Here is a 57,671-nt window from a genome sequence, read left to right on the forward strand (position 1 = left end):
AGCATACACGACCCTTTCTTCACTTCTACTATATAAAAAATAGTAGTGCGAACCAATGCCTTGGCCTGCACTACTAATCTTAGTATGTTTTATTTGATCTATAAAATTTTCTGAAAAATGTTTCTCAAGTTTTTAAAATAGAAATATTTGGTATAATTCATTTAAATTATAAATTTTCTGACAATTATTTTTCAATACATAGAAAAGGGGTGATAATATACAATTTGAATAATTGTATAAATATCCTAATTTTGTAATTTTGGAGAAAAGGGGATGCGAAGGTATGGGAACAGATGTAGTAACGAAGGAGCAAATGAAACATTCTTTAGATAATTGGTATCGTGTAATGTTGCAGCAAAACATAGAGAAAGCTACGGAAATGAAAGAAGAGATTGATAGTACGATTAGTGGGTTGGACGTGGATCAGGATGTATTGCTTTATCATGCGTTATTGAACTTCAGATATCAAGTTTTGAGTGATTGGGTTTCCATTAAAGAAGGTAGTTTTAATCAAGTGGAATCTTTTGAAGCTCCGCAAGAAGGTATGCTAGCGTATTGTTATCATTTGTTTAAAGCGCTTTATTTTAGAATGATTGAAAATTATGAGGAAGCTGGTAAAGAATTTGAACATGCAGAAACATTATTAAAATATATTCAAAATCCTTGCGAAAAAGCAGAATTTAATTATCGTTTAGGCGAATTTTACTATCATACGTATCAGGAAGTAAAAGCTATTCACCATATTCAAAAAGCAAAAGCAGAATTTTCAAATCATCCTGAGTATCAAATTAATGTTGCATTATGTGAAAATATATATGGTTTATGTTGCGTGGAATTAAAGCAATTTGAATTAGCAGAAGAAAGTTTTAATATTGCTTTAGATGTGTTCCAAAGAGTAAATCATAGAAAGTACGTTCTGATGATTAGAAACAATTTAGGTTGGTTATATGGCACTCAAAATCTATCTGATTTAGCAATTCGTCATGCCTCTGAAGTTGCTGAGAAATTACCTAAACATTATAAAGCGATTTTTACAGTGGCTGAAGAGTATTGTAAATTGGGTAAAACTGAGTTAGCAGAAAGATACATTGCATTGGGAATTGAAATATGTAATGAATTAAAAAATAGAGAATTTCAATATCGCTTTATGATATTGGAAAAATTAAATAAAGGCTCTAATGCGAATGAAATGGAGAAAATTATATTAGAAGGCATTGCGTACTTTGAAAGTAAAAATCTCTTAGAATGCGTAAAAGAATACAGTGAAAAATTAGCAATGCAATTTTATGAAGAAGATAATCATATCAAAGCAAGTAAATATTTTTATATAAATAATAAGGCGAATAAAAAATATTTAGAAAAGGGAGCTTTGAAATAATGAAAAAACTTAGTGGAGTAATAACTGGACTAGCACTTTTGGGGACTTTAGCGATAGGTTTAAACAGTTCTGCTGAATCAAATCAATACGCTTCTCGAGGAGACACGGGAGGAGCACCAGCAAGACCAGACTATGTTAGTTTTAATAAGGGAGATGGTGGCGGAGCGCCAGCTAACTTCAATAAAGGCGATGGCGGAGCACCAGCAGATAATAGAGGAGACGGCGGAGTAAGCCAACTATAATAACAAAGAAAGGGACTTCAACATGAAGTCCCTTTCTTTGTTATTAGGACATGTAGAGAAAAGAATTGACTTACTTTAAATGTGTAACTATAATAGTTACAAAGCAACCGTTAATAATGGCAGTGAGTAATATTTTTTTAACATAATTGTAACTACTTTGGTTACAATTAAAATTAATCATAAAATAACCAAAAAATGTAAAAACTTTAAATAGCAGCATGAGAAAGGAGACGGGAATTTTGAAACGTTTTAAGTTTTATATGATTAGCGGTATTGTACTCGTTTTGTTAATAGTATGTAACTTCGTTGATAAGCCGATTGCGAAGGTTGAAGAAGTGAAAGATACTGTTATGATGAAGATAAATACGAAAGAGAGTATGGCGCAGATTGATGGACAGACGATTTATTTTAAGCAAATTGGTGAGGGGAAACCGCCTTTACTTATGCTTCACGGGTTCGGTGGTTCTTCAGATGGGTTTAATGATATTTATCCGGAACTTGTAAAGGACCATACGATTATTGCGGTTGATATTTTAGGGTTTGGGCGTTCTTCTAAGCCGATTGATTTTCAGTATTCGTTTCCCACGCAAGTGAATTTATATTATAAGTTAATGAAGAAACTCGGATACGATCAATTCGCAGTACTTGGTCATTCGATGGGCGGAGAGATGTCTCTAAATTTAGCGTATTTATATCCGGATGCAGTAACACATCTCGTTTTAGCGGATTCTACAGGAATAGAGTCTTTCCAGCAAAAAGAAAGTTATGAAGTACCGTCACTATCGACAGACTTACAAACTGTAACAGAGATTACGGATTATAATAAAAATGAAGTGAAAAATAGTCGCGATGATAAAGAGCATTACGATCAGCTTACGAAAATGAGAGAGCGCCGCATTGCGATGGAAGCAGATAAAATTAAGGTACCGACTTTAATTATATGGGGACGACACGATAAGAGTGTTTCTTGGAAAAATGGTGAACTGTATCATGAACTATTTGCAAATAGTACGTTCCATATCATTGAAAAAGGATACCACGCACCGTTTCGCCAAAAGCCAATAGAGTTTATGGAATATGTACAAGCGTTCTTCGCGAAGAATCCACAATAAAATTTTAAGCATAAATCCACTTCTTTCCTCATAAAGTGAAACTAATAAGGCTTGTCTAAGGAAAGGGATGAACGAAAGTGGAAACTTTACCATGGTGGATTTATCTTGTAATCATTGGGATTGTACTAAGTGGCTACATGGTTTTATATACTTCGAAAAAAGAGCAAGAGATGGATAATGATTTTATCGAAAAAGAAGGCGAAGTATATATGAAGCGCTTAGAAGAAGAACGAGAGAAACGTAATCAGGATAGTGATAAAGATTCGGTATTGCTTTAATAGAAACTTTTGAAGAAGAGAAAAGGATTTTGTTTCTCTTCTTTTTTGTTGTATGAAATATTTGTATAAAAGTATATGTTACGTTTAGTAGCTGTTATTTTAAAATTGAAGATTTATTAAATAAAAATATAATTGATTATTGTTGGAGGATACTATACATTTAAAATATTTAATATATAGTTTTAATGTTTCTTAGGGAGGATGAAAACTAACATGAATACAAAAAAATTTCAAACCTATGTGCCGTTGTCAACAAAAGACTGGAGTGCTGAAACATTTGTAAGAACCTTAGAAGAGATTGTAGCTTCGGCAAAAGAATATGAAAATGATTATGTTGAGATTCATCAAGTTTTAGAAATGGTAGTAACAGAAGTTGAAGTTGAGTATGTAATCATTTTAAATCATACGAGAAACTTAGATGATTTGGGGAAATACCTTAAATAACAAAGTCCAAATACTGTTTATAAAAAGAGACGTAATCAGTATGACAGAGGAAAAATTTTCGGTTTTGCTTTAATAGAAAAAGTTTGAAGAAGAGAAAAGTATTTTATTTCTCTTCTTTTTATTGTTCGGGAAATTATTATAGAAGAAAAACATATGAAATCTGCATGACATAGAGTGTGAAATGGCGCCATTTTAAAGTGTAACGCACAAGTTGCACAGGTTACGCAACGATAACTCGCTTTACTCTTCATCATTTATTTGACCATACTAGACGTAGAGAGGTGATAAACACAGTATGATTTTTAGCGAACGTTTAAAAGAAGAGCGAGAGAAACGAAATTGGTCGCAAAATGATTTGGCTGAAAAAATTCATGTAAGTAGGCAGTCTGTTTCGAAATGGGAGACGGGAAAGAACTATCCGAGCATTGAAATTATTATTCATTTAAGCGATTTGTTCGGTATTACGATTGATGAGTTGTTGAGGAGTGATGAAGAGTTGACGCAGAAAGTAATTGAAGATAGTAAACAATTAGCGCATCCAAAATGGAAGGTGTTCTTTGATGGTCTATTCATGCTGGGGGTATTTTTGTTTATTACAAAAATCGTTGTATGGGCGTTAAATAAGTTTGCAGGAGCAAGCATTACAATTGTAGCAGATGCACCGTATGTAATGAATTTTTTACCGCTCATATTAATGGTTATAGGTGGTACGGTTTCTGATAAATTGAAGAAAATATATAGATAAGAGAAAGATTTGTAAGAAATCCCCTACACTAGCTGTTCTTTTCACCCAAATTGTGTACTATAAAGGATAGATAGGAAGGGGACGTTTAGAATGGAATTTCATGAGCAAAAGATTTTGCCGGCAGTGAGGCAAATTAAAGATTTGGAAAAGCTATTACATAGTTCGTATGAGTATATTGTTATTTTAGATATTCATGTCGGTCAATTGAAGAGTGTTGTGTCGCTTGCGAAGCAGCATAATAAAAAAGTATTTTTACATGTGGATTTGATCCATGGATTACAAAGTGATGGGCATGCGACGGAGTTTTTATGCCAAGAATATAAACCGTACGGGTTATTATCGACAAAGGCGAGCGTAATTATGAAGGCGAAGCAAAAAGGTGTCGTCTCCATTCAACGCATCTTTTTAATTGATTCTAGCGCAATGGAAAAGAGCTGTAATTTGCTAGAAAAGACGAAGCCGGATTATATAGAGGTGCTTCCTGGTGCGTTAACGGGTGTCATTGCTGAGGTGAAAGAGCGTACAGGTGTACCAATTTTAGCAGGTGGTTTTATTCGAACGGTAGAAGACGTTGAAAGAGCGTTAAATGCTGGTGCGACAGCAATTACGACATCGAAAAAAGAACTATGGAAACATTACCAAAAAAAGTGACGAAAATGTGAAAAAATTCTGTTGACACCGCTTTCATTAAGGGTTAACATTATAGACAAGTTAATAAACGTGACGGAGAAAAGAAGAGATCCACATTTTATTGTTTCTATATATAATATATAGAAGCATGTAAGCTGTGGATCTTTTTCTTTTGAAAAAAACGAATGGCCATTCATTTTACCTCTATCACTTTTCGAAAGCATTTAAATTGATTGTGGAGGGATTTTATGTCAGCATTTTTAGGGGAATTAATAGGGACTGCATTGTTAATCTTACTTGGTGGCGGCGTTTGCGCTGGTGTAAGTTTAAAGAAATCGTTTGCGAAAGATTCTGGTTGGATTGTAATTACAATGGGTTGGGGTCTAGCGGTTGCTATGGCAGCGTATGCAGTTGGATCAATTAGTGGGGCACATTTGAATCCGGCTTTAACGATAGGACTTGCGTTTAAGGGAGCGTTCCCATGGAGTGATGTACCTATGTATATCGCAGCACAAATGATTGGGGCAATTATCGGGGCAGTTCTTGTATATTTACATTACTTACCACACTGGAAAGAAACAGAAGATCCAGGAACAAAGTTAGGTGTATTTGCAACAGGTCCAGCAATTCCGAACACATTTACAAACCTTTTAAGTGAAATGATTGGAACATTCGTTTTAGTATTTGGTATATTAGCAATTGGAGCAAATAAATTTGCAGATGGTTTAAATCCATTTATCGTAGGTTTCTTAATTGTAAGTATTGGTTTATCATTAGGTGGAACAACAGGATACGCAATCAACCCGGCTCGTGATTTAGGTCCGCGTATTGCACACTTCTTCCTTCCGATTGCAGGAAAGGGCGGTTCAAATTGGAAGTATGCATGGATTCCAGTAGTTGGTCCAATTTTAGGTGGATCACTTGCAGGATTATTCCATCAAGTTGTATTTGAAGGAAAACAAAATTCAGCACTTATTTATGTAATTATTGCAACTGTGATTGTACTAGCAATCTCTTATATGACAAGTAAAAAAAGTGGAGCTACTACAAATAGTAGAAAAGTAGCATAGGGGGAAACTGATATGAAAAAATATATTCTTTCATTAGACCAAGGAACAACAAGCTCACGCGCAATTCTTTTCAATAAAGAAGGAAAAATCGTTCATTCAGCTCAAAAAGAGTTTACACAACATTTTCCAAAGCCAGGCTGGGTTGAGCATAATGCACAAGAAATTTGGGGATCTATTTTAGCAGTTATCGCAACTTGCTTAAGCGAAGCAGATGTGAAGCCAGAACAAATCGCTGGTATCGGTATTACGAACCAACGTGAAACAGCGGTTGTATGGGATAAAACGACTGGAAAACCAATTTATAACGCAATCGTATGGCAATCTCGTCAAACAGTTGAAATTTGTGATGAGTTAAAAGAAAAAGGTTATAGCGAGATGGTTCGCGAAAAAACAGGGCTTTTAATTGATGCATACTTCTCTGGTACGAAAGTAAAATGGATTTTAGATAACGTTGAAGGTGCAAGAGAAAAAGCAGAAAACGGCGAGTTATTATTCGGAACAATTGATACATGGCTTGTATGGAAATTGTCTGGCGGGAAAGCTCACGTAACAGATTACTCAAATGCATCACGTACATTAATGTTTAACATTCACGACTTACAGTGGGATAATGAGCTTCTAGACATGTTAACAGTACCAAAGAGCATGCTTCCAGAAGTACGTCAATCATCTGAAATATATGGAGAAACAATTGATTATCACTTCTTCGGTCAAAATGTACCGATCGCAGGTGTAGCTGGTGACCAGCAAGCAGCATTATTTGGACAAGCTTGTTTCGGTGAAGGTATGGCGAAGAACACTTACGGAACTGGTTGTTTCATGTTAATGAACACAGGCGAAAAAGCAGTAGCTTCTGAGCATGGCCTATTAACAACAATTGCATGGGGTTTAGATGGTAAAGTGAATTACGCATTAGAAGGAAGTATTTTCGTAGCTGGTTCTGCAATTCAGTGGTTACGTGACGGACTGCGTATGTTTAAAGATGCGAGCGAGAGCGAAGTGTACGCTAGCCGTGTTGAATCAACTGAAGGTGTATACATAGTGCCAGCATTCGTTGGACTAGGCACACCATACTGGGATAGTGAAGTACGCGGCGCTATGTTTGGTGTAACGCGCGGTACGACGAAAGAGCATTTCATTCGTGCAACGCTAGAATCTTTAGCATACCAAACGAAAGATGTACTATGCGCAATGGAAGCAGATTCAGGTATTGAACTGAATACATTACGCGTTGATGGCGGGGCAGTTAAGAATAACTTCTTAATGAAGTTCCAAAGTGATATTTTAGATGTTCCTGTAGAGCGTCCAGTGATCAATGAAACGACAGCTTTAGGTGCAGCATACTTAGCTGGTCTTGCGGTTGGATACTGGAAAAACCAAGATGAAATTAAAGCACAGTGGCATATGGACAAACGCTTTGAACCAACGATGGAAGCGGAAACAAGCGAAGAGCTATATGCTGGATGGAAAAAAGCAATTGAAGCAACTAAAGCTTTCAAATAATCATAAACAGTGTTATAATGATGACAAGTTAATAATTCGGTAGGAGATTTGGAGAGACCACAACACGCTATAGAGGCGAAATCTATAGCGGAGCTTGTGGTCTCTTTTTTCGTTATCAAAGGGAGGAATTACCATGAAATTTTCAAGTAAACAACGTAAAGACGTATTAAACGGAGTAAATAAACAAGAGTTAGATGTGATCGTAATTGGTGGAGGTATTACTGGTTCTGGTATTGCATTAGATGGGGCAACACGCGGTTTATCAACAATTGTGTTTGAAATGCAGGACTTTGCAGCAGGTACATCAAGTCGTTCAACGAAACTTGTACACGGCGGTTTACGTTATTTAAAACAACTTGAAGTGAAAATGGTAGCAGAGGTGGGGAAAGAGCGTGCGATCGTATATGAGAACGGTCCCCATGTAACAACACCGGAGTGGATGTTACTTCCGTTCCATACAGGCGGCACGTTCGGGTCATTCAGTACATCAATTGGTCTTCGTGTATACGACTTCTTAGCAGGTGTAAAACGAAGTGAGCGCAGAAAGATGTTTAACCGTGAAGAAACGCTAAATAAAGAGCCTCTTGTAAAACAAGAAGGATTAAAAGGCGGCGGTTACTACGTAGAATATCGTACAGACGATGCGCGTCTTACAATTGAAGTAATGAAAGAAGCGATTGAGCATGGTGCGAAAGCTGTTAACTACGCAAAAGTAGACAGTTTCTTATATAAAGATGGAAAAGTATGCGGTGTACGTGTAATCGATTTACTAGACGGAGAAGTATATGAAGTTTACGGTAAGAAAATTGTAAACGCAGCTGGTCCTTGGGTAGATACACTTCGTGAAAAAGATAACTCGAAAAAAGGGAAAGTACTTCAGTTATCAAAAGGTGTGCATTTAGTAATTGACCAAAAACGTTTCCCATTAGGGCAAGCAATTTACTTTGATACACCAGATAAACGTATGGTGTTCGCGATTCCTCGCGAAGGAAAAACGTACGTAGGTACAACAGATACGTTCTATGATAAAGACGCAGCTGTACCACACATGACAACAGAAGATCGCACATATATCATTAATGCGATTAACTACATGTTCCCAAGTGTAAAAATTACAGAAAAAGATGTGGAATCAAGCTGGGCTGGTGTACGTCCGCTAATCTATGAAGAAGGTAAGAATGCATCTGAAATTTCTCGTAAAGATGAAATTTGGACTTCTGAATCTGGTTTAATTACAATCGCGGGCGGTAAATTAACAGGATACCGCAAAATGGCTGAAATGGTAGTAGACTACGTAACGAATCTATTACAAAAAGAAGGCCATAGCGCATATAAGAAGAGCGATACGAAACATATGCCAATCTCTGGTGGTCATGTAAGTGGTTCACACGGATTCCCGGCATTTGTTGCGAAAAAAGCAGGCGAAGGTACGAAATATGGTTTAACGACAGCACAAGCGGAAAAATTCGCGAAATTCTACGGCTCTAACGTTGACGTACTGTTTGACTTAGCGAAAAAACATAAAAACGAAGCGAAAGAATACAACATGCCGCTAGACGTTCTAATCCCACTTGTATACGCAATAGATTACGAAATGACAGCGAAACCAGTTGACTTCTTCGTACGCCGCAGAGGCGCTGTATTCTTCAACATCCACTGGGTATACGAGTGGAAAGAAGCAGTAATCAACTATATGGCTGCGAAACTAGGCTGGAGCAAAGAAGAGCAAATGAAATACACAGCTGAATTAGAAAAAGCATTAACAGACGCTGTAATTCCTGTAGATCAACAAGAGCAAGCAGCTGCGTTAGCGTAAAATAGAAAACCACCTGAAGGGGAGCCTTTAGGTGGTTTTTTTATGAGGTATTATTTCAATTGTGTTGCATAACGACATATGTTGTTATACGATGTATATAAGGAGGTGGTATTGTTGGACAAAGAAATCTTGAAGGGAAGTATAGATATTTTATTACTTTCTATCATTGCAAAACGTGATACGTATGGATATGAAATAGCCCAAAGTTTAAAGGATGCAAGTGAAGATTTGTATAGTATGGGGCAGGGAACTTTGTATCCAGCTTTAAAGCGATTAGAAAAAAAGGAATTTCTTGAATCTTATTGGAATCAATCTGAGAATGGGATGAAAAGGAAATTTTATACTATTACAAGTAAAGGGAAAAAAGAATTGCAGAAGAAAGTGAACTCTTGGGAGCGTGTAACATCATTAATTCAAACTTGTCAGAAAGGAGTTATTTATGAGTGAATTTGATGAGTATATTAAGTCCATTTTAGCTTATTCAGAACTTAGTAATATTGAACAGGATGAGCTATTTCTAGAAATATATGATCACTTGAACAGCTTGAAAGAAGAATATATGGAACAAGGTATGAATGAAAAAGAAGCGGTGTATAAAGCGATTCAAACTTTTGGCGAATCAAAAGTTATTGGTTTAGAGATTAATCAATCGGTATACGAAGTTCCTAGGCCATTAAAGGTAGTATCAAAAATTTTATGTATTCCTTATATAATCATTTGTTTTATTGTCTTTTTAGGAGCGTTTATTTCAAATTCTACATTTGACTCTGTTCGTAGTTTGACAGGTGGAACTGTCTATCATCCTATTGAATTTTGGCAGCAATTTTTACATATATCTGATTTAGAAACGCTGTTACAACTTTTTGGAATAACACTTTGGCAAATTAAAGATTTTATTGCACATCCAGGTCCTTGGGGGAACTCAACGTATTGGTTAACTGTTTTGCAACATATAATATTGGTAGTTCCATTTGGATTTTTCGTTCCAGTGTTGATCAATAAAGTGACGAACTATAAGAAAGCTTGTAAGTGGTATGCTATGACCTTTTTTGCTTGGGAGTTATTACATTTACTAACTTTGTCTGATGTTTTTGATGTGTGGCGGATTGCTATAAATATGCTCGGTGCATCGATAGGATATCTTTTATTTATAAGCATGATACAAATGGATAATAAATTTAGGGTTATGCGCAAGAAGATATTTGAAAATTAACTTGCTATCATGTAGTTAAAATTATATACATTTAGTTCGGTGGTAATAGAGTATCACTGAAAACATAGGTATTATGTAGTGAGCCGATTTTTTATACTCGTAATAGGTGTTTATTTATTCATACTGTTATGAAACTACTGCATAATCCGTCTTTGTTGGCACCATAAATGATGATAGCATTGGAATGAAATACACAGCTGAACTAGAAAAAGCATTAAGAGATGCTGTAATTCCTGTAGATCAACAAGAACAGGCGGCTGCGTTAGCTTAAAAATAAACCGCGTGAGGGAGAGTCCTCATGCGGTTTTTTGTTTTATTATATTTGTACAGAGTGTAGATTTTTGTTGCTTAACAGGATATGGATACGAAAGGTATAATAAGTATTATTATATCGTTTGAATAACTTAACAATTGTAGTAGTCTATTAGAGTTGAAATGAATCAATTTATTGATTTGCTTCTACAGCTAGGATTTATTGAGAAGGATTAATTTAAAGTGGTGAATGGAATGAATACTAATGTTCAAAAAGAGTTAAATCAATTAGTAGATAAAATGACTTCCTCTCTTTCTGATGTTAATAAAATTATTTTATTTGGGTCTCATGCTTACGGTATGCCTAATGAGGATAGTGATTTTGATTTGTGTGTAGTGGTTGATGGTATTGGTAAGAGGAAAAGAGAAGCCTTAAAGAAATTGAATTTAAGTATATTCGATGTAATGAAAACACCAGTCGATTTACTTGTTTACGGTTCTGAAGAATTTAATGAGCGTTCTGGTAATCCTGTAACAATGGAATACAAGATTGCTGAAGAAGGTAAGGTATTGTATGAAAAATTTCAGTGAGGCAAATTTATGGTTTGAAATTGCAGATTCAGATCTTAGAGTTTCTAATCATTTATTGTCTTTAATGCCTATTCCTTTTGCAATTATCTGTTATCATTGTCAACAGTGTGCTGAGAAATATCTAAAGGGGTATTTAACGTTTAAAAGAACTTCATCCGCCTAAAACGCATAATTTAATGCTGTTAGTAAAGGAATGTGCTGAATTTAATATGGAGTTCAATGATTTAATAGATGATTGTGCAGAGTTAAATAGTTATGCGATTGAAGTCAGATATCCTTATTTTGAAGAACTTAATAAAACAGACGTATCGCAAGCTATAAAAAGTGCGGGGAATATTAAAAGTTTTGTTTTAGAAAAAATTAAATAGTAGAGGATGAACAAAACGGTATGGACATTTCCAACCGTTTTTTTATGAATTTATAAAACTTTTCCATACAGTGCGTCGTCTAATATATGGGAAGGAGGAAATGATGTGGATGAATTAACTATAGAAGCGTTTGAAATAGAAGATAAGGAACTCCTTATCGATGAAATAATGAACAAATATGGACAAGAAGTCTTACAGCTTGTGTATTCATATGTGAACAATAAAGAAGTCGCTGAGGATGTAACGCAAGATATATTTGTGAAATGTTATAAATCTCTTCATACATACAAAGGGAAATCGAATGTGAAAACGTGGTTGTGGAGAATTGCGATTAATCAATGTAAGGACTACATAAAAAGTTGGTATAACAAAAAGGTGATCGTGACAGAGGATGAAGCTGCTTATATGGGGGTTCAAAATGATAGTGTCGAACAAACTGTCATTCAAAATGCGAAGGACCGTGAATTGGCTTCTGCAGTAATGAATTTACCGATAAAATACCGAGAGGTCATTTATCTATTTTATTATGAAGAACTATCAATTAAAGAGATTGCTATCGTAATAGAAGTGAAAGAAAATACGATAAAAACGAGACTGAAAAAAGCGAAGGAGCTTTTGAAGAAAGGATTGGAGGAATAATCAAATGGAAGATCGATTAAAAGGCCTGCGAAAATCAATGGAGAATACAACGTTTAAACATTTGAGTTTTTCTGATCAACATCGAAAGCAGGTGCGCGAAAAAATCAATGCGTCAAACGAAAAGGAAGAGGACATCTCTTTAGCGATTTTACAACTCCTCAGTAATGAAAAAACAGGATACGAATTGTCACAGTTACTACGAGGGAGAGGGATTCGGAAATTCGAAGGAAATGAAGGGTTTTTATATACCGTATTACATCGTCTAGAACAGAATCGTTTTATCCAATCGAGTTGGGATCATGCAGGAGCGAAATATTATCAATTAAATGATAAAGGAAGAAAGATGCTGCGAAAGGCAGAAAAAAATGCTACGAAGGTACAATTTATATTAAAAGGCTTAGTACAGGAGTGAGGCGAAATTGAATAAAAAAGGGGAGCGTTTTGTAAGCGAGGTTACGAATCATATTAAATCAAAAGAAGCAAAGAGCTTTGTAGCAACCGAACTAGATTTTCACTTAAAACAGGCGAAGAACACATGGATAGAAAAAGGGTTAAGTGAGGAAATTGCTGAAAATAAAGCTGTGGAACAAATGGGAAGTCCGATTAAACTAGGACAAGAACTTAATAAACTTCATAAGCCAAAGGTGGATTGGTTCTTACTTATTTTATTAGTGGCTGCGATGGGGTTAGGGTTTTTGCCAATAATCGCTCTTGGGCATACGAACGATTTATTAATGAACAAAGTAATTTTTGTTATTCTCGGCATTGCAACAGCTGTTGGGATCATGCTACTTAATTATCGGAAGTTAGAGAGGCTCGGGTGGCTGTTTTATACAATCGGTGTACTTATCTTGTTAATGATAAAATGTTTTCCGACTGGTTACGTGATTGGGGAAGCAATAATAAAAATTGGCCCCATCAAAATTGACTGTTTAATGACGATACCATTCTTCTTTCTAGCTTGGGCTTCTTTTTTCAATAATAGTAGGTTAAAGTTTATGCATCTTCTCATGTTGTACGTATTTTCTTTATATCTATTTTCGACTATATCAATTCTTTTACCAATTTTCATCTATATTACGATGGTATTCGTTATGCTTTGGTGGAGTAAGCTAGGAAAGAAAACCGCATGGCTCATTACAATATTACCAATATTACCATTTATTATTAGGGATCTATTTTCCTGGTCGGCTGTAAAAGAATACCGGATAGCTAGAATTTTAGGGTTTATAAACCCAGCGCATGATCAATGGGATTTACGTTTAAAAGAGGCGATGTCTTCAGCAGGTTGGTTTGGTACATATGGAAATATAAAGTCTATCCCTGCTGCCCATACTGATTTTGTATTCGCGAGTTTGACTTACTATTATGGATATGTACTTGCGCTAGTTCTTGTCATTATTCTTTCTCTTTTTGCAGTAAGAATAATGAACATAGCTTATAAAATAAATGATGGTTATGGTAAATTGCTTCTCGTTGGCGGAGTGACTCTTTTTGTAGTTCATTTCATTTATAACGTTGGTATGATTTTAGGATTATTACCGCGTACTTCTATATCATTACCCTTTATTAGCTACGGATTGATACCAACTTTATTTCATGCATTTATAATGGGGATTGTGCTGAGTGTATATCGACGTAAAGATATGTCGTTTAGAATGAGAAAAACACCTTGATACTTATATAAGTTGCATATAAAAGAATGCATTATTATGATTAAGTACAAACGTAAATAGATAGTAGAAGAGGGTTATGATAAATAACCCTCTTTTTCGTGTCTAAATAAGCGCACTTTCTTTAATAGAAATACATAATTCAGAACGAGAGATTGATTCAGTTAGTTGTTGTAAATAGGAGTATTCTTCCGCATCTTTTTCGGAAGTGCTAGGATCTAATAAAGGTGAAGATAAAAGTACATCAAGTGTAAGAATGTCTGCATCATGAGAAGTGATGTGATAACCTGCAAATACTGGGCGTTTTAAGTCTTTTACTTTTTGAATCATCTTATGAAATTTCGTAACATTTATATGGATCGTGGCTAATGGAAAACATTTTTCGGTCGGGTTATCGATAGTTTTTCTAATTTTATAATCGTATACGTAATAGTACTTTTCTTGTTCTTCTAGTTTTTGCAACTCTTTCGTTAATAAATGGTATGTATCTGTAAGAACAGTTGTGAGTGCATCGTGCTCTGCACCAACTAATAATGTGAAAGGTCTTGGTGATGAGATTTCAAAAGGACGGACGTTTAGGGCGGTAAAAGTAGGGGGAGATTGTAAAATGTTATGTAATTTTTCGGTAGGAAACACGCCGTCATAAATAGCAATAAAATAATGGTTCATCTTGTCACTCCTTAGCTTTTTCTAAAATGGTATATTCTACTTTGATGGTGTAAATCCTGCATAAAAAAGAAACACCTTGAATCATCAAGGTGTTTTCGTTACAAGCTCAAAACTCTCCGAAGCAGCCCCTGTTACAAAAGGACTAACCTCACCAACGCTATAAAGCTGCAATTCATGCATTGCGCGCGTACAAGCAGTGTAGAACAATCTACGTAGGCTCTCATCGCTGTACACATCTTTAGAAGCATCGTAAATAATAACAGCATCAAATTCGATACCCTTCGCTAAATAAGCAGGGATAACGACGATGCCTTGTTCGTACTCGGCTGAGTTACTTTTCACAAGTTTAATATTCTCGATATGACTGAGTGCCTCGTATGCAGCGGCACTTTCAGCCGCGGATTTACATATAATTGCGATCGTATTGTGCTGTAGTTTTTGTAGTTCAGCAACTTTGGAAGTGATACGCTCATGCAGCTCACTGTAATCCGAAACTTTAGTTACTGTAGGCTTTTCACCGTCACGTTCAAATGCATTAATGTTCTTTCCTTCAGGTACGAGGTCCCGTGTAAATTCAATTATCGGTTTTGTTGATCGATAGCTACGAGTTAAGTTGATGCCGTTTGTTTCATCTGGTCCGTATAAGCTAGTAAGTGTATTGAAATTAACTGTTTCACTCGCATGAGCAAATATCGCTTGGTTAAAGTCTCCGAGTACTGTCATTTTTGCGGCAGGGAAGAGACGTTTTAAAAACTCGAACTGAAATGGAGAATAATCTTGTGCTTCGTCTACAAGTACGTGTTTAATCGATCTGTTCGTTTGGAAGCCTTCAATTAATTCTTTTAAAAGTAAAAATGGAGTCGCATCCTCGTAATGTAGCTTTCCTTCATCAAGCATGTTCACAGTTAATGAGCAAATGTCGTCCCATTCTTTAGGTTTTTCCCCAGCAACCCATGATGCATCTGTGAAGAGTTGTTTATATATGCCTGTGAAGTTGATGAAGCGCAATGTTTGAACACCTTTACGAAGCGGCTTCAATTTTTTACGGATAATCATACGTCCAAGTACTTTCGTTTCTTTCTCAAAATCATTAAAGGAGTTGTCGTCAAACTCGCCTTTTTTCTGTAAATATTTATAAGCCTTTTGGTATTCATCTTTACTAAGTAGTTCAATTTCTTCTTCTACCCAAGGCTTTTTCAGTTCTGTTTTTTCAATTGTGTCTATTTGTTTGTTTAGCCAATCCGTTAACTTCTCAATTCGATTATGGAAGCGGAGGGAGGAATCAGTATTATAAAATTGCTCTGTAATTTCTTTAGCAGAGGCAATCAGTTTTCCTCTAAATTTCATTCCTCTAAATAGCATGCCTGAAGATTCAAGAGATTGTCTGTACGCTCTAATCATCTCGAAAAATTGAGTAGATGCTTTAAATCGAATGCTCGCATTTCGAGTTTTATAATTTGCGCTATTCGTTTCAGTTAACATATATTCTAATTGCTCGTAAGGATCCTCAACGTCAAATGACTTACTGAGTCTATGGTTTAAATATTCTTGGAATGTAACTTGCTGCATATTTTCTTCGCCGAGTTCTGGCAGTACGTTAGATACGTAGCTGTTGAACATGGAGTTAGGGGAGAAGAGAATGATTTGATCTGCTTTTAGCCATTCACGATATTTATATAGTAAGTAGGCGATTCGCTGCAGGGCAGCTGATGTTTTACCACTACCAGCAGCTCCTTGAACGATAAGTAGTCGCCCTTCATCGTGACGGATAATTTCATTTTGCTCGCGCTGAATCGTAGCAACGATACTTTGCATATGTTTGTTTGTTCCTTTTCCGAGCGCTTGTTGCAGAATTTCATCTCCAATTGTGAGGCTCGTATCGAACATTGAATCAATCTCGCCATTTTGAATAATATATTGTAATTTTTTCTCTACATTACCGCAGATTACGCCTCCTGGTGTGCTGTATTCAGCCGGTCCTGGTGGATAATCGTAGTAAACACTTGAAATAGGTGCGCGCCAATCGTATATAAGAAAGTTTTCTCCACTTGCATCTGTAAGTGTAGCGACCCCGATATAAATTTGTTCTGCGCCAGATTCGCCTTCTTCTTTGAAATCAATTCGTCCGAAGTAAGGTGCTTTATGCATACGGCGTAGTGCGGCAAGTCGATTAAAGGTGTGCTTATGGGTAATTTGTGTTACGGCTAGTGACTGAGCTTGTTGTCTTAAGTTGATAACTGTTTCAAGATAATCGTCAAAAGTATCAGTGTTAACTTTAACATCATCCCAGAAGTGTTTACGAATGTTGATTACTTCTGCTCGGCGTCTGCCAGTGTCGCTTTCCAGTTTATCAATTTGCTCCGTAATCGTTTCTATTACGGTATCCAATCGTTTTTGCTCTTGATCAAGTTTTTTGTTCATACGTAAGCACTCCTTTAAAAGTGAAAAATAGAGGTTGACTGAAGATGTGTTTTGGTGTACAATTAAGATACGGATAAATACATTCTTTTATTTTTAGTGAATGCGTTTCTGTACTAATTTACCATAGTTTTTTAATTTAATCAATGATAATAAGATAAACCTTGGTTTCGTGTTGCACGAAACCAAGGTTTTTTTGTGTTGAATGGAGTAAGGTGAGGGAGTATATCGATTTATCGGCAAAAAAACTACTACAAAATAAAAAAGCTTGGGGGCTACCCAAGCTTTTTTCACTTCATTATTTCTTTTCGTCTTTTTTAGCGTCAGCTTTTGGTTCTTCGAAAAGATCTTTCAAATCTTTGTCGTCAACTTTTACGTCAGCTTTTTTGATTTCTTTCATCATAAGATCGTTCATAAATTGAGCATCTTGTGTTTTCTTCGCAACTAACTCTTTTTTCAGGTCAGCTTTTGATTGCTCAAATGATTTTTCTGGTTCTTTAATGTCTGTTACTTTAATGATATGGTAACCAAATTGTGTTTTTACAGGCTCGCTTACTTCATCTTTTTTCAGTTTATAAGCAGCATCTTCGAATTCTTTAACCATTTTACCATGTTCGAAGAATCCTAAGTCGCCACCTTTTTCTTTTGAAGCAGTATCTTCAGAGTATTGTTTCGCTAACTCTTCGAAAGATTTACCTTGTCCAAGTTCTTCTTTAACCTTTTTAGCAGTCGCTTCATCTTTTACAAGAATGTGGCTTGCCTTAACTTGAGGCTTGTAGTTATCTTTTAATTCTTTATCAGTGATTGTTTTCTCGATAGCTTGTTCTTGAGCTAATGAAGCGCGAACGCCATTTTTAACTGTTTCTTCTTTAAGGCCTTGTTGTTTCATTAGTGTATCGAATTGGTCACCGACTTGCTTTTTCATTTCATCGAACTTTTTGTCTACTTCTTTGTCATCGACTTTGTAGTTTTTAATAAGTACTTTTTCCATAACCATGTTATTTAGTACTTGTTTACCAGCTTGTGTCTTCATTTGATTGTAGAACTCTTCTTTAGTGATGTCACCAGCTTTAGATGTAACAATTTTGTCTGATGATGATGATGTTCCACATGCTGATAATGCGATTACACTTGTTGCGGCTAAGGCAAGCATAGCTTTCTTCATTCAATAAACACTCCTACTATTATGTATTTTTAATTTATCCCATACGAATGAAGAAACGCCTTATGATAGGTTATTTTCGTTCATAAGAACCTGATTAAGTCTCACTGATGTCTTTGCTTTTTTTATATGTAAAAGCACGCTTAACAGGGCTTACCGAGGCTTTAGGATAAAGTTTAGATGCGTGTCGTTTGTTTCATAGTATAAGCAATATGTACAAAATTTAATATATCATATTTCGACGGGTTTTCCTATTGATAAAGAAATTTTAACCAGTTTGTGTCAGATTTTGAAAGGGTACCATATTGGGCGCATGTCGCATATACAGAAAAGAGGAGGGGATGGGGGATGAATTCAAAACTTATTTTATTACTTGTACTGTTTATTTTATTAGTTATAGTAGGTATAATTTGCTTATAGAGGAAAAAAATGAGGAAGGGGCTTCCTTCCTCACTTTCCATGAAATATAATTTCTACATAACTAGAAATTAATAGAATGGTAATACATACATTAATAACTCGAAAGACACCGGGCTGGCGGCTCGCAGATATTTGTTTTCGCTCACACAGTGTATGTGTCATGAAATTCGTGTAAAATATAACAAGAAGTGCGAATGCAACAAAAACAACGGTTATAAGAGTCATGAGGCGAGACCTCCTTTTGGCTAAAATACATATACTTTATATATTGTATCATACGATATTTTATTCGTGTTACAAAATTCAGAAATAGAAGACTTTGTGTTAGGAAGCGAGGGAGAAAATGGACGTTGTAAGAAGACTAGAACAAGCTGAATACTACGTAGACCTACTATTTAAAATGATTGATGAAGAAAAGTGTCCATTTTATTCTTTAATCATAAAGAAAAAAGCTCGTAAAAAAGACATTGAACGTATACTAAAACTTTGTGAAAAACTGAACGAACAATATGTAGTGGAGAAAGCAGAAGGCCTTCTATTGTTTGATGCGCTATTAGATCAATTTGAAAAAGCGCTTCCACATCAGCTCGAAGTACACGAAACTGCGGAAGCGCTAGCAAAACAAGGTTTATTTAAGCCGCTTATGAATGAATTCTTAAGCATGATTGCGAAAAAATAAATAGATTATTTCTTAACTAACTTTTGATCGGATTCCGTAAAGTTCTCCTCAATATCTTCTAATGATTTCTCAAAAATATCGATGAAGTCTTGTCCGTAAATATTACGCAGGATTGCAATCAGTTCGATATTTTCTGGGAACTTACCATAAAAATTACGAAGTTCAAGTGCTCCATTAAAAACAGAATTATTTTCAGGATCATACTCCTCCATTAAGCGAAGCAGTAATTCTTCCCCTTTGTCTGTAATTTCAATGTACGTATTTCGTTTATCATCTTCTTTTTTTGAGAATATAAGATAGCCGCGTTCTTCAAGCTTTTTAGAGAAGTTAAACGCCGTTGATACGTGCATAACTCCAAACTTAGCAATCTCAGAAATAGAAGCCCCTTTTAAATGATAAGCGATGGTTAAAATGTGATGCTCATTAATGTTTAAATCGTAAGGTTTAATCCATTGTTGCCAATCTTTCTCTACGCATTTCCATAACGCTTTCGATAATTGAGCAATACGTTGGCTGAAAATCATCGCTTCTTTTACCGAGTAATTTTTTTCTCCACTTTTCATTTACTCACCCACTTTAACATTCTTTTTTCATTATTATCTATTATGCCAGTAAAATAAAAATTAATAAAGTCTTTTTGTGAGAATTGTGAAAATTTTTCGGAAAAATAATATTCTATACAAATCATGCATAACTATGGAAGCGTTTTATGAGTCGAGAATACATGTGTTGTCTTTACATGTTAAGGGATAACATATATTGTAAATGCATAAAAACACGGCATATCTATGTGATATGCCGTGTTAAGGTCAATTCGTATGAAAAATATTTGTTATATGCAAAAAACTAAGCAGGAATATGTTTACGCTTTTTCTGGAACGGCTTCTTGTAGTTTCTCAATTGACTTTTGAATGTCTAAAATTTCTTTTTCAATATGTCGTTTGTTTTGAGAAATATCTTGTTTCCAGTTAGAAAGCGTGTCATGCATATCGTCTTTTAGTTCTTGGAATACTTCTTTACCTTCTGAAGCAGTTTCAACGATTTGACGCTTTAATAACTTCGTATCAGCTGTAATATCAGCTAATGTTTTTTTAATATCAGTTCCTTTTTCTTTCAGCTTACCGCGCATAGCTTTACCAGAAGAAGGAGTTGAGAAAAGAACGGCTAGCCCAGCAACTGCTCCGCCGCAAAGTACACCTGTAATAAAGGATTTAGCTTTTGACATAAAAGGAAACCTCCTTATTTTTCGTTCGTATTCATGATGTATAAAAGTGTGCATATCTTTAAGACAAGGGGAAGAAAAGTGAACTTTTCTCTCTTGTACATGCTATGCACAAAAAATCATATCCCCGGCATTTTTTGTGAAGAAAGAAGCCATACAATAAATGCCAGAGGAATCGGCTTATTATGTATTACTTCTTATTATAGTGGCACTATTTCACACTATTTGCAATTGTACTTGCGATGTTTTGTAAATTTTCCATTGTATATTCATTTTGGTGTGATTTCCAAACAGCACCGAAACCATCGTTTTCACCGTAGCGTGGAATTAAATGAAGGTGGAAGTGGAATACAGTTTGTCCAGCTTTCTCGCCGTTATTGTTAAGTAGGTTGAAGCCAACTGGATTAAATTCTGCTTTCATTGCATTTGCGATTTTTGGAACGACAGCAAAAATATGTGATGCGATTTCTGGCGTTAACGCAAAAATGTCTTGTTTGTGAACTTTCGGAATAACAAGAGTATGTCCTTTTGTTACTTGACTAATATCTAAAAATGCAAGTACATGTTCATCTTCGTATACTTTTGAGCAAGGGATTTGCCCGTCAATGATTTTACAAAAAATACAATTGTCCGCTGTATGATTCATCGATCTCATCCTTTCAAATGGTCTTAGCCGTATTTTACCATAATTACATAGGAGAACAAACACGAAAAACAGGAAGCTGACTCAGCTTCCTGTTTTCTGAAGAGGGATTGAAAAAGCATTTTTTATAATTTACGGTTCGCAGACACCTCATTTATATAAGAAATACATGGTAAATCGGCTGAAATATCTACCGTAGACACCCCATTTTCAAGTGAAATGAATTGCAATCTTGTATTAAATGAAATTGTTAGTGTTTAAAACAGTATATGCTCTTTCACAGACACCTCATTTATTTAAGAAATGCACGGTAAATCGGCTAAAGTCTCTGCCGCAGACACCCCATTTTCAAGTGAAATGAATTGCAATCTTGTATTAAATGAAATTGTTTATTTTTTAAAACAGTATATGCTCTTTCGGAGACACCCCGTTTCGAAAATGAAACAAATTATCTGGTTATGTGTAAATTTCATTGTCCAACTTGGACACCCCATTTCATGATGACTTCACTATGTTGTTGTACTCATCAATTGGTGGTTGCTTTTTCAAGTGTGTTCCTTCTTCCTTAATTATGATGTCCGCTTTCGTAAAAATATATGCGAAGAAATTTTAATTTTTTTTGGAGACATCGATACTATGTAGTACAGCACAATTTTTGGTAAGATGAATATAGAATGAATATCAATGAAGAAAGTGGTGTCGTATGAGCGAGTTATTGCGTGTAGAAAATGTTACAGGAGGATATACGAAACGACCTGTACTGCAAAATGTTTCGTTCTCTGTTAATAAAGGCGAACTTGTCGGCTTGATCGGTTTAAATGGGGCTGGGAAAAGTACGACAATTAAACATATCATCGGTTTAATGGAGCCGAAAAAAGGAACTGTCACAATTAACGGGAAAACAATTCGTGATGATATGACAGCGTACCGTTCTAGTTTCTCCTTCATTCCAGAAACGCCAGTATTATATGATGAGTTAACGTTAGAAGAGCATTTGAAATTAACAGCGATGGCGTACGGTGTAGATGAAAAACAATATGAAGAACGCGTAGGACAATTATTACATGAATTTCGCATGAAAAATCGCTTAAAATGGTTTCCGTCTCATTTCTCAAAAGGGATGAAACAAAAAGTGATGATTATGAGTGCATTTTTAGTTGAACCATCACTTTACATTGTGGACGAACCTTTCGTTGGACTTGATCCGTTAGCGATTCAATCACTTCTTCAAATGATGGATCAAATGAAAAAGAGTGGTGCGGGCATCTTAATGAGTACACATATTTTAGCGACAGCAGAGCGCTATTGTGATTCATTCATTATTTTGCATCAAGGTGAAGTGAGAGCGATGGGAACATTATCAGAACTTCAATCCGGGTTTAATATGCCTGGTGCAACGCTTGATGATATTTATATTGCGTTAACGAAGGAAGAAGATTATGAATAGCACAGCGTTATGGAAAGAACGATTTCGGCACTTTCTAAAAGAAGTTCGTACATATAGTAAATACGTATTTAATGATCATTTGAAATTTATTTTCGTATTTATCATCGGTGCAGGAGCGTATTATTACCAGCAATGGTTACAAACGTTAACACCTTCGTTTCCGACAGCGATTGTTATGGCAGTCTTACTTGGCCTCGTATTAACAGCTGGGTCAGTCCAAACGTTATTAAAAGAAGCAGACCTCGTGTATTTGCTGCCAGTTGAAGAAAAGTTAAAGCCTTACTTTACGAAGGCATTTCTTTTTACGTTTATGATTCAGTTATACATAATCGCAATGGTAGCCGCTGCGCTTGCACCGTTATACTTCCAGCAAATGAAACAAACAGGTGCCAATTACATATGGATTGTAATCGCGTTTGTCATTGTAAAGGCGTGGAATTTATTCGTAGCGTGGGAAAAATCATTTTTAACAGATCAAAATGTACAAAGAGCGGATTGGTTTATTCGTTTTATTTTAAACGGCTTATTTGTGTACGTCCTTGTAGAACGTACTTCAGTCATTTTTACCGGTGTGATTGTCTTTTTAATGGCGCTATACCTTGCCGTTATGCACCAAAAGGTGAAGGGAAAGCCGCTAAACTGGGAGTATTTAATTTCTGAAGAAGGTAAAAAAATGATGCTGCTGTACCGCATTGCGAACATGTTCGTTGATGTACCAGCGTTAAAAGAGAGAGTATCACGTAGGAAATGGCTTGATTTCATTCTTTCGATGATCGGTGAAAAACGTACATATTTATACTTATATACGAGAACATTTTTAAGATCGGGTAACTATTTCGGATTATATATGCGTTTACTCGTTCTTGGCGGGATTATTCTTTACTTTATCCCATTTTTATATGGACGTTTTATCGTAAGCCTTGTTTTCTTATACTTAATCGGCTACCAGCTCTTAACCCTTTGGAAACATCACCGTATGAAAGTTTGGCTTGATTTATATCCGGTAGGGGAAGACGAGAAGAAGAGAGATTTCCTTACTTTATTAAATGCGATTCTTATCATTGGTAGTGTTGTATTTACAATTATATTTGCACTTGCGACGAAAGATTTCATAATGACCGGCATTTTATTTGTCGTAAGCATATTATTTAGTATCGGTTTCGTTTATCAATACGGTGCAAAGCGCATTGAGCGTTTAAACTGAAAGGAATGAACCTATGATTACATATGAAGAGAAGGTTATAAAAGAATTGGAGCAGTGGAAAGCTACATTCATGAAAGATTCTTCTATGATGACACGGTTCTCTAAAAAAGTGCAGGTGAAAGTGCAACAACTAGTGCCCGCGAAAGTACAAAAGGTACTAACAGAAACGATTCGGATGATGGTACAAACAATTAGTGCTGGATCAAACTTCATAAAACCGAAGCTAAAAGAAACGAACTGGTCACTGCAAAGACGAGACGATGAAGTACGTAAAAAAATGGACGAATATAAAAAAGTCGCAGCGGCAGAAGGGGCAGGAACAGGAGCAGGTGGTATTCTCCTTGGCCTTGCCGATTTCCCGTTATTACTTACTATTAAAATAAAATTTTTATTTGATGCAGCAACATTGTACGGATTTGATACGAGTAAAAAAGAAGAACGCCTTTTTATTCTTCACGTTTTCCAGCTTGCTTTTTCAAGTGACGATTACCGAAAAGAAGTATGGAAAGCAATTGAAACGTGGGATACAGAAGAAGAAAATCATATGGACTGGGAAAAGTTCCAAACAGAATACCGAGACTATATCGATTTAGCAAAAATGCTTCAACTCGTTCCAATCATCGGTGCCCCGGTCGGAGCATATGCGAATTATCAATTGTTGCAAAGGCTTGGAGAAGTAACGATGAATTGTTATCGTATGCGCTTGCTTAATAGAAATTGATTTGTTTTACAATAAACATCCTAAATTACACATTTAGGATGCTTTTTTTTATTTTTATTCATATTTTTAATTTTTTTACCAATAATATACAGATAAAGTTACTTGAGCTTACTTTACTGTATTTAGGGGTGCAAAATATGAAAGTATCAATATTTATTACTTGTGTTGCAGATGTTTTTTATCCAGAAGTAGGGAAAGATGTTGTGGAAATTCTTGAAGATTTAGGGTGTGAAGTTGATTTTCCAAAAACTCAAACTTGCTGCGGACAACCTGCTTATAATAGCGGGTATGTGAAAGAAACAAAAACAGCTGCAAAACATATGATTGAAGCCTTTTCTAGTTCAGAATATGTTGTGGCACCATCGGGCTCTTGCGCTATGATGGTTCACGAGTTTTCTAGCTTGTTTTCTGAAAGTGAAGCGGATTGGAAGAAAAAAGCTACTGAACTTGGAAATAAAACATACGAATTCACACAATTTCTTGTGGAAGTATTAGGGAAAGAAGACTTAGGTGCGGAGCTTCATAAAAAAGCAACGGTTCATACATCTTGTCATATGAGCCGATTAATGGGGATTAAGGAACCACCGCAAAAACTATTAAAGTGTGTAAAGGGACTGGAAGTTGTTTCATTGCCGCATAATTATGATTGTTGCGGATTTGGAGGGACATTCTCGGTGAAAATGCCAGAAATCTCTGAGCAAATGGTTGAGGAAAAAGTAAAGCATATTATGGAAACCGGTGCGGAATTGTTAATTGGGATGGATTGTAGCTGCTTAATGAATATAAAAGGACGTTTAACACGTAATGGTTATCAGATTGATGTAAAACATATTGCTCAAGTATTAAATGAAGATCGAAAATAAGAGGGGGATATAGAGATGGGAATGAAAATTGGGAACGATCCCTTTCATAAGCGTACTGAAACAGGCATTGGGGATCAATTTATGCGACAGGCTGTCAGGAAAGCTCAAGATGGTCTTAGAGTTAAGAAATTAAAAGCTACTGAGAGTCTTGGGAATTGGGAGGAATGGCGAGCTTTAGGAGAAGAAATTCGAAAGCATACATTAGAAAACCTTGATTATTATTTATATGAGCTGAGTGAAAATATTGAAAAAAACGGTGGTTTCGTTTATTTCGCAAAGACTGCAGAAGACGCAAGGGAATATGTAAAAGAGATTGTAAAAAAGAAAAATGCGAAAAAAATTGTGAAATCAAAATCGATGGTAACAGAAGAGATTAGTTTAAATGAAGCGATTGAAGAAGCTGGAGCAGAAGTGTTAGAAACAGATCTTGCTGAATTTATTCTACAAGTGAACGACCACGATCCTCCCTCGCATATTGTTGTTCCATGCCTTCACAAAGATAAAGAACACATTTGTGAAATATTTAAAACAAAGTTAAATTATACTGGAACATCTGATCCTACGGAAATGGCGAGGTTTGTAAGAGATTATTTACGTGATGATTTTTTTGCAGCGGATATAGGAGTGACTGGATGTAACTTTGCTGTTGCAGAGTCTGGATCAATTTCTATCGTAGCAAACGAAGGAAATGCAAGACTTACTACGACACTTCCGAAAACGTTGATTACAGTTATGGGGATGGAGCGTATTGTTCCGACATGGGAAGAGCTTGATGTTTTAGTAACACTTCTATGCCGAAGTTCTGTAGGACAAAAGTTAACAAGTTATATTACAGGGTTAACTGAGCCTGGCGGGGAAGATGGACCTGAGGAATTTCATTTAGTCATTGTTGATAATGGTCGTTCCGATATTGTAGGAACGGAATTCCAAAGTGTCCTCCAGTGCATTCGTTGCGCGGCATGTATTAATGTGTGTCCTGTATACAGGCATATTGGTGGACATGCATATGGCTCTATTTATCCAGGACCAATTGGAGCTGTGTTGACACCGCTTTTAGGGGGATATGATGAATATAAGGATTTACCTTACGCATCTAGCCTTTGTGGTGCTTGTACAGAAGCGTGTCCAGTGAAAATCCCGTTACATGACTTATTAATTAAACATCGCAGCCGCATTGTAGAAGAAAAACGATCACCTGTAGCTTGGAACGTGGCTATGAAAGGTTTTGAAAAAGCGGTGAAGAGTCCTAGACTATTTTCTTTTGCAGCGAAGAGCGCTCCGTATGCATTAAAACCTCTTGCAAAAGGGGATAAGATCGAGCGTGGAATTGGACCGTTAAAAGCTTGGACGGATGCGAGAGATTTTCCAGTTCCGAAAAAACAACCGTTTCGAGAGTGGTTTGAAAAACACGAAAAGGAGAACAATGATGGCCATCCAAAATCGTGAGGAATTTTTACTCCAGTTATCAGAAAAGCTTGGTAGGAAACGTCCAGAAGCAGTGGAAAAACCGAACTGGTCTTTTTCCCCGCAGTGGATTGTTTTTGACGGACTGGCGCAAGACGAACTTGTACTAAAGTTAATAGAGCACTGCGAAGTCATTCATACAGAAGTAAAGCGAACAACAAAGGAAAATCTTGTTGAAACATTGGGGTCTTTTATAAAAGATTGGAATATCGAATCTGTTATATGTTCGAATGATGAGCGCTTTAATGAGTATGGTCTTACACCATGTTTCAGCAATGAAGGAACAACACATTTTCGTACATGGGGATTAGATCATAAAGAAGAGGACATAGCATTTGCGAAAGCTGCTGACCTTGGCATTACGTTCAGTGATATGACTTTGGCAGAATCAGGAACCGTTGTACTATTTAATGACGGGTTAAAAGGAAGACATGTGAGTCTTCTTCCGGAGTCATATATTGCAATCGTTCCGAAAAGTACGATTGTACCAAGATTAACCCAAGCTACAAAACTGATTCATGATCAAAATAAAGCGGGAGAAAACTTGCCAGCTTGTGTGAACTTCGTTTCTGGTCCGTCAAATAGCGCAGATATTGAAATGAACCTTGTCGTAGGTGTACACGGGCCAATTAGAACAGCGTATATTATTGTGGATGATCAATAATGATTTACGTGTGCGACAGAGCGCCCGCGCATACGAGTTGGAAATATAAATGAAACATTATAAGAGTACTGAAAATAGAAAGCGCTGGCTGTTAAATATAACCGGGGCTTTTTATTTTGCGTGCCCTTACTGGTGAAGAAACCTTAAGAAGGAAAATTTTAATCTCTGTTTCAGTTTTCTACGCTACTATAACTAACTGAATTGTGTCTTTTCTTAGAAGCTAAACACACTATAACTAGCTCCAATTATAATGAATACGATAAAGAGCAGAATGATTAATAAAAGCCCACTACTACCGCTCTTACCATCTTTGCCATCTTCACCGCCGCTACCACCCTTACCGCCAGATCCCATATGAAAACCCTCCTTATCGTTATACATTGTTTTTACTTTATATTTTTCTAGGTTCATCAAGAAGTTCCTTTTAAAACTCTAATTAACTTGCAAATCATTCATTTTCATTTTACAATTTACTTACCGACCGATAAGTAAAAATAAGTGAGGTATAGTATGACAAAGAATTTACAAACATCGCAGCACATTGTAGAGGCATCATTTAAACTAATGGCAGAGCATGGCATTGAGAAGATGAGTCTTTCAATGATTGCGAAAGAAGTAGGTATATCAAAGCCAGCTATTTATTATCATTTTCCGTCTAAAGAAGCGCTAGTTGATTTTTTATTTGAAGAGATTTTTTCTGGATATTATTTCGTTAATTACTTCGATAAAGAACAATATACGAAAGAAAACTTTGCAGAAAAGTTAATCGCAGATGGTTTACATATGTTGTCTGAGTATAGAGGCCAAGAAGGCATATTACGCGTTATAAATGAATTCATCGTAACTGCGACGCGAAATGAAAAGTACCAGAAACGCTTATTTGAAATACAAGAAGAGTTTTTAAATGGATTCCACGATTTATTAAAGAAAGGTGTGGAACTTGGTGTTGTGTCACGACATGCAACTGAAGAAAACGCCCATACGTTAGCGCTCGTTATTGATAATATGAGTAATTACATATTAATAGGATTCCAGTTAAAGTATAAAGAAATTTGGATTCAAAATGTGAAAAACGTAATGAAGGAGGGAGAATAAAAATGAAAATGCAGAAAAACTGGTGGCTCGGTTTTCTGGGGTTAATTGGAATTTATAAAATCCCAGGTATGATTGAAGCTTTCCAAGCGGATAAAGGTTGGTTCGCGTTAATTAGTTTAGTTTGGCTGCTTTGGTTCGGATATTTTATTCCTGAGAAAAAAGAGGATAAATAATAAATTTTCAATTTTATGTAAAGTTATGTAAAATATAGATTGAGACAATTCATATATTAGATTAATAGATTTGGAGTGGTTACATGGATCCATTGAAAAATGAAATTCATCCTGACATGATCAAGGTGTGGAAAGTTCGTGCTGTAATTGAGGAAGGGATCGGTATTCTCGTCATTTTAGTTTACCTGTTCCTTATGATAAAGTTTGATTGGTGGGCGTGGATTTTGTATGTGCTGATCGGGTTAACAGTTGCACTAGCACCATTTGAGTACTTCCTATTCCCGAAACTGCGTCAGCGTTATTATAGCTATCAATTAAATGAAGAAGAGCTTGAAATTCAGCACGGTCTTTTCGTCGTAAAGCGCGTATTAGTACCGATGATTCGTGTACAGCACGTTACGATTGAACAAGGGCCAATTATGAGAAAACATGGATTAGCAGAATTACATATTTCAACAGCGGCAACTTCTCACAGCATTCCAGGCTTAACGATGTATGAAGCGGAAATGTTAAAAACGAGAATTGCAGAATTAGCGAAAGTGAGTGATGAGGATGTATAAGAGGCAGCATCCCATTACGATGTTATTAGAATTAAAAATAACAGACTTTATACCATTACTTATTTTCATGTTTAGTTTAAATGGAAAGTTTCCATTTTGGTATTTAATTCCCGCTGGATTCGGTTTACTCACCGTTTTTTCAGCGTTTGAGAAATGGTATTACACAACATACTGGGTTGAAAATAACGTATTACATGTTAAACAAGGGCTCTTTGTGAAGAAGGAGAGCTACTTAAATAAAGAACGTGTCCAAACGATTAATACAAGTTCAAACGTGTTATATCAAATGCTCGGTTTAAAGAAAATTCAAATCGAAACAGCTGGCGGAGGCGATGATGCCGAAGTAAGCCTAGCTGGTATTACAGAAGATGAGGCGAAGGAGCTTATTTTCTTACTAAATGAGCCAACTCCAGAAGTAAAAGCAGAAGAAACATCAGAAGAAGTAGTAGAAAAAGAAGTTATGACAGAGGAAAAGCAAGCGACAGAGTACAAATTAACTTTGAAAGAAATTTTATTAGCATCTGTTACATCCGGTCAATTTGGATTATTATTCTCATTAATCTTTTTCGTGTATCACCAAGTAGATGAGTACATTCCGAAATGGATAAAAAATAGCGTAGAGTCGTATGTAATGGATCATGATATATACGGCTGGATTTACATGGTAGCTATTTTACTCGTCCTTTCGTGGATTATATCTACAATTGGTTACGCGTTAAAACATGGTAATTTCACAGTAAATCGAAAAAACGATGAAGTGCGTATTTCTCAAGGATTACTTGAAAGGAAAGAACTTGTACTAAAGTTACACCGCATTCAAGGGATTACGATAAAAGAAGGTATTTTCCGTCAGATGTTCGGTTATTGTGCTGTGCAAGTCGAAGTCATTCAAAGTAAGGGATTGGGAGAAGAGAAAGACAAAGTTACGCTGCATCCGATTATTCGAAAAGATCGTGTGCAAGAGTTACTCGCTCATTTACAATTGCCATATGAACTGAATACAAATATTACTGCATTACCAAAAGCAGCCTTGCGCCGTTATTTAATTGATAGTTTCATTTTCTTCGCAATGCTAGCAGTCCCGCTTACTGGGATAAGCATATACTTTGAAAAGTATTTCATCATGTGGGCGTTGTTACCGCTAGCTATCCTCATCTTTACACTTGGATACGCAACATTTAAAACAAATGGTTACGGTGTAAACGGAGAACAAATTACGATTATACATCGTAGTATTGGGAAACATACAGGACTTGTAAGAAGAAGACACGTCCAATCAATTGAAAAAACACAATCATATTTCCAGCGCCGAGCGGATTTATGTACGTATACGTTTTCTAGTGCATCATCGAATTATAAACTAGAGCATACGAGAGTAGAAGATGCGGAGAGAATGCAGGATTGGTATAAGAAGAGAATAAGTGAGGATTAAATGAAATGGCTTGCCTATATGAAAGGCAGGCTTTTTTGTTATGGAGAAATGAGTAATTTGATTCATATATGGGTGCAAATACAGCTCACATTTCTCAATACGTATCAGAAAAAAGTAGTACCTTTCTATTTCAGGGAAATTCGTGAAATTTTTGATATAAATGGTATACTAATATAGAAATAATATTAGGAGGTTATATATGATAAGTCAGTTGAAAAGAGAAGCACTTGATGCATTAAAAGGAAAATGGGGATTAGCGGTAGGGGCAACCTTATTACTTGGAATCCTTATTGGAGCTGTTGAACTTCTAATCACAGGTGTTTTCTCGACGTTTTGGGGTTGGGAAGAAGCAAGTGATTCGCTTACCGTAAGTATTATTGCAATGCTTGTTATCGGTCCGTTAACAATAGGCGCCTATTATCTTGTTTTAAATGTAATCCGTGAGACTAGTGCTCGCATTGGTGATTTATTTAGATGGTTTAGCGATGGAAGTAAGCTTATGAAGTCGTTTTTAACATATTTACTAATGTATGTATACTTGATGCTATGGACATTACTTCTTATTATTCCGGGTATTATTAAATCATTTTCTTATTCTATGACGTATTTTATTTTGAATGATCGTCCAGAATACACAGCGAATCAAGCGATTACCGAAAGTCGCCATATGATGAATGGACATAAAATGGATTACTTTTTACTATGCTTAAGTTTCCTTGGCTGGTTCCTTTTAAGTATTCTTACTTTAGGAATCGGTTTCTTATGGTCTGCACCTTATTTCTACGCGACATCGGCAGCGTTTTATGAAGAGATTTCAAAAGAATATTATAAAAAAGAAGGTACTACCTTCTAATAAAACACCTAAACCACTTATCCCCTAAAGAATATAGGGAACAGACGGTTTAGGTGTTTTGATATGTGTTCTGTTTTCGGGTTCACTTCAGGATAAGGTATAGGTTTTTATATAGAAATTATTCCCTCTATGTTTTATCATAGAGGGCTATTTTTTTATGTAAAAATGATAGAAAATAATGAATAATATATGTGAAGGGAAAAGTGAGGTGAATGAGATTGAGAAAATTTTTAATTCCGTATTCATTTTCTATATTAAGTTTCTTTATTTCAGCAACGGCACTTGATTTATATGATAGGATGGGAAAAAATGATGAGATGACTTCGCCGAACATAATTGGAAAGATAATTCAATCTACTGCGCAAATGGGAGTCCTTACATTGTATTTTGGAGTACCTATCATTTTAGGTGGCTGTCTTCTTGGTGAGCTATTGTTTAGAGGTATCATTTTACGATTTAAACTAAGCTATATTGTATCTTTATTATTATATTTACTTTTAGCTTGTAGTATTGTTTCAGTAACGGTTGGGATTCCAACTATATATGAAGCTTCTAATATTTTTTTCATGGGAATAACTATGATTTGCGCTGTGACATTCTTTGTGGGCCGGAATATATGGGAGAAAAAACAAGTTAATAATGGAGTGACAGAATGAAATATACTTGTCCATGCTGCGGGTATAGAACAATAGAAGAAGAACCACCAGGTACATATGAAATCTGTAACATATGTTATTGGGAAGATGATTCTGTTCAGTTTAACGATCATGACTTTGAAGGCGGAGCAAATGAAGTTTCGTTAAGACAAGCACAGAGAAATTTTATTGTATTTGGTGCTTGCGAGGAATGTTTCGTTGGATCAGTTAGAAAGCCGACTAGTGAAGATGTGAAGGATGCTAGTTGGAGAGAAATTTGTTAAGTGGTTTATAGGTAGAAAATGTTATTACTTATAGAAAGAGAAGTAATAACATTTTTTATTTAGTGATTAAAGGATTGGCACCGTCTTATAAAATAAAACAATAAAGCTGATAGGGTGGTAGGAAGACCAGCGTCGAAAAATGCTTGAAAACTAAAGGATAGGAAATCGACTCGTTAAAATTGTATTTCACATTTATGGGGATATTAGGAACTTATATAAATGTATAGATGTATAGTCTACGGAGTGTATTTAATGTTATCATATTGGATGATATGGAAATTTTTAATAGAAGAAGCAACTAACAATTCAAATGTAATGAAGCCTATATTGAATAAAAAATATCTAGTAGTATTCAACAATATTAAAAATAAAATACGTATTTAGATAGAATTAGTAGAAATGAGGGTTTAAAAAGGAATGAACACGAGCATAACACGGCAAAAAATTTTAGCCGCCGCTTCTCAAATTGTTCAATTTAAAGGAGTAGCTAAGTTAACTTTAGAAGCAGTAGCAAAAGAGGCAGGTGTAAGTAAAGGTGGGTTATTGTATCACTTTTCAAATAAAGAAGCTTTAATAGAAGGCATGATACTTAAAGGGACAGAGGAGTATCATGGTGCTATTCATAATAAGGTAACGGAAGACACAGAGAAGAAAGGAAGGTGGGTTCGTTCTTTTGTAGAGGAAAGATTAAGTAATGGGAAAAGAACAGAAGAGTTGTGTAGTAGTATGATGGCAGCATTAATGCTAAAACCTGAATTACTTGAGCCATTACAACAAGCATTTCAGCAATTGCAAACTAAAATAGAAAATGATGAAATGGATTCTGTTTGTGCCACAATTATTAGATTAGCAGCTGATGGATTATGGTATTCGGAATATTTAGGGATCGGAAGACTAAGCCCTGAATTAAGAGAAAAAGTGATTCAAGCCCTTATTAATGCTTCCTATAAATAGAATATATAAACTATAGAATAAAAAATAATTCCCCATTGGTGTATTTAATCCGGCGGGGAATTATTTTTTTTATTAGAATAATAGAACAATTGTATAGGTGTTGAATTATAACCGTCCAGACGGTATAGTAATATTTGGTACAAGTGGAAAATGAAACAAAAAAAGAATAAAACATATTTTTAGCACACTATTCGAAAGGATAGGCCGCAAAGCTTAGAGTCTACGGTAATATATATTGGTTACTAAGATCGTCTGGTTGCACTTTTTGATGCAACCGGACGATCTTTTTTATTATATAAATATAATATTCAAGGAGGAAAATATGCAAGTGAAAAGTACTAAAAGGCACATTTCAATGATTTCATTAGTTTTTCTAGTATTATTTTCAGTGCTGAATGTGTGGGCTCCAGTTATTCAAGCTGCTGTGATGAAAAGTCCAGTGGATGATATTAGCATTTCCCGTACTGATGGCACGACATCTGAACCATATCAGGCCTCAGATGGTATGAAAGTAGAAGTGAAGTGGTCAGCTAAAGAACAGATAAAGAGTGGAGATCAATTCACAATTGATATGCCAAAAGAATTTCGAAAAGATCTTATGAATCTGAGTTTTCCTTTAAAAGATGCTGAAGGAAAAATAGTTGGTACATGTGAGATGAAAAATGGTCTATTGACGTGTACTATGGGTGATTATGTAGAAGGAAAGAATAACATTAAAGGTTCTTTATTCGTAGAATTCTATTTTGCTCTAGAAGCATATGATGGTGTTCAAAAAATCCCATTAGACTTTAACGTTGATGGTCAAATCGTAAATAAAGAAGTAAGTGTAAATAATACGACAGAGAGACCGAAGCCACAGCCCAATACAGATAATCTATTGAAATGGGGTTCTTATAATCAGGAAGATCCTTCAATTGCAGACTGGACGGTATATGTAAATGCAACTGGAACAGAAATGCAAGATCTTAAATTAACAGACACATTAGGACCTGGGCATGAGTTAATTACAGACAGCGTGGTATTAGAAGAGGCTGTATTTGAAGATGGCTATGCACCAACAAATGTTAAGCCAGCAGATTTATCTAAAATTAAAATCAATACAACGAAGACTGGATTTACAATTGAATTTCCAGACAGTTCAAAAGGTTATATTTTAAGATATAAAACAAAGATTACCAATCCCGCTGCAAAGCCTCATAAAAATACAGTGAAATTAGAAGGCAAAAATATTAAAACTGAAGAAAAAGTAGGAGAAGTATTCGTAAGTGGTGGGGGAGGAACCGGTTCAGGCGAAGATAATCCACCTAGTATTGAAAAGAATATAGTTGATGAGAATGGTAAGCTTGTAGAGAATCAGCAGTTAGCGCAAATGGATCAACCTATTCAATATCAAGTTGGTACACATATACCAAACGATCCTCCTAAATACACATCTATGGTAATTAGTGATGATTTAGAAGATGTATTAGAAGTATTAGAGGCAAAAGTGTATGATCAAAATGGCCAAGATATTACTTCTAAAGGAACACTAAAGATAGATAAACAAAAAAGTGAAGTAACATTTACGTTCGGTGAGAGTTTTGACTATAAGTCATATGAAGACCAGATAATTAACTTGAATATTAAGGCGAAAATTAAAGCTGATGCAGACTTATCTTCTTACGTAGATAAGAAGATTCCTAATAAAGCAGAATTACATTTTGATGATAAGAATTTAACATCGAATGAAGTAACTGTTACGCCGCCTGCACCTCCAAAAGATGGTACAGTAGCTATTCATAAAATAGATGCTGAGAATCCGAATAAAGGGTTAACAGGTGCCGAATTTGCAGTTCGAAATAGTGCGGATAAGGTTGTTGCAGTACTGAAGACGAACGAAAATGGTTTTTCAGTACCTCAAACTTTAGCTCCTGGGACGTATAAAGTTTATGAAATAGTTGCGCCAGATGGATATCAAAAATTAGAAAGTCCGGTAGAGGTTACACTTCAAGCTGGAGAAACAAAAACAATTGAAATTAAAAATACCATGCAAAAGGGTCTAATTGAATTAAAGAAAATTGATTCGGAAAATGGTGGTAAAGCGTTAGCAAATGCAGAGTTTGATGTAGTAAAAGACGGTGTAGTAGTTGAACATATTATTACAGATAAAGACGGTAAGGCAATTTCTAAACCGTTAGCACCAGGAAAATATATTTTAAAAGAAACGAAAGCGCCCGAAGGATACCAATTAAAAGAAAAAGAGTTCGAAGTAAATGTAACAGGGGACGGCATATTCCCAATAACAGTAGAAAATGCAATGGTAGACAAAGGTAATGTAGAAATTACAAAAGTGGACAAAGACAGCGGCGCAGTATTAGCGGGTGTCGAATTTGAAGTCCAAGATGAGAAAGATAAAGTGGTAAGAAAAGTAGTAACAGATAAAGATGGAAAAGCAAACGTTTCAGATCTATCAGTAGGAAAGTACAAATTAGTAGAGACGAAAAGCTTACCAGGTTACAAGAAACTAACAGAATCAGTATCATTTGAAATTAAAAAAGGTATGACAGAAGTTTTATCATTGAAAGTAGAAAATGAGCAGTTAGACAAAGGCTCATTAGAAATTACAAAAGTAGATAAAGACAGCCAAAAAACATTAGCAGGCGTAGTCTTCGAAGTGCAAGATGAAAAAGGAAAAGTGTTAAAAAAAGTAACGACAGATAAAGATGGAAAAGCGAATGTCTCAGACTTATCAGTAGGAAAATACAAATTAGTAGAGACGGAAAGCTTACCAGGTTACAAAAAATTAACAGAGCCAGTATCATTCGAAATTACAAAAGGTATGACAGAAGTCTTATCACTGAAAGTAGAAAATGAGCAGTTAGATAAAGGCTCAGTAGAAATTATAAAAGTAGATAAAGACAGCCAAAAAGCATTAGAAGGTGTAGTCTTCGAAGTGCAAGATGAAGCTGGAAAAGTAATAAAGAAAGTAACAACAGATAAAAATGGGAAAGCAAAAATTGCAGACCTATCAGTAGGGAAATACAAACTAGTAGAAGTTGAAAGTTTACCAGACTATAAGAAACTAACAGAGCCAGTATCATTTGAAATCAAAAAAGGCATGACCGAGGTACTATCATTAAAAGTAGAAAATGAAATGGTAGATACGGGAAACGTAGAGATAACGAAGATAGATAAAGATAATAAGGCGCCGTTAGCGGGAGTAACGTTTGTTGTCCAAGATGAGAAGGGCAATGAGGTGAAAAAAGTAACGACAGATAAAGATGGAAAAGCAAATGTTTCAGATTTACCTGTAGGAAAGTATGAATTAGTAGAGGTAGAAAGTTTACCTGGTTATAAAAAGTTAGAAAAACCAGTATCATTTGAAATTAAAAAAGGTATGACGAAGTCTTTAACATTTACTGTAGAAAACGAAATGGTGGATACGGGGAATGTTGAAATCACGAAAATAGACAAAGATAGTAAAGCACCATTAGAAGGTGTTGTGTTTGAAGTACGTGATTCAAAAGGGAAAGTAGTAACAAAAGTAAAAACGGATAAAGATGGAAAAGCAAATGTTTCAGATTTATCTATTGGAAAGTATGAGTTGGTAGAAGTAGAAACACCAGCAGGATACAAACCGCTAGAAAAACCAATTTCATTCGAAATTGAAAAAGGTAGAGTAACAGCATTACAATTAACTGTCGAAAATGAATTAGTGGATACAGGAAATGTAGAAATTACAAAAGTAGACAAAGAAAATAAAGATGCTTTAGCTGATGCAGTATTTGAGATTCAAGACGAAGCAGGACAAGTAGTCGCTAAAATAACGACAGATAAAAAAGGACACGCACAAGTTACTAATTTATCAGTTGGAACATACAAGTTGGTAGAAGTAAAAGCACCAAAAGGATATAAGCAATTAGTAGATCCGATTACTTTCCAAATTGAAAAAGGCATGACAAAATCTCTTACTTTAACAGTAGAAAACGAAATGTTAGACAAGGGTAACGTAGAAATTACAAAAGTAGATAAAGAGAACCAAAAAGCATTAGCAGGCGTAGTCTTCGAAGTGCAAGATGAGCAAGGCAAAGTAGTAACAGAAGTAACGACAGATAAAGAAGGAAAAGCAACAATTTCAGATTTATCTGTAGGTAAGTACAAATTAGTAGAGAAAGAAAGCTTACCAGGTTACAAAGAACTAACAGAACCAGTATCATTCGAAATTACAAAAGGTATGACGAAAGTTTTATCATTGAAAGTAGAGAATGAACTATTAGACAAAGGTTCAGTAGAAATTACAAAAGTAGATAAAGAGAACCAAAAAGCATTAGCAGGCGTAGTCTTCGAAGTGCAAGATGAGCAAGGCAAAGTAGTAACAGAAGTAACGACAGATAAAGAAGGAAAAGCAACAATTTCAGATTTATCTGTAGGTAAGTACAAATTAGTAGAGAAAGAAAGCTTACCAGGTTACAAAGAACTAACAGAACCAGTATCATTCGAAATTACAAAAGGTATGACGAAAGTTTTATCATTGAAAGTAGAGAATGAACAGTTAGACAAAGGTTCAGTGGAAATTACAAAAATGGCTGCTGAAAGCAAGAATATATTATCAGGAGCTGTGTTTGAAGTTCATGATGAAAAAGGTAAAGTAGTAGCGAGAGTAACAACAGATAAAGAAGGAAAAGCAAAAGTCTCAGATCTATCTGTAGGTAACTACACACTTGTAGAAGTAGAAGCACCAAAAGGATATGAAAAATTAACTAATCCAATTCCATTTGAAATTACAAAAGGAATGATAAATTCAGTTCAATTAGAAGTATTAAACGAATTGAGTCATTTAGCACCACCAGGTCCAGAAAAACCAGATCCAGAGAAACCTGGAACAACAGATCCAGAGAAACCTGGAACAACAGATCCAGAGAAGCCTGGAACAACAGATCCAGAAAAACCGGAAACAACAGATCCAGAGAAGCCTGGAACAACAGATCCAGAAAAACCGGAAACAACAGATCCAGAGAAGCCTGGAACAACAAATCCGGAGGAACCTGGAACAACGAATCCAGAGAAGCCTGAAAAAGAATTACCGAAGACAGGACAGAAAATGCCTGTGGAACCATATATGGGAGCACTTCTTATAATGATGAGTTTTGGGTTACTCGTATTAGGTAGAAAACAACAGAGATAATAAAAGTGGAAAGGTATCCTCAAAGTATTTGAGGGTACCTTTTTAGCATAAAAAAAAGCATCTAGCAAAAGTACTAGATGCAAATAAAAACACAAGGGAAGATAAATGTCTTCCCTTTTCCCGTAAGTAATTATATCAAAAAAATTATAAAAAACTAGCTTTATTTTTAATATAATGAATGTGTGAAGCTATGAAAGTAAAAGATTACACTATTTTCGTAGTGTTTTTTATTAAAAGGAGTGAATTATAGTGCTCGGAGTAAAATTTTATGATTGGAAAAAACAACGTCCTAAAAAACATTATTTGCGTGTGCATGAAATTAGGATTTTTGAGTTAATTTTCTCAAAGAAAATTAACGAGTTTGAAATGGGATTGGGAGAGATTGAGCAAGTTACTGTCTATTGTTTAGCTAATGAAAATACTGATATTTCATATAAAGTGAATAGAGCTTTAGGTGAAATTTGTGTATATGTTCCTTACGATTTTATGGGATTTTTAACACTTGATTCAGTTGAAGAGAAATACAATGAGTTTTGTAAATTAGTACATCAATATGTTATCCCCGGACTTGAAGAAAACTCTACTCTCTCACCACCTATTGTTAGAAAGTATGTCGAAGAGTCTTTGGGAGAAATTGTGAAACGAAACTATGAAGGGATATTTTTAGTAGGAAAGACACCTAAAAAAAGCCCAAGCCGTAAGAAGATAGCGATATTAAAAGGAATTCATCGTGTTAAAGGTTTCCAACTACGATGTGAGGTGTACGATGAAAAGGGTTTAAAGATTCGCGATCAATTATTGGTGGAAGAGGTAGGTAACGAAATGGTGTATTCAAGATTTTTAGGCACATTAAAATGGGAAAGTGAAAATTTAATTGTGGTCAAATCAAAATCTAGTAGTTGGAAAGAAGAAATTTATATTTAATAATAAAGCTATTATAGAAGAAATGATTTGTAGAAAGAAGAGATGCTATTGCTTCTTCTTTCTTTATGTTTATTCGATTAATGAAGGGGATTTTAAAGAAATGCTCGACACAATGTAAGAAACTATAATTTTACAAAACTGTATATAACAACTAATATATAATTAATAAATTCATATAATTGGAGTGATGAGATGCAGCCGTTAGAGAGGGAGATTCATTCTAATATGCTAAAAGTGTGGAGAATTCATGCTTTAATTGGGGCGGCAGTTATACTAGCAGTCGTAATTGCGTATTTCTTTTTTATGATTAACTTTAACTGGTGGGGCTGGTTGTTTGGATTGTTAGTGACAGGAGCAGTTATATACATACCACTCGACTATTTTGTATTTCCAAATTTACGTCAACGTTATTATAGTTACAGATTAAATGAAGAAGAGATTGAGATTCAAAAGGGAATGTTCGTTGTGAGGCGCGTACTTATTCCGATGATCCGCGTGCAGCACGTAACGATTGAGCAAGGGCCAATTATGAGAAAGTATAATTTAGCAGAATTACATATTTCAACAGCGGCAACTTCTCATAGTATTCCAGGTTTAACGAAAGAAGAAGCAGAGCAGTTGAAAAGACAAATTGGAGAACTTGCGAAAGTGAGTGATGAGGATGTATAAGAGGCAACATCCGATCACGATATTATTAGGTATTAGGATTTCTAGTTTATTTCCACTTATTATCCTTGTTATGTTTAAACCTGAAGAACAAGTGAAACCCTGGTATTTATTTTATCTTTTCATCTTGTTTATTATATTCATTATGGCGATATTTTCAGCTATAAAATGGTATTTCAAAGTGTACTGGATTGAGAGTAATATTTTACATATAAAACACGGTGTTTTTGTGAAGAAGGAAAGTTATTTAAATAAAGACCGTGTGCAAAATATTAGTACATCTTCTAATGTCATTTATCAAATGCTTGGACTTACGAAATTAAATATAGAAGTAGCGGGCGGCGGTAGTGAGCCAGAAGTGATGTTAGCTGGTATTAGAGAAGATAAAGCGAAAGAACTGATTGCTTTATTACATAAAGAGAGAAGCGTTTTGAGTGAAGAGGCGCCCGCAGAAGAAGAAAGTAAGACGGTTTATCGGTTAACAGCGAAAGAAATTTTATTCGCATCTATTACATCTGGCAGATTTGGATTAGTGTTTTCTATGTTAGTAATCCTTTACACAGAGTTTAATGAATTCCTTCCAAAATGGCTCATAAATAAAGTGGAAGCGTATGTGATGGATAACGGTGTATATGAATTAATCGTTATGGCCGCGATTTTAATGGCGGTTTCGTGGGTCGTTTCGACAGCTGGTTATGCGCTAAAATATGCGAACTTTAAAATAGAGCGAAACGGAAATGAAATTCGTATTGTGCAAGGGTTATTTGATAAGAAAGAGTTTGTCTTAAAGCTCCACCGCATTCAAGCAATTACTGTAAAAGAAGGAATTCTCCGCCAGCCTTTCGGTTATTGCTCTGTCGAAGTGGAAGTCATTCAAAGTATAGAAGCGGCAGGGAATGAAGTGATGTTACATCCTTTTATGAAGAAAAAAGATGTACAGCAGCTACTTGCCTATTTACAGTTGCCCTATGAAATAGAAGAGGAAATCGTTCATTTACCGAAGGCTGCATTACGCCGTTACGTCATAATGGGCTGGATTACAAGTGCTGTGCTCGCTGTGCCAATCGCTGGTGCGAGTATATATTTTAAACAACATACTGCGTTGTTCGTTCTTATACCGCTATTTATTGTATTTACAATACTTGCATACGCTAGATATAAAAGTGGTGGATATATGATACGAGACAATCAGTTAGTAATGGTGCACCGAGGTCTCGCGAAATATACAGGGATCATGCGAAGAAGGCATATTCAAGTGGTAGGATATAATCAGTCGCATTTTCAAAAGAAAGACGAGTTATGTACAGCTGCCGTATCAGTAGCGGGGCATGGCTATAAAGTGAAGCATATGCGAAAAGAAGACGCGCTTCGCATATATAATTGGTACAAAGAAAAAGGAAACACCGTGTAATGGTGTTTCCTTTATTTGTGTCGTGATTTGTCGATAAGTTGATATATTCGAAAAATCGCCGATATAATTTCATATACCGCCGACTCCGAACTCCGAAAATTAAACTAACACATCAAAAGTAGTCACGAACGACGGGCGAGAGAAAATGCTTTTTTGCTGTTCTGCATGTGGATGCGCCTGAGCCTGAGCTTGTCCCTCTGCTTGTGCAGGACGTTTTTTATGAGCGTTTTCGAATGAACGTGATTCTGTCCAGTCTTTAAAGTTTTGCTCAGTTTCCCACATCGTTAAGATGACATATGTATCGTTACTTAATGGGCGAAGAACACGGATTGCCTGGAAGCCAGGCTCATTTTCGATTAGACCAGCACGGTTTTTAAAACGGTTTTCAAATACTGGGCGACCTTCGTCTGTTACAGAAATGTTGTTACAAACGATGTAGCCAGGTTGTCCTTTAAATTCTCCAACAGCGTCTAATACGTCATACTGAAGTGTGGATTCCACAGATTCTTCAGTATTTTCTTTATAAAACATATCTTTTTCGTTATTTTTTGCAGTGAAATGTGCTTGTTCTAGAGGTGTTTCGTATGAAATAATAGCCTTCATTTTAATGCCCCCTTTATGGTTTGTCTCTATTATATCAATTCTCTTAAAAAACTTCGAAGATTATATACATAAAGATACTTCTTTTTCAAATAATAAATGTACCATCATTTGGAAAGAAGGCCGATGTATGAAGAAAGCAAAGTGGACTTTATTAGGCGGGGTAGCAACGTTCGTAGTAGCGATTGTACTCTATAAACTTATTGTGTTAACTGGTGGCTATATGATGGATGAAAAGCAGCTTGTTTTCCACTCTTCATCACGTATCGTTGACCAGAAAGGAAAAGAAATTACGAAGTTATATGTAGAAAATAGAGAGCTCGTGCCGATTGAAGAAATTCCAAAGTACGTGCAGCAAGCATTTATTGCTGTGGAAGATTCTCGTTTTTATGAGCATCAAGGAATTGATTACCCTTCTATATTTCGGGCGCTTTATAAAGACGCGTTAGCTGGAGAGAAGGTAGAAGGCGGTAGTACGATTACGCAGCAACTAGCTAAAAATGTCTTTTTAACTCGCGAAAAAACATTTACGCGTAAATTGAAAGAGGTCGCAATTTCTCTTCAATTAGAGCAAAAATATACGAAGCAACAAATTCTTGAAATGTATATGAACCATATTTATTTCGGTCATGGGGCATATGGTATTCAAGCGGCAGCAAAGTTGTATTTTAATAAAAATGTAGAAGATTTAACAGTGGAAGAGGGAGCTATGCTTGCAGGGCTTCCGAAAGCGCCAAATGGCTATTCACCGTACTTATCCCTAGAAAAGAGTAAAGGGCGCCGTGATCTTGTTTTGTCACTTATGCATAAACAAGGCTATTTAACAGCGGAAGATAGTGTTCGTTACCAAGGGAAAACAATCGCTCTTTATAAAAATTCAGATGAACGTGAACTCGCATATATGCCGTATATCGATATGGTTATAGATGAAGCGGCGCGTTTATATGGTTTATCGCATCAAGAAGTACTGCGCGGAGGATATACGTTTGTCGTACCGATGGATGAAAAAGTTCAAAAGGTAGCATATAACCAGTTTCAAGATGCGAGAAATTTCCCTGGTAAAGAAAACGGGGCGCAAGGTGCATTTTTATTAATGGATAATCAGACTGGCGGAATTAAAGCCGCGATTGGCGGAAGAGAGTATGTTCCGAGAGGGCTTAATCGCGTTTTTGCAAAGCGGCAGCCTGGTTCTGTTTTAAAGCCGCTTATCGTATATGGACCTGCACTTGAGACGAAGAAATATAATCCATATTCTTTATTAACGAATGAAAAAAGTTCGTTTGAAGGTTATGAACCTCGAAATTATAATCATGAGTATACGAAAGAGATGACGATGTACGATGCGGTATTAGAATCAGCAAATGTGCCAGCTGTATCTTTATTAAATGAATTAGGGGTAGATGAGGGAAAGCAATATTTAGAGAAAGGGAATGTTCATATTGCAGACTCAGGTTTAAGCACAGCACTTGGCGGGCTGAAAAATGGTGTTTCTCCATTTGATCTTGTCAAAATGTACCGATCTTTTTTAGCAAACGGGAATATTATCGAACCGCACGTTATCGATAAAGTGTTAAATAGACACGGGGCGGTCATTGGAGAATCATCAAAAGCTGAAACGAAAGTCTTTTCGAAGCAAACGGCATGGTATATGACAAAGATGCTTGAAGGAGTTGTGAAAGAAGGTACGGCAAAAGCTGGCGTATATAATGGGGCTTTAGCTGGAAAAACAGGCACAACTTCACTGCCGAATGATGACAATGGTGCGCGTGATATGTGGTTCGTTGGATATACACCGAATTTAGTAGGTGCAGTTTGGATTGGCTATGACCGCACCGATAAAGAGCATCAATTACAAGATGGAAATGCATCTGCAACGATGTTATTTAAAAAGATTTTAACGAAAGCAAATATACAAGATAAAGCGAGTTTTCATAGGCCAAAAGGTGTTGAAACAATTGGACTGCCAATTCGTTTAGATAAGATTCAAAACGTGGAAGCAAAACTAGCATTTAGTCCTTTCGGTTTATTTGCAATGAAACTAAGCTGGACGCCGCTTCCTGATGAGAGAATTATGTACCGGATTTATAAAGTTGAAAAAGGAATTCATACTCACGTTGGAACGGCAAAAGGAACAGGGAAATATGAGGAAAAGTTTATTAATATATTCTCAAAACCAAGTTTTTACGTTGTGCCATATAACACACAAACGAACCGTGAAGGAGAAAAGTCAAAAGTAGCTAAACCGTAGTTTTTCTCTGTGCTATAATAAGAATGTTGTGAAAATAGTAAACGTTTTTACGAACGTTTGTGTCAATTTAATGAACAACGTACATAATGTTATGCATTTTGTTTTTACAAGCTGTATAGTAAAAAAAGATAAATATCGGAATAGAGCATATTTAAAGAAAAAGCATTGGTAAGGAAGGGAGCTAGGGTCTTGGTAAGAACTATAAATGAGACATTTTTAAAAGCATGTAGGGGGGAACGTACAGAGTATGTACCAGCATGGTATATGCGTCAAGCAGGTCGTTCACAGCCGGAATATAGAAAGATAAAAGAGAACTATTCTTTATTTGAAATTACACATAATCCAGAGTTGTGCGCTTACGTTACAAAGTTGCCAGTTGATCAATATAACGTAGACGCAGCAATTCTTTATAAAGATATTATGTCACCACTACCTGCAATTGGTGTTGATGTGGAAATTAAATCTGGCATTGGTCCAGTTATCGATAATCCAATCCGTTCTTTACAAGACGTAGAAAAATTAGGGGAAATCAATCCAGAAGATGACGTACCTTACATACTAGATACAATTCGTTTATTAACGACAGAAATGTTAGATGTACCGTTAATTGGTTTTTCAGGAGCTCCATTTACGTTAGCGAGCTATATGATTGAAGGCGGTCCTTCTCGTAATTATCATAATACGAAAGCGTTTATGTATGCAGAGCCGAAAGCTTGGTTCGCTTTAATGGATAAGCTTGCAGATATGGTTATTACATATTTGAAAGCGCAAATTAATGCAGGAGCAAAAGCGGTTCAAATTTTCGATTCTTGGGTTGGAGCAGTAAATGTAGCGGATTACCGCATATTTATTAAACCAGCGATGGAGCGTATTTTTGCAGAAGTTCGTAAGGTGGGTGTTCCAATGATTATGCACGGCGTAGGTGCTGCACATTTAGTGAATGAATGGCACGACTTACCGCTTGATGTAGTAGGTTTAGATTGGCGCTTACCGATCGAAGAAGCACGCGCACGTGGTGTTCACAAGGCGGTACAAGGAAATATGGATCCTTCATTCTTATTAGCACCTTGGCCTGTTATTGAAGAACATGTAAAAGGTATTTTAGATCAAGGGATGAAGCAGCCAGGTTATATCTTTAACTTAGGTCACGGCGTATTCCCAGAAGTAAATCCAGATACATTAAAACGCTTAACTACATTTATTCATGAGTACTCTAAAGAACAGTTAGCGAAGTAAAGGAGATTGTCTGTATGAAAAAGAAAATTGGTTTGCTTGTAATGGCATACGGAACGCCATATAAAGAAGAAGATATTGAACGTTACTATACACATATTCGCAGAGGAAGAAAGCCAAGTCCTGAAATGCTAGAAGATTTAACAGAGCGTTACCGTGCAATTGGTGGTATTTCTCCTTTAGCTACTATTACATTAGAGCAAGCTAAAAAGTTAGAAACGTGTTTAAATGAAGTTCAAGATGAAGTAGAGTACCACATGTATCTTGGTTTAAAACATATTGAACCGTTCATTGAAGATGCAGTACAAGCTATGCATAAAGATGGAATAGAAGATGCAATTGCACTCGTTCTTGCCCCTCACTATTCTACTTTTAGCGTGAAGTCGTATGTAGGACGAGCGCAAGAAGAAGCAGGAAAACTTGGGAACTTAACAATTCACGGCATCGATAGCTGGTACAAAGAACCGAAATTTATTCAGTATTGGGTCGATGCAGTGAAAGGTATATATAACGGTATGTCAGAAGCAGAACGTGAAAAAGCAGTGTTAATCGTATCTGCACATAGCTTACCAGAAAAAATTATCGCACTCGGCGATCCATATCCAGATCAATTAAACGAAACAGCTGACTATATTGCACGTGGTGCTGAAGTAGCAAATTATGCAGTTGGCTGGCAAAGTGCCGGAAATACACCAGATCCTTGGATTGGTCCAGATGTACAAGATTTAACGAGAGAATTAAATGAAAAGCACGGCTACAATTCATTCGTATATGCACCAGTTGGATTTGTTGCGGAACATTTAGAAGTTTTATATGACAATGACTTTGAGTGTAAAGTTGTAACGGATGAAATTGGCGCGAAATATTATCGTCCCGAAATGCCAAACGCATCGGACGCATTTATCGACTGTTTAGCAGATGTTGTATTAAAGAAAAAAGAATCTGTAATGTAAGTAGAAAGGGGGAGCTTACTTGAGGAAAAAAGTTGTGATCATCGGCGGTGGCATCACAGGATTGACAACAATGTATAACTTACAAAAAGAAATTCGTGAAAAAAACTTGCCGATAGATGCATTGCTTATAGAAGCGTCTGGTAAACTTGGCGGGAAAATTCAAACCGTTCAAAAAGATGGATTTACAATTGAGCGTGGCCCTGATTCTTTCTTAGCAAGAAAAAAGAGCGCAGCTAAGTTAGTGAAAGAATTAGGACTTGATGCTGAACTTGTAAATAATAAGGCCGGTCAATCGTTCGTTCTCGTAAACAATCGGTTACATAAAATGCCGAGCGGTTCAATGATGGGAATTCCAACGCAAATTACGCCGTTTCTATTTTCCGGATTGTTCTCCCCAATTGGTAAACTAAGAGCTGGTTTTGACTTACTAATGCCTAGATCAAAACCAGTTTCTGATCAATCACTCGGGCAGTTTTTCAGGCATCGCCTTGGAAATGAAGTCGTTGAAAATTTAATTGAGCCATTATTATCTGGTATTTATGCAGGGGATATTGATGAAATGAGTTTAATGTCAACATTCCCTCAAATTTATCAAATTGAACAGGAGCACCGTAGTATTTCACTCGGTATGCGTACGCTCGCTCCAAAGCAAGAGAAGGCTGAATTGAAAAAAGGAATCTTTAAAACTGTGAAAACCGGTTTAGAATCTATAGTAGAATCTCTTGAAGCGAAGATTCCTAATGATATGGTAATGAAGGGAACTCGTATCGAAAAGGTTGCAAAACTTGGTGATAGTTATACGATTACGCTTAGTAACGGAAAAGAAATGGAAGCAGACGCGATTGTAGTTGCGACGCCGCATAAAGTATTGCCATCTATGTTTGCGCAGTATAAGCAGTTTCGTTTCTTCCGTAACATTCCGTCTACATCAGTTGCAAACGTGGCACTTGCTTTCCCAAAGTCTGCAATTCAGCGTGATATTGAAGGTACCGGATTTGTCGTATCAAGAAATAGTGATTACACGATTACAGCGTGTACGTGGACACATAAAAAATGGCCACATACAACGCCAGAAGGAAAAACGCTTCTTCGCTGTTACGTCGGACGCCCAGGTGATGAAGCGATTGTTGAACAAACTGACGAAGAAATTGTGCAGCTCGTACTCGAAGACTTACAAAAGACAATGGATATTACAGAGGATCCAGAGTTTACAATTGTAAGCCGCTGGAAAGAAGCGATGCCTCAATATACAGTAGGCCATAAAGAGCGAATGAAAAAGCTCACAACATTTATGGAGGAAGAATTGCCAGGTGTGTATTTGGCAGGTAGTTCTTACGCTGGTTCTGGTCTTCCAGCTTGTATTGAGCAAGGTGAGAGAGCTGCAAAGTGTGTGCTAACTCATTTAGAGAAAGTAATGGAGACTGAATTAGTCGCACATTAAAATATTTCAAACAAAACGCCTTCAATTATATAGAAGGCGTTTTGTTTATTGGATAAAATACCTTTAGTCAATAAAGCTATATAAGTTATTTTGTATTATAGTTTGAAAACTTGTAAATTAAATAAATTTTGTGTAAAACTTGTCGAAATATAGTTCTATATAACGAATCATTTGATATGATAGAAATGCTGAGAAAATATGAATTAGGGAGAGGAAAATGGCTGTGAAGAAATTGTTAAGTATCTTTTTATCATTATTGCTATTGCTTTCATTTACTGGAACTTTAGCGCAGGCGGAAGAAACTACTTCTATGTCAGTAGAGAAAGCAATTCAAGTATTTAAGCAGCAAGGGAAAACGAAGGGGATAGTGGAAGGATATATCGTTGGGTATACGCAAAGTCCTTCTAAATACACGAAAGATCCGGCTAAGTTTGACGACACAAACGTGGCAATTGCCGATTCGCCAAACGAAACGAATCCAGACAAAATCATGCCTGTTCAATTGCCAAAAGGCGATGTGAGATCGGCAGTAAATGTGAAAGACCATCCTGAAAATATCGGGAAGAAAGTTAGGTTGACAGGGACGCTTGAGTTATATTTCGGTAGCCCAGGTTTAAAATCAGTAACAGCTCATAAGTTTCAAGGAGAAGAACAAAACCGCGTTAGCGATGTAGTGGCATCACCAAATGGTGGGGAAGTTGCAAAAGGAACAGCGGTAACATTAACAACGAATACAGAAGGAGCAACAATCTACTATACGTTGGATGGCTCTAATCCTACAAATAAAAGTGTTCTTTATAACGGACAAATTGTAGTGAATGAAAATAGTGTAGTGAAAGCAATCGCTGAAAAAGAAGGGCTTACTTCTTCAGCAGTTTCGACATTTTCATTTATAATCGTAACAAATGAACCAGTTCGTATTCATGATATTCAAGGGAAATCACATATTTCTCCTTACAATGGGAAGAAAGTAAACAATGTGGAAGGCGTTGTCACAGCGCTTGATAAAAATGGTTTTTATATAGAAGATAATCAGCCGGATAATGATCCAGCTACTTCTGAAGGTATTTACGTATACAAAAAAGATACGAATGTAGCAATAGGAGATCTTGTCCAAGTTGATGGAGAAGTAGAAGAATATGTTGGGCCTGGATATGCAGAGCGATTTGAAACAGACTTAACGACGACGGAAATTAAGGCGAGTCGCGTTGCAGTAATCGCAAAAGATCAACCTTTACCAGCGCCGATTGTATTAGGAGAAAACGGTGTAAAAATCCCTGATCAAATTATCGATAATGATGCATTCGGTCTATTTGATCCAAATGAAGATGCAATCGACTTTTATGAAAGTGTAGAAGGCATGCGCGTTACGATGCCAACGCCAAAAATTATCGCTCCGCAGAAAAACGGTAATTTATATGTAACAGTAAAAAATGGCGGAGATAAAGTAGTAACGAAGTATGGTACACCTTTATTAGATAAAGAGCAATTAAATCCAGAGCGCCTTTCTGTAAAAGTACCTCGTGATTATGTCGCGAAAGTAGGCGATACGTTCACTGGAGATATAACAGGCGTAGTAGGATATGACTACGGTTCGTTCCGTATTTCGCCAGTAACGGAATTACCATCTGTAGTGGACGGCGGATTTAAGCAAGTAGGGGCAAATATTCAGCCGCGTCTTGATAAGTTAACAGTTGCTACATATAACATTGAAAACTTCTCAGCGAACAAAAAAGAAACAACAGATGAAAAAGTAAAAGCGTTAGCTTATTCTATTAAATATAATTTAAAAATGCCTGATATTATCGGCGTCCAAGAGATGCAAGATAATAATGGATCAATTAATGACGGTACGACTGATGCATCTTTAAGCGCAAAACGTATCATTGATGCTGTATTAGAAATTCGTGGACCGAAGTATGAGTATGTAGAAATTGCGCCGAACAACAATCAAGACGGCGGGGCACCTGGAGCGAATATTCGCGTCGGTTTCTTCTATAACCCATCTCGTGTGAAATTAGCGACAGTACCGAAGTCACTAGATAAAAATGTAGTTCGTATTGGAGACGAAAATCCTTTATTTGAAAGTACACGTAAACCGTTAGCTGCAGAATTTACGTTCCAAGGACAAAATGTTGTTGTCATTTCAAATCACTTAAACTCAAAACTAGGAGATGCAACGCCATTTGGAAAAGTGCAGCCGCTCGTATTAAAGAGTGAAGAAAAACGAGTTCAATTAGCACAAGAAGTGAATCATTTCGTACAAGGTATTCAAGAAAAGAATACAAATGCACCAGTTGTTGTATTAGGTGATATGAATGACTTTGAATTCTCTAAACCTTTAGAAGCACTAGAGGGAACGATATTAAAAGATATGTTAAACACAGTGCCGAAAGAGAACCGCTACACGTACATTCATGAAGGTAACGCACAAGTGCTAGATCATATTTTAGTAACAAACAACATCGCACCGCACACAATTGTAGACCCAGTACACTTAAACTCAAACATTATGAAAGAACATGGACGTGTAAGTGACCACGATCCAGTACTTGTTCAAATTGATTTGAAGAAGGCTTCTTAAATAGTCGAGAAAGAACGCTTAGAAATATACTAAGCGTTCTTTTACATTATTAGGAATTCTCATGATAAAATAGATTGAATATTCATTCTTTAATACGAGGAGGTGTAGACATATGGTAGCCCGAATAAACGGGAAATTAATGAATCAGCTTGCAATTTTTTTTAGTACGATCGTCATGCTCCAATTTGTAGCTGATGTAACAGGGCTTACACAGAATCTAGATAGTATGTATTATTTAATAAATACCGCAACTTCCTATATAACGTTTAGTTTGGCGGTTATTTTTACTTTAATCGGTGCAAGAAGAGAATTAAGTAAATATGCAATTATTGCATTATGTTTAGTGGTAGCTATTAAAGCAATTTACTTTGCGACTGTTGTTATTTTGTGGGGGTTGGCTGGCACGCCGTAAATGAATAAAAAAACCTAATTTCCAAGATAACGTGAGGAAATTAGGTTTTTACAATGGCTGAAAAGCTTTTCTACATCGATCTCGTTTTTGAAGTCTTCTCATATATCTTTTTTTGTCCCGTTGTAATCCTTTTATGTACATGAATAAGCTGACAAGGAAGAAAAATGTACATTGTAAAATGTATGGTGACATCCCGTGTAATGGTTGTTTTGGATCATATAAGTGAATAGGTGCTCCGCCTATTGTAGGGAATATTGTATTTAGCAGGACGAAAGGAATGGAAGTAACTGCCAATGGGAATAGAAGTGCCATGTAATCCTTTTGTGACCATGTGGACGCTGCTAAACCTAAGAGGGCCATTAAACCAGCGAATAAAAAATTAATCCCAATATATAGATAAATATAAGTGATGGGAGAAGAGAAATATAACTCTGCGAACATTCCGTTGCCATTTATCATGCTAGTACCGGCAGTTGGATCTCCATTTGGAATTGTTAATTTGCAAAGTAATAAAGAAAGAATGAACGGTAAAGTATAAAGAAATCCACCGCAGAAAAATGTAACGATATACTTTGTAAAGGAATACGAGAATAGGGAAATTTCCTTACTTATAAAAGTTTTGAAACCATCGGATTTATCGGAATTATAACTCGTACTAAATGGTAAACTTGCAATAACAGGCATTAATAATAAATAAATATCCATTTCATTATTACGAAACCCGATCCATTTAAATGCAGTTGCTATAGCCCCATTCGTTGCGTCTCCTAAATAACGAATTACATAATAATAATGATAAATAGAAATAAGAGCTAATCCACTAAACATAATAATTAAAGAAACACGATTACAAAAAGCTTGCCTTATATTTAAACGAAGCGCACGCATCATGACTGAAAAAGCCTCCACTATTTTTATAAATCTGTCTACTTTCTATATTACTATTAAATGTAAGGATTTTCTTGTTTTTTTATTTGTTTATTAGAAAAAGAGGAATTTTGTTGTTGTTAGGTAAGGTTTCAATACAAGACTTACAAAAGTTGTTTTTTCTAAAATATGGTTGACAATTAAGTATTACATTTGTAATCTTAAAAGTAGATTACAAATGTAATACGAGGGGTGGAAAACAATATGACAAATAAATTACCTAAAATATCTGAAGCAGAATTAGAAATTATGAAAGTGTTGTGGTCGAATTCTCCACAAACAGCGAATGAAATTATAGAAGAACTGGAAGATACAATGGACTGGAAACCGAAAACCATCCGTACATTAATTAACCGGTTAGTACAAAAGGAAGCCGTTTCTTACCATCAAGATAAAGGGCGCATGTATGCTTATTTTCCGCTAGTATCACAAGATAATTATTTACAAGTAGAAACGAAATCTTTGCTACAGCGTTTTTGCGGTGCTGCATTTAAACCGTTACTTGTAAATTTCTTGAAAGAAGAAAAATTGTCTTCAGAAGATATTAATGAACTGAAACGTATTTTAGACGAGAAGACAGAGGAGAATAAGAGGAAGGATAGATAAAAATGATAGATATGTTTATAAATATATACCTTCCTCGAATCTTTGATTGGCTTATAGAAACGTCACTTATGGCTAGTATATTAGTTGGATTTATCTTATGTATAAAAGTTCTATTTAGAAATAAGTTAACGCCGAGATGGCAATATATGCTGTGGATCGTATTAATGATAAGACTTCTTTTACCATGGTCACCAGATAGCTCTTATAGTATTTATTCATTACTTTCCTATAGTTCTAGTGTATCGGAAGTTATTCCAAAAAATATGCCGTCTACTGAGAGTATAGTGAACATAGAAACCAATCATACAGTGGAATTGGAATCAAATTCTGAAACTGTGACAAAAAATGGTGAACCTGAAGTAAACGCGAGTGCGGAACAACAGACTACATTTTCTTTATACAAACTTGCTCTATATGTTTGGCTAGCTGGGGTAATCGTATTAGCAGTCATAACGTTTATTACAAATAGACGTTTATATTCTTACATAAAGAAACAAGCGGATATTACGGATGAACAGGTCGTTACAGTGTTTAATCGCTGTAAGCAGTCTATGAAAATGAAGAAGGCAGTTTCATTACGTCTAGCAGGAAAGATTGCGAGCCCAACTGTTTTCAGTTTCTTTCGGCCGAAAGTATTACTATCAAAAAAACATATGAAAGTATTAAATGAGCAACAATTACAATATGTCTTTTACCATGAGTTAGCTCATATTAAGAGAAACGACGTAGCTGTAAATTGGATTATGTATAGTTTGCTCCTATTAAATTGGTTCAATCCGATTCTTTGGTACGCCTATTTCTGTATGCGAGAAGATCAAGAATTAGCCTGTGATGCATATGCACTTACGTTTATAGATAAAGAGGAGCAAATTGCATACGGTCATACAATTATTACGCTTTTAGAACATTATTCCTATCAAGCACCAAGCCTAGCAAATTTAAGTAGAAATAAACGAACATTAAAAAGGAGAATCGTTATGATTAAAAAGTTCCAAAAGAAATCGTATCGTCTTTCTTTACTCGGAATTATTGTTATAGTTGCTATTGCATCCCTTTCTTTATTCAACGCACGTGCAACGGAAGGGAAAGAAAAACAAAAAGATCAGGTAGAGCAGTCAAAGGATGCTTTCCAAAATGCTGTAGATATGCTTTTTGGTACAGAAGAAAATGCGAGAAAAGAATTCAGTTATTCAAACAGGGTATATGAAAAAAAGACAGATTATTTATATTTAGCTGAAAAGGCTTTAACAAAAGATGAGTTCGAACAGTACATAAAATTGTATAAAGAAATTCTTAATATACAGAAAAAAGGTGCTACGGGAAACTATGAATCCGATACATTATATTTTAAAGAAGAGCGTTTAACAAAAGCCGATCGTGAAAAATTATATGCACTTTATGATCAATCAAAACCATTTGATGACAAAGTATACGAATCTTTAAATTACACGGTACAGGAAGCACAGCAACATGTGGATTTCCAAATTAAGAAGCCAACTTACACAATTGAAGGATACGCTCTGAAGGCTGAAAAGGTAAATTATTTTATTAAAAGAAGGCCGGAATTAATTATTACATCAGAATATACGAACGGAAAAGGAAATTATATAATTTCTCAATCACAAGTATTCGGAGAGAGTAAAGATCCATTCCAGGCTTTGTTTGTTGTAGAAGAAAACATGGAACAGTACGAATTAGAAGGAAATCAAATATTCTACGCTACTCATAACTCGGATAGTAATTTACAAGGTATGAAGATGATCGTTCCTGCAAAAGGGAAAAATAGTGCATACCAAATCGTTATTATTAATCATAGTTTAGAGAAGCCAGGAAAAGCAGTATTCGATAAAAATGTAAATAAAGAAGAGTTAGAGAAGATTATGCTTTCTATGTTGAAATAATAAAAAGGTGTTCTGGAGATGTATATTTTAAGAACACCTTTTCTTTTTCTCTTTCCTTCTGATACACTATGACAGTATTATATGAATGGACTGGAATTTTTTTAAACTGGGAATAACTAAAAAAGAGAACTTGTATAGAATGTAAGCGTGTGGTAATATCAAATATGTACTGATTGACTATATTATCCAATTGGTCATTTTTGGAGGTGACGATGTGGCAATAGATCGAAAACGTTCTATTATTGAAGCTGCAACAAAGTCTTTTTCAGCATTCGGTTATAAGGCGACGACGATGGATCAAGTTGCGAAGTTAGCGAATGTAGGAAAAGGAACAATTTATACTTTTTTCAAAAATAAAGAAGAACTATTTGGTGAAATTATTTCTAATTTAATTACAGAAATGAAGCAAGTCGCAAAAGACGCAATTCGTTCAGATATTTCATTTTTTGAAAATGTACATAGAGCATTATATAGCATATTAGAATTTAGAAAAGAACATCAGCTCATGATTAAATTAATTCAAGAAGAGCGCGATATGGGAACGAAAGAAGTACAAGAAGTGATGCAACAAGTAGATGTGGAAATCGTTTCTGTTATTCAATCTTATTTAGAGATTGCAATTGAAAAAGGTGAAATTAGCAAATGTGATCCAGAAATTACAGCGTTTATTATGCTTCGCCTATACGTATCGCTTATTTTTGATTGGGAAAAAAATCATGAACCGTTAGAAAAAGAAAAAATATCGGAATTATTCGAACTTTATTTACTAAAAGGATTGTCAAATTAAGATAATCCTTTTAATATTATAAAAAATGACTAATTGAACAAATTGGTCAATCGTATAAGGAGGATGGTTAAATATAATCATGTAGATGAAAATGTGCATAGTATAAATTCGGGGATAAGGCATATGTATGAACAGATATAGCCTTTTTATTTGGGTAAAAATGACCATAAATGAATTTTGGTCATTTTTAAAAAGGGGGATAAATTATGAAATGGCATAAGTTGCTTAGTAAAGAATTTGCAGAGATTATAAAAAGTAAAAAAATATTAATCCCAATCATTGCGGTTTTATTTGTACCGATTTTATATGCGGGTATGTTTTTATGGGCCTTTTGGGATCCGTATGAACAGCTAGATGACTTGCCAGTTGCGGTAGTCAATTTAGATAAAGGTGCAGAACTTGATGGGAAACCAATTGAGGTCGGGAAAGGGCTCGTTGATAACTTAAAAGATAATAAAAGTTTTAAATGGGAATTTGTAAGTGAAAGAGAAGCGAAAGAGGGAATGGAAGGCAGAAAGTATTACATGTTAGTACGTATTCCAGATGACTTCTCAAGTAACGCTACAACGTTATTAAAAGACGATCCGAAACCATTAAACTTAGAATACATTCCAAATGAAAGTTTAAACTTCTTATCTTCACAAATTGGCGGAACAGCAATTGAAAAAATTAAAGGTGAAGTATCAAGTACGTTAACGAAAACATATGCAGAGAAAATGTTTGATTCCATTCAAGACGTCTCAAAAGGATTAGCAGATGGGGCGGAAGGAGCAAATAAACTACACGACGGATCAAGTGAACTGCATGATGGTTCAAGTAAAGTGACGGATGGCCTTCATACACTTCAAGGGAAGTCTGGAGAGATGAAGGATGGAGTTGGGAAACTATTTGATGGATCTGGGAAAGTGACAGCAGGTTTAAATACGTTAAATAGCAAAACAGGTGAGATGCAAACAGGTATCGGAAAGTTAGTAGATGGCTCCGGAAAAGTAACAGATGGTTTACATGTATTAAATAGTGATGCCGGTATCGGAAAATTAGTAGATGGCTCCGGAAAGATAACAGATGGTTTACATGCATTAAATAGCAATGCAGGTATCGGGAAATTAGTAGACGGATCCGGAAAAGTAACGGACGGTTTAAATACGTTGAATAGTAAAACAAGTCAGATGCAAACAGGTATCGGAAAATTAGTAGATGGGTCAGGCAAAGTAACAGACGGTTTAAATACGTTAAATAGCAAAACGGGTGAAATGCAAAAAGGAATTGATGAATTGCATGATGGATCTGAGAAAGTGACCGGTGGTTTGAACCAATTAGTAAGTAAATCCGGTGAATTAAAAGCAGGAACAACTGAGCTATCAAATGGTATGGGAAAACTTGCTGAAGGGCAAAGTCAATTAGAAAAAGGGTCTCAAGAAATTCAAAAGGGATTGCAAGATTTAAATAGTAACGTACAAAAGTCTGCTGCAGGCTTAGAGGAAATGCAGTCGAAAGTTCCTTCTATATTGAATACAGTAAATGAGAAAATAGATGGAGCTGGGGCGAATGTAAATCAGTTAAATGAACTTACACACTCAACGGCAGGAGATGCCAAAAATGCAGCGCAAGAGGTAGCGAATTTACAAAAGCAAATTGAAAGTTTACCGAAAGAATATCAAGAGCAGTTACAACCATTCATAACAAGTGCTGTAAAAAGTACAGCGACAGTTCAGCAAAAAGCTGCCGGAGTAGCAGGTGGAACAAATAAATTAAATGAAGAAGTAAAACAATTAAAAGGCGAAATACACCAAACAACAAATGGATTGCAAAACAAATTACCAAATCCAGCAGGGGTGAAAACTCTGGCAGGTGGTGTTGAGAAACTAACGAACGCACAAAATGAATTTGTTAGTAAGTTTCATGGATTTGGTGAGGGATTAGATAAAGCAAAAATAGGTGCTGATAAATTAAAAGATGGATCAGCTCAATTAATTGATGGAGTAACACAATTACAAAGCGGATCTGGAAAAGTGACAGATGGATTAGGTCAATTATCTGCAGGAGCAAATCAAATGGCAGGTGGAGTAAATCAATTAGCAGATGGCTCAAACCAAGTAACAGGCGGTTTAGATCAATTATCTGCAGGAGCAAACCAAATGGCAGGTGGAGTAAATCAATTAGCAGATGGCTCAAGCCAAGTAACAGGCGGTTTAGGTACATTATCTGTAGGAGTAACGAAATTAGCGGACGGCTCAAGCCAAGTAACAGGCGGTTTAGGTACATTATCTGTAGGAGTAACGAAATTAGCGGATGGCT

General features: G+C 35.8%; 57 protein-coding genes and 1 riboswitch (1 of these 58 running past the window's edge). Of the genes, 47 read left to right on the plus strand and 10 right to left on the minus strand.

Features of this window, described 5'->3' with window-relative positions; translation table 11 throughout:
• The first annotated feature begins 283 nt into the window (after positions 1-283).
• The 18 genes from MR155_RS10830 to MR155_RS10910 all read left to right on the plus strand — a co-directional run bounded on the left by MR155_RS10830 (position 284) and on the right by MR155_RS10910 (position 13,957).
• Positions 284-1,378, plus strand: a complete 1,095-nt coding sequence (locus tag MR155_RS10830; RefSeq protein ID WP_219301491.1) for a response regulator aspartate phosphatase — start codon at positions 284-286, stop codon at positions 1,376-1,378.
• On the plus strand, positions 1,378-1,620 hold the full coding sequence (locus MR155_RS10835) for a Phr family secreted Rap phosphatase inhibitor (protein WP_242309703.1): 243 nt from the start codon (positions 1,378-1,380) through the stop codon (positions 1,618-1,620). Before MR155_RS10830 ends, MR155_RS10835 begins: the two co-directional genes overlap by 1 nt.
• Before the next feature lie 239 nt (positions 1,621-1,859).
• A complete protein-coding gene (locus MR155_RS10840) occupies positions 1,860-2,732 on the plus strand; it encodes an alpha/beta fold hydrolase (protein WP_242309705.1) in 873 nt (290 codons plus the stop codon).
• A gap of 77 nt (positions 2,733-2,809) precedes the next feature.
• Positions 2,810-3,010, plus strand: coding sequence for a sporulation YhaL family protein (locus MR155_RS10845; RefSeq protein ID WP_002087191.1), 201 nt, complete (start codon positions 2,810-2,812; stop codon positions 3,008-3,010).
• A 213-nt stretch (positions 3,011-3,223) separates the two neighbouring features.
• The gene (locus MR155_RS10850) at positions 3,224-3,454 is read left to right on the plus strand and encodes a hypothetical protein (RefSeq protein ID WP_242309708.1); all 231 of its coding nucleotides are present in this window, start codon (positions 3,224-3,226) and stop codon (positions 3,452-3,454) included.
• Between the two features lie 295 nt (positions 3,455-3,749).
• A complete protein-coding gene (locus tag MR155_RS10855) occupies positions 3,750-4,199 on the plus strand; it encodes a helix-turn-helix domain-containing protein (RefSeq protein ID WP_242309711.1) in 450 nt (149 codons plus the stop codon).
• A gap of 90 nt (positions 4,200-4,289) precedes the next feature.
• On the plus strand, positions 4,290-4,850 hold the full coding sequence (gene glpP, locus MR155_RS10860) for a glycerol uptake operon antiterminator GlpP (protein ID WP_000394293.1): 561 nt from the start codon (positions 4,290-4,292) through the stop codon (positions 4,848-4,850).
• A 227-nt stretch (positions 4,851-5,077) separates the two neighbouring features.
• Positions 5,078-5,899: a glycerol uptake facilitator protein GlpF gene (glpF, locus tag MR155_RS10865; RefSeq protein WP_070141165.1), complete on the plus strand. Its 822-nt coding sequence runs from the start codon at positions 5,078-5,080 to the stop codon at positions 5,897-5,899.
• 12 nt (positions 5,900-5,911) lie between these two features.
• On the plus strand, positions 5,912-7,402 hold the full coding sequence (glpK, locus tag MR155_RS10870) for a glycerol kinase GlpK (protein WP_219301498.1): 1,491 nt from the start codon (positions 5,912-5,914) through the stop codon (positions 7,400-7,402).
• Between the two features lie 133 nt (positions 7,403-7,535).
• Positions 7,536-9,218 carry an aerobic glycerol-3-phosphate dehydrogenase gene (gene glpD / locus MR155_RS10875; RefSeq protein ID WP_242309714.1) on the plus strand — a complete coding sequence of 561 codons (1,683 nt, stop codon included), beginning with the start codon at positions 7,536-7,538 and terminating at the stop codon, positions 9,216-9,218.
• Positions 9,219-9,332: 114 nt separating this feature from the next.
• Entirely contained in the window at positions 9,333-9,665 is a 333-nt protein-coding gene (locus tag MR155_RS10880; protein ID WP_061674045.1) for a PadR family transcriptional regulator, read from the plus strand.
• Positions 9,658-10,431 carry a VanZ family protein gene (locus MR155_RS10885; protein WP_219301500.1) on the plus strand — a complete coding sequence of 258 codons (774 nt, stop codon included), beginning with the start codon at positions 9,658-9,660 and terminating at the stop codon, positions 10,429-10,431. Before MR155_RS10880 ends, MR155_RS10885 begins: the two co-directional genes overlap by 8 nt.
• A 507-nt stretch (positions 10,432-10,938) precedes the next feature.
• Positions 10,939-11,274 (plus strand): nucleotidyltransferase domain-containing protein, encoded by a 336-nt coding sequence (locus tag MR155_RS10890; protein WP_002087180.1) that lies wholly within the window; start codon positions 10,939-10,941, stop codon positions 11,272-11,274.
• A gap of 64 nt (positions 11,275-11,338) precedes the next feature.
• Positions 11,339-11,437, plus strand: coding sequence for a HEPN domain-containing protein (locus tag MR155_RS31770; protein WP_235661821.1), 99 nt, complete (start codon positions 11,339-11,341; stop codon positions 11,435-11,437).
• Positions 11,438-11,450: 13 nt separating this feature from the next.
• Entirely contained in the window at positions 11,451-11,642 is a 192-nt protein-coding gene (locus MR155_RS31775; protein WP_257475382.1) for a HEPN domain-containing protein, read from the plus strand.
• A 105-nt stretch (positions 11,643-11,747) separates the two neighbouring features.
• The gene (locus MR155_RS10900) at positions 11,748-12,281 is read left to right on the plus strand and encodes a sigma-70 family RNA polymerase sigma factor (protein ID WP_242309717.1); all 534 of its coding nucleotides are present in this window, start codon (positions 11,748-11,750) and stop codon (positions 12,279-12,281) included.
• A 4-nt stretch (positions 12,282-12,285) separates the two neighbouring features.
• Positions 12,286-12,693: a PadR family transcriptional regulator gene (locus MR155_RS10905; RefSeq protein ID WP_016128876.1), complete on the plus strand. Its 408-nt coding sequence runs from the start codon at positions 12,286-12,288 to the stop codon at positions 12,691-12,693.
• Between the two features lie 7 nt (positions 12,694-12,700).
• The gene (locus tag MR155_RS10910) at positions 12,701-13,957 is read left to right on the plus strand and encodes an FtsW/RodA/SpoVE family cell cycle protein (protein ID WP_242309720.1); all 1,257 of its coding nucleotides are present in this window, start codon (positions 12,701-12,703) and stop codon (positions 13,955-13,957) included.
• A gap of 102 nt (positions 13,958-14,059) precedes the next feature.
• Here MR155_RS10910 and MR155_RS10915 read toward each other — a convergent pair whose 3' ends face one another.
• The 4 genes from MR155_RS10915 to MR155_RS10930 all read right to left on the minus strand — a co-directional run bounded on the left by MR155_RS10915 (position 14,060) and on the right by MR155_RS10930 (position 18,848).
• Positions 14,060-14,623 (minus strand): hypothetical protein, encoded by a 564-nt coding sequence (locus MR155_RS10915; protein WP_242309723.1) that lies wholly within the window; start codon positions 14,621-14,623, stop codon positions 14,060-14,062.
• An 84-nt stretch (positions 14,624-14,707) separates the two neighbouring features.
• The gene (gene helD, locus MR155_RS10920; RefSeq protein ID WP_242309726.1) at positions 14,708-17,044 is read right to left on the minus strand and encodes an RNA polymerase recycling motor HelD; all 2,337 of its coding nucleotides are present in this window, start codon (positions 17,042-17,044) and stop codon (positions 14,708-14,710) included.
• A 295-nt stretch (positions 17,045-17,339) separates the two neighbouring features.
• A complete protein-coding gene (gene prsA / locus MR155_RS10925) occupies positions 17,340-18,206 on the minus strand; it encodes a peptidylprolyl isomerase PrsA (protein ID WP_113936605.1) in 867 nt (288 codons plus the stop codon).
• A 447-nt stretch (positions 18,207-18,653) separates the two neighbouring features.
• Complete coding sequence (locus MR155_RS10930; protein WP_000172693.1) at positions 18,654-18,848, minus strand: hypothetical protein; 195 nt, start codon at positions 18,846-18,848, stop codon at positions 18,654-18,656.
• Positions 18,849-18,966: 118 nt separating this feature from the next.
• On the opposite strand from MR155_RS10930, the gene MR155_RS10935 reads away from it, so the two are divergent.
• Positions 18,967-19,302 (plus strand): DUF1878 family protein, encoded by a 336-nt coding sequence (locus tag MR155_RS10935; RefSeq protein ID WP_002134804.1) that lies wholly within the window; start codon positions 18,967-18,969, stop codon positions 19,300-19,302.
• Positions 19,303-19,307: 5 nt separating this feature from the next.
• On the opposite strand, the gene MR155_RS10940 is transcribed toward MR155_RS10935, so the two are convergent.
• From MR155_RS10940 to MR155_RS10950, 3 genes are all read right to left on the minus strand, one after another.
• Positions 19,308-19,865 carry an HTH-type transcriptional regulator Hpr gene (locus MR155_RS10940; protein WP_002134805.1) on the minus strand — a complete coding sequence of 186 codons (558 nt, stop codon included), beginning with the start codon at positions 19,863-19,865 and terminating at the stop codon, positions 19,308-19,310.
• Between the two features lie 299 nt (positions 19,866-20,164).
• Positions 20,165-20,527, minus strand: coding sequence for a YtxH domain-containing protein (locus MR155_RS10945; protein ID WP_002011120.1), 363 nt, complete (start codon positions 20,525-20,527; stop codon positions 20,165-20,167).
• A 208-nt stretch (positions 20,528-20,735) separates the two neighbouring features.
• Positions 20,736-21,170: an HIT family protein gene (locus MR155_RS10950; protein WP_001016832.1), complete on the minus strand. Its 435-nt coding sequence runs from the start codon at positions 21,168-21,170 to the stop codon at positions 20,736-20,738.
• 700 nt (positions 21,171-21,870) lie between these two features.
• On the opposite strand from MR155_RS10950, the gene ecsA reads away from it, so the two are divergent.
• From ecsA to MR155_RS10980, 6 genes are all read left to right on the plus strand, one after another.
• Positions 21,871-22,614 (plus strand): ABC transporter ATP-binding protein EcsA, encoded by a 744-nt coding sequence (gene ecsA, locus MR155_RS10955; RefSeq protein ID WP_061674035.1) that lies wholly within the window; start codon positions 21,871-21,873, stop codon positions 22,612-22,614.
• Positions 22,607-23,818, plus strand: coding sequence for an ABC transporter permease (locus MR155_RS10960; RefSeq protein ID WP_242309729.1), 1,212 nt, complete (start codon positions 22,607-22,609; stop codon positions 23,816-23,818). The genes ecsA and MR155_RS10960 overlap by 8 nt, the downstream gene beginning before the upstream one ends.
• A gap of 13 nt (positions 23,819-23,831) precedes the next feature.
• A complete protein-coding gene (gene ecsC, locus MR155_RS10965; protein ID WP_002011122.1) occupies positions 23,832-24,539 on the plus strand; it encodes an ecs operon protein EcsC in 708 nt (235 codons plus the stop codon).
• A 137-nt stretch (positions 24,540-24,676) separates the two neighbouring features.
• The gene (locus MR155_RS10970) at positions 24,677-25,402 is read left to right on the plus strand and encodes a (Fe-S)-binding protein (protein ID WP_242309732.1); all 726 of its coding nucleotides are present in this window, start codon (positions 24,677-24,679) and stop codon (positions 25,400-25,402) included.
• A 15-nt stretch (positions 25,403-25,417) separates the two neighbouring features.
• Positions 25,418-26,848, plus strand: coding sequence for a LutB/LldF family L-lactate oxidation iron-sulfur protein (locus tag MR155_RS10975; protein WP_242309735.1), 1,431 nt, complete (start codon positions 25,418-25,420; stop codon positions 26,846-26,848).
• Positions 26,829-27,530: a LutC/YkgG family protein gene (locus tag MR155_RS10980; RefSeq protein ID WP_242309738.1), complete on the plus strand. Its 702-nt coding sequence runs from the start codon at positions 26,829-26,831 to the stop codon at positions 27,528-27,530. Before MR155_RS10975 ends, MR155_RS10980 begins: the two co-directional genes overlap by 20 nt.
• 213 nt (positions 27,531-27,743) lie before the next feature.
• On the opposite strand, the gene MR155_RS10985 is transcribed toward MR155_RS10980, so the two are convergent.
• Positions 27,744-27,884, minus strand: coding sequence for a sporulation protein YjcZ (locus tag MR155_RS10985; RefSeq protein WP_113936597.1), 141 nt, complete (start codon positions 27,882-27,884; stop codon positions 27,744-27,746).
• Positions 27,885-28,040: 156 nt separating this feature from the next.
• Between MR155_RS10985 and MR155_RS10990 the strand changes: the two genes are divergently transcribed.
• The 12 genes from MR155_RS10990 to MR155_RS11045 all read left to right on the plus strand — a co-directional run bounded on the left by MR155_RS10990 (position 28,041) and on the right by MR155_RS11045 (position 41,681).
• Positions 28,041-28,625, plus strand: coding sequence for a TetR/AcrR family transcriptional regulator (locus tag MR155_RS10990; RefSeq protein WP_242309741.1), 585 nt, complete (start codon positions 28,041-28,043; stop codon positions 28,623-28,625).
• 2 nt (positions 28,626-28,627) lie between these two features.
• Positions 28,628-28,798, plus strand: a complete 171-nt coding sequence (locus MR155_RS10995; RefSeq protein WP_002188645.1) for a hypothetical protein — start codon at positions 28,628-28,630, stop codon at positions 28,796-28,798.
• 83 nt (positions 28,799-28,881) lie between these two features.
• Positions 28,882-29,358 (plus strand): PH domain-containing protein, encoded by a 477-nt coding sequence (locus tag MR155_RS11000; RefSeq protein ID WP_113936595.1) that lies wholly within the window; start codon positions 28,882-28,884, stop codon positions 29,356-29,358.
• Positions 29,351-30,790: a PH domain-containing protein gene (locus MR155_RS11005; RefSeq protein ID WP_242309744.1), complete on the plus strand. Its 1,440-nt coding sequence runs from the start codon at positions 29,351-29,353 to the stop codon at positions 30,788-30,790. The genes MR155_RS11000 and MR155_RS11005 overlap by 8 nt, the downstream gene beginning before the upstream one ends.
• Before the next feature lie 199 nt (positions 30,791-30,989).
• Positions 30,990-31,643 (plus strand): DUF975 family protein, encoded by a 654-nt coding sequence (locus MR155_RS11010; protein ID WP_242309747.1) that lies wholly within the window; start codon positions 30,990-30,992, stop codon positions 31,641-31,643.
• Between the two features lie 218 nt (positions 31,644-31,861).
• Entirely contained in the window at positions 31,862-32,299 is a 438-nt protein-coding gene (locus MR155_RS11015; protein WP_242309750.1) for a hypothetical protein, read from the plus strand.
• Positions 32,296-32,562 carry a CPCC family cysteine-rich protein gene (locus MR155_RS11020; RefSeq protein WP_242309753.1) on the plus strand — a complete coding sequence of 89 codons (267 nt, stop codon included), beginning with the start codon at positions 32,296-32,298 and terminating at the stop codon, positions 32,560-32,562. Before MR155_RS11015 ends, MR155_RS11020 begins: the two co-directional genes overlap by 4 nt.
• 417 nt (positions 32,563-32,979) lie before the next feature.
• Positions 32,980-33,516: a TetR/AcrR family transcriptional regulator gene (locus MR155_RS11025; RefSeq protein WP_242309756.1), complete on the plus strand. Its 537-nt coding sequence runs from the start codon at positions 32,980-32,982 to the stop codon at positions 33,514-33,516.
• Positions 33,517-33,687: 171 nt separating this feature from the next.
• A riboswitch (cyclic di-GMP riboswitch) is annotated at positions 33,688-33,780 on the plus strand.
• 58 nt (positions 33,781-33,838) lie between these two features.
• A complete protein-coding gene (locus MR155_RS11030) occupies positions 33,839-38,680 on the plus strand; it encodes a SpaA isopeptide-forming pilin-related protein (protein WP_242309759.1) in 4,842 nt (1,613 codons plus the stop codon).
• Positions 38,681-38,929: 249 nt separating this feature from the next.
• On the plus strand, positions 38,930-39,604 hold the full coding sequence (locus tag MR155_RS11035) for a hypothetical protein (protein ID WP_242309761.1): 675 nt from the start codon (positions 38,930-38,932) through the stop codon (positions 39,602-39,604).
• A gap of 192 nt (positions 39,605-39,796) precedes the next feature.
• Positions 39,797-40,273, plus strand: coding sequence for a PH domain-containing protein (locus MR155_RS11040; RefSeq protein ID WP_113936586.1), 477 nt, complete (start codon positions 39,797-39,799; stop codon positions 40,271-40,273).
• Positions 40,266-41,681: a PH domain-containing protein gene (locus MR155_RS11045; protein WP_242309764.1), complete on the plus strand. Its 1,416-nt coding sequence runs from the start codon at positions 40,266-40,268 to the stop codon at positions 41,679-41,681. Before MR155_RS11040 ends, MR155_RS11045 begins: the two co-directional genes overlap by 8 nt.
• Before the next feature lie 99 nt (positions 41,682-41,780).
• On the opposite strand, the gene hmoB is transcribed toward MR155_RS11045, so the two are convergent.
• The gene (hmoB, locus tag MR155_RS11050) at positions 41,781-42,284 is read right to left on the minus strand and encodes a heme-degrading monooxygenase HmoB (protein WP_002087141.1); all 504 of its coding nucleotides are present in this window, start codon (positions 42,282-42,284) and stop codon (positions 41,781-41,783) included.
• A 127-nt stretch (positions 42,285-42,411) separates the two neighbouring features.
• Here hmoB and MR155_RS11055 point away from each other — a divergent pair, with 127 nt between their 5' ends.
• From MR155_RS11055 to MR155_RS11080, 6 genes are all read left to right on the plus strand, one after another.
• The gene (locus MR155_RS11055; protein ID WP_002011154.1) at positions 42,412-44,529 is read left to right on the plus strand and encodes a transglycosylase domain-containing protein; all 2,118 of its coding nucleotides are present in this window, start codon (positions 42,412-42,414) and stop codon (positions 44,527-44,529) included.
• A 189-nt stretch (positions 44,530-44,718) separates the two neighbouring features.
• The gene (gene hemE / locus MR155_RS11060) at positions 44,719-45,765 is read left to right on the plus strand and encodes a uroporphyrinogen decarboxylase (protein WP_113936583.1); all 1,047 of its coding nucleotides are present in this window, start codon (positions 44,719-44,721) and stop codon (positions 45,763-45,765) included.
• Positions 45,766-45,779: 14 nt separating this feature from the next.
• The gene (gene hemH, locus MR155_RS11065) at positions 45,780-46,715 is read left to right on the plus strand and encodes a ferrochelatase (protein WP_242309767.1); all 936 of its coding nucleotides are present in this window, start codon (positions 45,780-45,782) and stop codon (positions 46,713-46,715) included.
• A 19-nt stretch (positions 46,716-46,734) separates the two neighbouring features.
• A complete protein-coding gene (gene hemY, locus MR155_RS11070) occupies positions 46,735-48,156 on the plus strand; it encodes a protoporphyrinogen oxidase (protein ID WP_219301541.1) in 1,422 nt (473 codons plus the stop codon).
• Positions 48,157-48,373: 217 nt separating this feature from the next.
• The gene (locus MR155_RS11075; protein WP_242309770.1) at positions 48,374-50,740 is read left to right on the plus strand and encodes a DUF6359 domain-containing protein; all 2,367 of its coding nucleotides are present in this window, start codon (positions 48,374-48,376) and stop codon (positions 50,738-50,740) included.
• Between the two features lie 112 nt (positions 50,741-50,852).
• Entirely contained in the window at positions 50,853-51,152 is a 300-nt protein-coding gene (locus tag MR155_RS11080) for a hypothetical protein (protein ID WP_242309773.1), read from the plus strand.
• A 48-nt stretch (positions 51,153-51,200) separates the two neighbouring features.
• Here MR155_RS11080 and MR155_RS11085 read toward each other — a convergent pair whose 3' ends face one another.
• Entirely contained in the window at positions 51,201-52,043 is an 843-nt protein-coding gene (locus MR155_RS11085; RefSeq protein WP_242309776.1) for a hypothetical protein, read from the minus strand.
• A 240-nt stretch (positions 52,044-52,283) separates the two neighbouring features.
• Between MR155_RS11085 and MR155_RS11090 the strand changes: the two genes are divergently transcribed.
• The 4 genes from MR155_RS11090 to MR155_RS11105 all read left to right on the plus strand — a co-directional run.
• Positions 52,284-52,685, plus strand: coding sequence for a BlaI/MecI/CopY family transcriptional regulator (locus MR155_RS11090; RefSeq protein WP_002011165.1), 402 nt, complete (start codon positions 52,284-52,286; stop codon positions 52,683-52,685).
• Positions 52,686-52,687: 2 nt separating this feature from the next.
• Positions 52,688-54,586: a M56 family metallopeptidase gene (locus MR155_RS11095; RefSeq protein ID WP_242309779.1), complete on the plus strand. Its 1,899-nt coding sequence runs from the start codon at positions 52,688-52,690 to the stop codon at positions 54,584-54,586.
• A gap of 214 nt (positions 54,587-54,800) precedes the next feature.
• The gene (locus MR155_RS11100; RefSeq protein WP_002168940.1) at positions 54,801-55,373 is read left to right on the plus strand and encodes a TetR/AcrR family transcriptional regulator; all 573 of its coding nucleotides are present in this window, start codon (positions 54,801-54,803) and stop codon (positions 55,371-55,373) included.
• Between the two features lie 206 nt (positions 55,374-55,579).
• Positions 55,580-57,671, plus strand: the 5' portion of a protein-coding gene (locus MR155_RS11105; protein WP_242309781.1) for a YhgE/Pip domain-containing protein. It continues 944 nt past the right edge of the window; 2,092 of the gene's 3,036 nt are visible here — the first part of the coding sequence; its start codon is at positions 55,580-55,582; its stop codon lies off the right edge, out of view.

This window comes from Bacillus cereus group sp. BfR-BA-01331 (genome assembly GCF_022663915.1).
GTDB classification, from domain to species: Bacteria; Bacillota; Bacilli; order Bacillales; family Bacillaceae_G; genus Bacillus_A; species Bacillus_A mycoides.

Bases quoted from the DNA above. Each gene is read 5' to 3' on its own strand.
- MR155_RS10830 (WP_219301491.1), top strand. From the start codon at position 284: ATGGGAACAGATGTAGTAACGAAGGAGCAAATGAAACATTCTTTAGAT.
- MR155_RS10835 (WP_242309703.1), top strand. From the start codon at position 1,378: ATGAAAAAACTTAGTGGAGTAATAACTGGACTAGCACTTTTGGGGACT.
- MR155_RS10850 (WP_242309708.1), top strand. From the start codon at position 3,224: ATGAATACAAAAAAATTTCAAACCTATGTGCCGTTGTCAACAAAAGAC.
- MR155_RS10855 (WP_242309711.1), top strand. From the start codon at position 3,750: ATGATTTTTAGCGAACGTTTAAAAGAAGAGCGAGAGAAACGAAATTGG.
- glpP (WP_000394293.1), top strand. From the start codon at position 4,290: ATGGAATTTCATGAGCAAAAGATTTTGCCGGCAGTGAGGCAAATTAAA.
- glpF (WP_070141165.1), top strand. From the start codon at position 5,078: ATGTCAGCATTTTTAGGGGAATTAATAGGGACTGCATTGTTAATCTTA.
- glpK (WP_219301498.1), top strand. From the start codon at position 5,912: ATGAAAAAATATATTCTTTCATTAGACCAAGGAACAACAAGCTCACGC.
- glpD (WP_242309714.1), top strand. From the start codon at position 7,536: ATGAAATTTTCAAGTAAACAACGTAAAGACGTATTAAACGGAGTAAAT.
- MR155_RS10885 (WP_219301500.1), top strand. From the start codon at position 9,658: ATGAGTGAATTTGATGAGTATATTAAGTCCATTTTAGCTTATTCAGAA.
- MR155_RS10890 (WP_002087180.1), top strand. From the start codon at position 10,939: ATGAATACTAATGTTCAAAAAGAGTTAAATCAATTAGTAGATAAAATG.
- MR155_RS31770 (WP_235661821.1), top strand. From the start codon at position 11,339: ATGCCTATTCCTTTTGCAATTATCTGTTATCATTGTCAACAGTGTGCT.
- MR155_RS31775 (WP_257475382.1), top strand. From the start codon at position 11,451: ATGCTGTTAGTAAAGGAATGTGCTGAATTTAATATGGAGTTCAATGAT.
- MR155_RS10905 (WP_016128876.1), top strand. From the start codon at position 12,286: ATGGAAGATCGATTAAAAGGCCTGCGAAAATCAATGGAGAATACAACG.
- MR155_RS10915 (WP_242309723.1), bottom strand. From the start codon at position 14,623: ATGAACCATTATTTTATTGCTATTTATGACGGCGTGTTTCCTACCGAA.
- helD (WP_242309726.1), bottom strand. From the start codon at position 17,044: ATGAACAAAAAACTTGATCAAGAGCAAAAACGATTGGATACCGTAATA.
- prsA (WP_113936605.1), bottom strand. From the start codon at position 18,206: ATGAAGAAAGCTATGCTTGCCTTAGCCGCAACAAGTGTAATCGCATTA.
- MR155_RS10930 (WP_000172693.1), bottom strand. From the start codon at position 18,848: ATGACTCTTATAACCGTTGTTTTTGTTGCATTCGCACTTCTTGTTATA.
- MR155_RS10935 (WP_002134804.1), top strand. From the start codon at position 18,967: ATGGACGTTGTAAGAAGACTAGAACAAGCTGAATACTACGTAGACCTA.
- MR155_RS10940 (WP_002134805.1), bottom strand. From the start codon at position 19,865: ATGAAAAGTGGAGAAAAAAATTACTCGGTAAAAGAAGCGATGATTTTC.
- MR155_RS10945 (WP_002011120.1), bottom strand. From the start codon at position 20,527: ATGTCAAAAGCTAAATCCTTTATTACAGGTGTACTTTGCGGCGGAGCA.
- MR155_RS10950 (WP_001016832.1), bottom strand. From the start codon at position 21,170: ATGAATCATACAGCGGACAATTGTATTTTTTGTAAAATCATTGACGGG.
- ecsA (WP_061674035.1), top strand. From the start codon at position 21,871: ATGAGCGAGTTATTGCGTGTAGAAAATGTTACAGGAGGATATACGAAA.
- MR155_RS10960 (WP_242309729.1), top strand. From the start codon at position 22,607: ATGAATAGCACAGCGTTATGGAAAGAACGATTTCGGCACTTTCTAAAA.
- ecsC (WP_002011122.1), top strand. From the start codon at position 23,832: ATGATTACATATGAAGAGAAGGTTATAAAAGAATTGGAGCAGTGGAAA.
- MR155_RS10970 (WP_242309732.1), top strand. From the start codon at position 24,677: ATGAAAGTATCAATATTTATTACTTGTGTTGCAGATGTTTTTTATCCA.
- MR155_RS10975 (WP_242309735.1), top strand. From the start codon at position 25,418: ATGGGAATGAAAATTGGGAACGATCCCTTTCATAAGCGTACTGAAACA.
- MR155_RS10980 (WP_242309738.1), top strand. From the start codon at position 26,829: ATGGCCATCCAAAATCGTGAGGAATTTTTACTCCAGTTATCAGAAAAG.
- MR155_RS10985 (WP_113936597.1), bottom strand. From the start codon at position 27,884: ATGGGATCTGGCGGTAAGGGTGGTAGCGGCGGTGAAGATGGCAAAGAT.
- MR155_RS10990 (WP_242309741.1), top strand. From the start codon at position 28,041: ATGACAAAGAATTTACAAACATCGCAGCACATTGTAGAGGCATCATTT.
- MR155_RS10995 (WP_002188645.1), top strand. From the start codon at position 28,628: ATGAAAATGCAGAAAAACTGGTGGCTCGGTTTTCTGGGGTTAATTGGA.
- MR155_RS11000 (WP_113936595.1), top strand. From the start codon at position 28,882: ATGGATCCATTGAAAAATGAAATTCATCCTGACATGATCAAGGTGTGG.
- MR155_RS11005 (WP_242309744.1), top strand. From the start codon at position 29,351: ATGTATAAGAGGCAGCATCCCATTACGATGTTATTAGAATTAAAAATA.
- MR155_RS11010 (WP_242309747.1), top strand. From the start codon at position 30,990: ATGATAAGTCAGTTGAAAAGAGAAGCACTTGATGCATTAAAAGGAAAA.
- MR155_RS11020 (WP_242309753.1), top strand. From the start codon at position 32,296: ATGAAATATACTTGTCCATGCTGCGGGTATAGAACAATAGAAGAAGAA.
- MR155_RS11025 (WP_242309756.1), top strand. From the start codon at position 32,980: ATGAACACGAGCATAACACGGCAAAAAATTTTAGCCGCCGCTTCTCAA.
- MR155_RS11030 (WP_242309759.1), top strand. From the start codon at position 33,839: ATGCAAGTGAAAAGTACTAAAAGGCACATTTCAATGATTTCATTAGTT.
- MR155_RS11040 (WP_113936586.1), top strand. From the start codon at position 39,797: ATGCAGCCGTTAGAGAGGGAGATTCATTCTAATATGCTAAAAGTGTGG.
- MR155_RS11045 (WP_242309764.1), top strand. From the start codon at position 40,266: ATGTATAAGAGGCAACATCCGATCACGATATTATTAGGTATTAGGATT.
- hmoB (WP_002087141.1), bottom strand. From the start codon at position 42,284: ATGAAGGCTATTATTTCATACGAAACACCTCTAGAACAAGCACATTTC.
- MR155_RS11055 (WP_002011154.1), top strand. From the start codon at position 42,412: ATGAAGAAAGCAAAGTGGACTTTATTAGGCGGGGTAGCAACGTTCGTA.
- hemH (WP_242309767.1), top strand. From the start codon at position 45,780: ATGAAAAAGAAAATTGGTTTGCTTGTAATGGCATACGGAACGCCATAT.
- MR155_RS11075 (WP_242309770.1), top strand. From the start codon at position 48,374: ATGGCTGTGAAGAAATTGTTAAGTATCTTTTTATCATTATTGCTATTG.
- MR155_RS11080 (WP_242309773.1), top strand. From the start codon at position 50,853: ATGGTAGCCCGAATAAACGGGAAATTAATGAATCAGCTTGCAATTTTT.
- MR155_RS11085 (WP_242309776.1), bottom strand. From the start codon at position 52,043: ATGATGCGTGCGCTTCGTTTAAATATAAGGCAAGCTTTTTGTAATCGT.
- MR155_RS11090 (WP_002011165.1), top strand. From the start codon at position 52,284: ATGACAAATAAATTACCTAAAATATCTGAAGCAGAATTAGAAATTATG.
- MR155_RS11095 (WP_242309779.1), top strand. From the start codon at position 52,688: ATGATAGATATGTTTATAAATATATACCTTCCTCGAATCTTTGATTGG.